At 67.1% G+C, this 57,671-nt stretch carries 49 protein-coding genes; 18 read left to right on the top strand and 31 right to left on the bottom strand.

Features of this window, described 5'->3' with window-relative positions; all coding sequences use genetic code 11:
- Positions 1-58: 58 nt before the first annotated feature.
- Positions 59-472, bottom strand: coding sequence for a putative copper homeostasis (lipo)protein LpqS (gene lpqS, locus A5752_RS06550; protein ID WP_231983337.1), 414 nt, complete (start codon positions 470-472; stop codon positions 59-61).
- Positions 473-762: 290 nt separating this feature from the next.
- Between lpqS and A5752_RS06545 the strand changes: the two genes are divergently transcribed.
- On the top strand, positions 763-1,494 hold the full coding sequence (locus A5752_RS06545; protein WP_067083514.1) for a DUF305 domain-containing protein: 732 nt from the start codon (positions 763-765) through the stop codon (positions 1,492-1,494).
- A gap of 54 nt (positions 1,495-1,548) precedes the next feature.
- Here the strand turns inward: A5752_RS06545 and A5752_RS06540 are convergent, their stop codons facing one another.
- From A5752_RS06540 to A5752_RS27935, 5 genes are all read right to left on the bottom strand, one after another.
- Positions 1,549-2,682, bottom strand: coding sequence for a sensor histidine kinase (locus A5752_RS06540; RefSeq protein WP_082950779.1), 1,134 nt, complete (start codon positions 2,680-2,682; stop codon positions 1,549-1,551).
- Between the two features lie 20 nt (positions 2,683-2,702).
- Complete coding sequence (locus A5752_RS06535; RefSeq protein WP_067083467.1) at positions 2,703-3,461, bottom strand: response regulator; 759 nt, start codon at positions 3,459-3,461, stop codon at positions 2,703-2,705.
- 126 nt (positions 3,462-3,587) lie between these two features.
- The gene (locus tag A5752_RS06530; protein ID WP_067083465.1) at positions 3,588-5,858 is read right to left on the bottom strand and encodes a catalase; all 2,271 of its coding nucleotides are present in this window, start codon (positions 5,856-5,858) and stop codon (positions 3,588-3,590) included.
- A gap of 134 nt (positions 5,859-5,992) precedes the next feature.
- Entirely contained in the window at positions 5,993-8,848 is a 2,856-nt protein-coding gene (locus A5752_RS06525) for an MMPL/RND family transporter (RefSeq protein WP_067083512.1), read from the bottom strand.
- Between the two features lie 44 nt (positions 8,849-8,892).
- Positions 8,893-9,339, bottom strand: coding sequence for an MmpS family transport accessory protein (locus A5752_RS27935; protein ID WP_067083464.1), 447 nt, complete (start codon positions 9,337-9,339; stop codon positions 8,893-8,895).
- A 172-nt stretch (positions 9,340-9,511) separates the two neighbouring features.
- Between A5752_RS27935 and A5752_RS06515 the strand changes: the two genes are divergently transcribed.
- Both A5752_RS06515 and A5752_RS06510 read left to right on the top strand, forming a co-directional pair.
- Complete coding sequence (locus A5752_RS06515; protein WP_156613651.1) at positions 9,512-10,108, top strand: TetR/AcrR family transcriptional regulator; 597 nt, start codon at positions 9,512-9,514, stop codon at positions 10,106-10,108.
- Positions 10,109-10,197: 89 nt separating this feature from the next.
- Positions 10,198-11,514: an MFS transporter gene (locus A5752_RS06510; RefSeq protein ID WP_067083460.1), complete on the top strand. Its 1,317-nt coding sequence runs from the start codon at positions 10,198-10,200 to the stop codon at positions 11,512-11,514.
- Between the two features lie 7 nt (positions 11,515-11,521).
- Here the strand turns inward: A5752_RS06510 and A5752_RS06505 are convergent, their stop codons facing one another.
- Positions 11,522-12,199 carry a FadR/GntR family transcriptional regulator gene (locus tag A5752_RS06505; RefSeq protein WP_067083458.1) on the bottom strand — a complete coding sequence of 226 codons (678 nt, stop codon included), beginning with the start codon at positions 12,197-12,199 and terminating at the stop codon, positions 11,522-11,524.
- Between the two features lie 89 nt (positions 12,200-12,288).
- Here A5752_RS06505 and A5752_RS06500 point away from each other — a divergent pair, with 89 nt between their 5' ends.
- Positions 12,289-13,497, top strand: a complete 1,209-nt coding sequence (locus A5752_RS06500; RefSeq protein ID WP_067083510.1) for a CynX/NimT family MFS transporter — start codon at positions 12,289-12,291, stop codon at positions 13,495-13,497.
- A gap of 4 nt (positions 13,498-13,501) precedes the next feature.
- Here the strand turns inward: A5752_RS06500 and A5752_RS06495 are convergent, their stop codons facing one another.
- The 7 genes from A5752_RS06495 to A5752_RS06465 are packed head-to-tail and all read right to left on the bottom strand — an operon-like array spanning position 13,502 to position 24,894.
- A complete protein-coding gene (locus A5752_RS06495; protein ID WP_067083457.1) occupies positions 13,502-14,116 on the bottom strand; it encodes a TenA family protein in 615 nt (204 codons plus the stop codon).
- Positions 14,117-14,155: 39 nt separating this feature from the next.
- Complete coding sequence (locus A5752_RS06490) at positions 14,156-14,593, bottom strand: hypothetical protein (protein WP_067083455.1); 438 nt, start codon at positions 14,591-14,593, stop codon at positions 14,156-14,158.
- Between the two features lie 47 nt (positions 14,594-14,640).
- Complete coding sequence (locus A5752_RS06485) at positions 14,641-15,495, bottom strand: ABC transporter permease (protein ID WP_067083454.1); 855 nt, start codon at positions 15,493-15,495, stop codon at positions 14,641-14,643.
- The gene (locus tag A5752_RS06480) at positions 15,495-16,337 is read right to left on the bottom strand and encodes an ABC transporter ATP-binding protein (protein ID WP_067083452.1); all 843 of its coding nucleotides are present in this window, start codon (positions 16,335-16,337) and stop codon (positions 15,495-15,497) included. Before A5752_RS06480 ends, A5752_RS06485 begins: the two co-directional genes overlap by 1 nt.
- Before the next feature lie 2 nt (positions 16,338-16,339).
- The gene (locus A5752_RS06475) at positions 16,340-21,847 is read right to left on the bottom strand and encodes a type I polyketide synthase (RefSeq protein ID WP_067083451.1); all 5,508 of its coding nucleotides are present in this window, start codon (positions 21,845-21,847) and stop codon (positions 16,340-16,342) included.
- The gene (locus A5752_RS06470) at positions 21,844-23,598 is read right to left on the bottom strand and encodes an NAD(P)/FAD-dependent oxidoreductase (RefSeq protein WP_067083449.1); all 1,755 of its coding nucleotides are present in this window, start codon (positions 23,596-23,598) and stop codon (positions 21,844-21,846) included. Before A5752_RS06470 ends, A5752_RS06475 begins: the two co-directional genes overlap by 4 nt.
- A 6-nt stretch (positions 23,599-23,604) precedes the next feature.
- On the bottom strand, positions 23,605-24,894 hold the full coding sequence (locus tag A5752_RS06465) for a cation:proton antiporter domain-containing protein (protein WP_067083447.1): 1,290 nt from the start codon (positions 24,892-24,894) through the stop codon (positions 23,605-23,607).
- A gap of 250 nt (positions 24,895-25,144) precedes the next feature.
- On the opposite strand from A5752_RS06465, the gene A5752_RS06460 reads away from it, so the two are divergent.
- Positions 25,145-25,597, top strand: coding sequence for a GNAT family N-acetyltransferase (locus A5752_RS06460; protein ID WP_067083445.1), 453 nt, complete (start codon positions 25,145-25,147; stop codon positions 25,595-25,597).
- Between the two features lie 14 nt (positions 25,598-25,611).
- Here A5752_RS06460 and A5752_RS06455 read toward each other — a convergent pair whose 3' ends face one another.
- Genes A5752_RS06455 through A5752_RS06445 form a run of 3 tightly spaced genes read right to left on the bottom strand, consistent with a single transcriptional unit; the run spans position 25,612 to position 28,524 of the window.
- On the bottom strand, positions 25,612-26,538 hold the full coding sequence (locus A5752_RS06455) for an alpha/beta hydrolase (RefSeq protein ID WP_067083444.1): 927 nt from the start codon (positions 26,536-26,538) through the stop codon (positions 25,612-25,614).
- Positions 26,535-27,164, bottom strand: coding sequence for a TetR/AcrR family transcriptional regulator (locus tag A5752_RS06450; RefSeq protein ID WP_067083442.1), 630 nt, complete (start codon positions 27,162-27,164; stop codon positions 26,535-26,537). The genes A5752_RS06455 and A5752_RS06450 overlap by 4 nt, the downstream gene beginning before the upstream one ends.
- Positions 27,154-28,524 carry a flavin-containing monooxygenase gene (locus A5752_RS06445; protein WP_067083508.1) on the bottom strand — a complete coding sequence of 457 codons (1,371 nt, stop codon included), beginning with the start codon at positions 28,522-28,524 and terminating at the stop codon, positions 27,154-27,156. The genes A5752_RS06450 and A5752_RS06445 overlap by 11 nt, the downstream gene beginning before the upstream one ends.
- A gap of 258 nt (positions 28,525-28,782) precedes the next feature.
- On the opposite strand from A5752_RS06445, the gene A5752_RS06440 reads away from it, so the two are divergent.
- A complete protein-coding gene (locus A5752_RS06440; RefSeq protein ID WP_067083506.1) occupies positions 28,783-29,511 on the top strand; it encodes a DUF1906 domain-containing protein in 729 nt (242 codons plus the stop codon).
- Positions 29,512-29,553: 42 nt separating this feature from the next.
- Here A5752_RS06440 and A5752_RS06435 read toward each other — a convergent pair whose 3' ends face one another.
- The 12 genes from A5752_RS06435 to A5752_RS06380 form a co-directional block, all read right to left on the bottom strand.
- Positions 29,554-30,942 (bottom strand): oxygenase MpaB family protein, encoded by a 1,389-nt coding sequence (locus A5752_RS06435; protein ID WP_067083441.1) that lies wholly within the window; start codon positions 30,940-30,942, stop codon positions 29,554-29,556.
- A 94-nt stretch (positions 30,943-31,036) separates the two neighbouring features.
- Positions 31,037-32,143, bottom strand: a complete 1,107-nt coding sequence (locus A5752_RS06430; protein ID WP_067083439.1) for a coiled-coil domain-containing protein — start codon at positions 32,141-32,143, stop codon at positions 31,037-31,039.
- 115 nt (positions 32,144-32,258) lie between these two features.
- Positions 32,259-33,074: a mycofactocin-coupled SDR family oxidoreductase gene (locus tag A5752_RS06425; RefSeq protein WP_067083438.1), complete on the bottom strand. Its 816-nt coding sequence runs from the start codon at positions 33,072-33,074 to the stop codon at positions 32,259-32,261.
- Positions 33,075-33,403: 329 nt separating this feature from the next.
- Positions 33,404-33,769: a hypothetical protein gene (locus A5752_RS06420; RefSeq protein WP_067083505.1), complete on the bottom strand. Its 366-nt coding sequence runs from the start codon at positions 33,767-33,769 to the stop codon at positions 33,404-33,406.
- Positions 33,770-33,922: 153 nt separating this feature from the next.
- Complete coding sequence (gene dnaB, locus A5752_RS06415; RefSeq protein WP_067083503.1) at positions 33,923-35,305, bottom strand: replicative DNA helicase; 1,383 nt, start codon at positions 35,303-35,305, stop codon at positions 33,923-33,925.
- A gap of 482 nt (positions 35,306-35,787) precedes the next feature.
- Positions 35,788-36,246 carry a 50S ribosomal protein L9 gene (rplI, locus tag A5752_RS06410; RefSeq protein WP_067083436.1) on the bottom strand — a complete coding sequence of 153 codons (459 nt, stop codon included), beginning with the start codon at positions 36,244-36,246 and terminating at the stop codon, positions 35,788-35,790.
- 13 nt (positions 36,247-36,259) lie between these two features.
- Complete coding sequence (gene rpsR / locus A5752_RS06405) at positions 36,260-36,514, bottom strand: 30S ribosomal protein S18 (RefSeq protein WP_064346101.1); 255 nt, start codon at positions 36,512-36,514, stop codon at positions 36,260-36,262.
- Positions 36,515-36,555: 41 nt separating this feature from the next.
- On the bottom strand, positions 36,556-37,059 hold the full coding sequence (locus tag A5752_RS06400) for a single-stranded DNA-binding protein (protein ID WP_067083434.1): 504 nt from the start codon (positions 37,057-37,059) through the stop codon (positions 36,556-36,558).
- Between the two features lie 92 nt (positions 37,060-37,151).
- Entirely contained in the window at positions 37,152-37,442 is a 291-nt protein-coding gene (gene rpsF / locus A5752_RS06395) for a 30S ribosomal protein S6 (protein WP_064395157.1), read from the bottom strand.
- A gap of 185 nt (positions 37,443-37,627) precedes the next feature.
- A complete protein-coding gene (locus tag A5752_RS06390) occupies positions 37,628-39,247 on the bottom strand; it encodes a glycosyltransferase family 87 protein (RefSeq protein WP_067083501.1) in 1,620 nt (539 codons plus the stop codon).
- A 53-nt stretch (positions 39,248-39,300) separates the two neighbouring features.
- Positions 39,301-41,727: a transglycosylase domain-containing protein gene (locus tag A5752_RS06385; RefSeq protein WP_067083433.1), complete on the bottom strand. Its 2,427-nt coding sequence runs from the start codon at positions 41,725-41,727 to the stop codon at positions 39,301-39,303.
- Positions 41,728-41,845: 118 nt separating this feature from the next.
- Positions 41,846-42,271, bottom strand: a complete 426-nt coding sequence (locus A5752_RS06380) for a DUF5318 domain-containing protein (protein ID WP_064421324.1) — start codon at positions 42,269-42,271, stop codon at positions 41,846-41,848.
- Between the two features lie 126 nt (positions 42,272-42,397).
- Between A5752_RS06380 and A5752_RS06375 the strand changes: the two genes are divergently transcribed.
- The 10 genes from A5752_RS06375 to A5752_RS06330 all read left to right on the top strand — a co-directional run bounded on the left by A5752_RS06375 (position 42,398) and on the right by A5752_RS06330 (position 51,562).
- Complete coding sequence (locus A5752_RS06375) at positions 42,398-43,234, top strand: thioesterase family protein (RefSeq protein WP_067083500.1); 837 nt, start codon at positions 42,398-42,400, stop codon at positions 43,232-43,234.
- 20 nt (positions 43,235-43,254) lie between these two features.
- Entirely contained in the window at positions 43,255-44,109 is an 855-nt protein-coding gene (locus tag A5752_RS06370; protein ID WP_067083431.1) for a DUF1707 SHOCT-like domain-containing protein, read from the top strand.
- 122 nt (positions 44,110-44,231) lie between these two features.
- On the top strand, positions 44,232-44,786 hold the full coding sequence (locus tag A5752_RS06365; protein ID WP_064346166.1) for a PadR family transcriptional regulator: 555 nt from the start codon (positions 44,232-44,234) through the stop codon (positions 44,784-44,786).
- Positions 44,787-44,833: 47 nt separating this feature from the next.
- Positions 44,834-45,910: an inositol-3-phosphate synthase gene (locus A5752_RS06360; RefSeq protein WP_067083429.1), complete on the top strand. Its 1,077-nt coding sequence runs from the start codon at positions 44,834-44,836 to the stop codon at positions 45,908-45,910.
- Positions 45,911-45,979: 69 nt separating this feature from the next.
- Complete coding sequence (locus tag A5752_RS06355) at positions 45,980-46,879, top strand: Rv0045c family esterase (RefSeq protein WP_067083427.1); 900 nt, start codon at positions 45,980-45,982, stop codon at positions 46,877-46,879.
- Positions 46,880-46,942: 63 nt separating this feature from the next.
- On the top strand, positions 46,943-47,743 hold the full coding sequence (locus A5752_RS06350; protein WP_067083426.1) for an LLM class F420-dependent oxidoreductase: 801 nt from the start codon (positions 46,943-46,945) through the stop codon (positions 47,741-47,743).
- A gap of 52 nt (positions 47,744-47,795) precedes the next feature.
- Complete coding sequence (locus tag A5752_RS06345; protein ID WP_067083424.1) at positions 47,796-48,473, top strand: GntR family transcriptional regulator; 678 nt, start codon at positions 47,796-47,798, stop codon at positions 48,471-48,473.
- 105 nt (positions 48,474-48,578) lie between these two features.
- Positions 48,579-50,303 (top strand): ABC transporter substrate-binding protein/permease, encoded by a 1,725-nt coding sequence (locus A5752_RS06340; protein WP_502686676.1) that lies wholly within the window; start codon positions 48,579-48,581, stop codon positions 50,301-50,303.
- Positions 50,303-51,046: an amino acid ABC transporter ATP-binding protein gene (locus tag A5752_RS06335; protein ID WP_067083423.1), complete on the top strand. Its 744-nt coding sequence runs from the start codon at positions 50,303-50,305 to the stop codon at positions 51,044-51,046. Before A5752_RS06340 ends, A5752_RS06335 begins: the two co-directional genes overlap by 1 nt.
- Positions 51,047-51,115: 69 nt before the next feature.
- Positions 51,116-51,562 (top strand): MarR family winged helix-turn-helix transcriptional regulator, encoded by a 447-nt coding sequence (locus A5752_RS06330; protein ID WP_067083421.1) that lies wholly within the window; start codon positions 51,116-51,118, stop codon positions 51,560-51,562.
- 5 nt (positions 51,563-51,567) lie between these two features.
- On the opposite strand, the gene ggh is transcribed toward A5752_RS06330, so the two are convergent.
- Positions 51,568-52,908 carry a glucosylglycerate hydrolase gene (ggh, locus tag A5752_RS06325; protein WP_067083496.1) on the bottom strand — a complete coding sequence of 447 codons (1,341 nt, stop codon included), beginning with the start codon at positions 52,906-52,908 and terminating at the stop codon, positions 51,568-51,570.
- A gap of 53 nt (positions 52,909-52,961) precedes the next feature.
- Between ggh and A5752_RS06320 the strand changes: the two genes are divergently transcribed.
- Positions 52,962-53,630, top strand: coding sequence for an SDR family oxidoreductase (locus tag A5752_RS06320; RefSeq protein ID WP_067083420.1), 669 nt, complete (start codon positions 52,962-52,964; stop codon positions 53,628-53,630).
- A gap of 54 nt (positions 53,631-53,684) precedes the next feature.
- Here the strand turns inward: A5752_RS06320 and leuS are convergent, their stop codons facing one another.
- Positions 53,685-56,528 carry a leucine--tRNA ligase gene (gene leuS, locus A5752_RS06315; RefSeq protein WP_067083418.1) on the bottom strand — a complete coding sequence of 948 codons (2,844 nt, stop codon included), beginning with the start codon at positions 56,526-56,528 and terminating at the stop codon, positions 53,685-53,687.
- A gap of 176 nt (positions 56,529-56,704) precedes the next feature.
- Between leuS and A5752_RS06310 the strand changes: the two genes are divergently transcribed.
- Positions 56,705-57,671: LpqN/LpqT family lipoprotein (locus tag A5752_RS06310; RefSeq protein WP_067083416.1), on the top strand; the 967-nt coding region annotated here is incomplete at its 3' end.

Here is a 57,671-nt window from a genome sequence, read left to right as displayed (position 1 = left end):
AGGGGGCGACGGTCACCGACCGTGCCGCAACCAGGCGGCGTGGTCTGACGCCACCGGATCAGCGTCGCGCGATGCAGAGACGGGTGAGCAGCACCCGGCCGGACAGAACGGAAGGTCGCGACTTGGGCGGACCGCGGATGGCAGCCAGTGCCGGTTGATGCCAGCACACCGCGACAACCGCGAGCGCGGCAATCAGCCCCAACAGGACGAGTGAGGTGGACGCTCGCGGAAGAACCGCCTCGGCGAGCGCATCCGGGGGCAACGTGGGCGACGCATCACCGATGTGCTGATGATCGATGACGGCCGGGTGATCGCCGACGAGAGCCGACGAAAGTCCATGCGGCCCATGCGCCGTGGTGACCTCGTCGACCGGCAGCGTCCACTGGGCGGCGACGGTGACGAGCCACAACGCCATGCCCAGCGCGATCGCCGCGCCGGTCCGCGACGCCCGGACGGCCATCTGGTATCTCACAATGTTCCCGAGGGTAGCAGCGCAACGGCGATCGGCTTCCTCACCCAAAGACCTGACGCCATCTCGTTATCGGGACGCGACACCAGTGCATCCGCATACCTGCGAAGGCCTGGTCAAAGCGTGTGCAGCGCCCGCGACGTCCTCCGTGAACCACGCCGTGCGATCCGGTCCATCGCTGTTGAGCGATCGGGCTTCTTTATCAAATCTTCAGGGAACGACTACAGCACTCCTATGGCCGTTCGAGAAGACTTGGCGACAAATCGGTGCGTGATGGACGTGGAGGATGTGTGGTGAAGGTGAACAGGCCCAGCGCGATCGGAGCGGCGGTGCTGGCCGCGGTGTCTGTAGTCGCGGCGTGCGGCAACTCTGCGACCAACCAAGAGACGGCATCCGCCGCTCCCACTCAAACCGTGAGTACAGCGCCGGCAGCAGACCACAATCATGCCGACGTGATGTTTGCCCACCACATGATCCCGCATCACCAGCAAGCGGTAGAGATGAGCGACATGATCCTGCAAAAGCAGGGCATCGACCCGCGGGTAGCCGACATGGCGAGGCAGATCAAGGATGCGCAGGGCCCGGAGATCGAGCAGATGCAGGGTTGGCTCGACCAGTGGGGTATGCCCGGAATGCCCGGGCCGGGCGGAATGCCCGGGCCGAAAGGCACCGGTGGCAACATGCCCCCTGGGCATGGCGGAATGCATGGTTCGGGCACCGAAACCGTCTCTCCGCCGGCATCGCCGGGGCCGAGCGGGTCAATGATGCCGAGCATGGGAAACATGCCGGGCATGGAAGGGATGATGTCGCCGGCCGATATGCAGGCCCTGCAGAACGCTCAGGGCGTCGAGGCCAGCAAGCTCTTTCTCACCCAGATGATTCGGCACCACCAGGGCGCAATCACCATGGCGCAGAACGAGGTCGACAACGGTCAGTTCCCCGACGGCGTCGCGCTGGCCAAATCGATGGTGAGCAGCCAGCAGAAGGAGATCGACACGATGAACGAGATACTCAAGTCGCTGTAGTGGCCCGCACGGTCGCGGATACGTTGTCACCACCCGACGGCGTAGTGCGTCGAGTCAGGAGCTGACCGTCGGCGAGGCTTGATGCTTGTCGAAGGCATGGGCTCCGATCACTGGATGTAGGGGCACCGTCACGATGAAGGTGGTCCCTTCTCCGGGTCCGCGGCTGGTCGCGCTGATGTGGCCGCCATGGGCCTCGGTCAGCGCCTTGGCGATTGCCAACCCGATCCCCGCACCACCCCGGTCACGGTCTCGGGCGGTGTCTGCCCGGTAGAAGCGCTCAAAGAGGTGTGGCAGATGTTCGGCGGCGACGCCCTCGCCGTCGTCGGAAACGGTGAAGACCACATCGGTGCCGACAGTCCCGACAGCGAGGGTGACGTGGCCGCCGGCCGGAGTGTGCCGGAGAGCGTTGTCGAGCAGATTCCCGATCACCTGGGTCAGGCGCTGGCGGTCACCCCATAGTCGGGGCGCGTCATCGAGTCGAACCCTCAGCGCCACACCAGCTTCGGTGTAGCGATCGGCGAACGCGGCACGCACCGTGCCGATCAGCTGACCGGGGTCGACCCACTCGGGTGCGATGGTGGTGTGGGCCTCCTCGGCTTGCGCGAGGGCGGCGGCGTCCGCCGAGAACCGCACCAGTCGGCCGGTCTGCTCACGCAGCATTGCGACGGTCTGTGCGTCGAGGGTTCTCACACCGTCCTCGACGGCCTCCAGGTAGGCCTCGAGCACCGCCACCGGGGTACGGATCTCGTGGGCCAGGTCGCCGAACAACCGGCGGCGGGTCGATTCGACCGACTGAAGCCGTTGCGCCATCTGGTTGAACGCGGTTGCCAGCCCATCGAATTCATCGCCCAGTCGTGGTGGTGTCACCCGGATGTCGTAGCGGCCCTCGGCAACGGTCGCCGCCGCCGCAGATATCTCGGCGACCGAGCGCTGCACGCGCCGGCTCAGATATACGGTGACCACGAGCGCGGTCAAGGCCGCCACCGCGATAGCGGTCCCGACCGAAATAGCCGTGGCGTGGCGGTAGGCCTGTTCGGCGTGGAACTGCTCACTGGAGTTGTGTGGCACACCCGCCTGATGGAGGTGGTCACGGAACAGCGGCGGGCCGACCAGTGAGGCCACCACCCAGGTCGTGACGCCGACGGCGAGCAACACCAGTCCCTGCGCCAACAGCAACCGGCGGAGCATCCCGGTACCCGTCGACGCCCTCACTGCCCGGTCCCCATCCGGTACCCCACTCCGCGAACAGTGAACACGAAGCTGGGCTCGGCAGGGTCGTCACCCAGTTTGCGCCGAAGATGTCCGACGTGGACATCGACGAGGTGGCGGTTGCCGACCCATGTCTCCCCCCAAACTGCTTCGATGAGCTGCCGGCGGCTCCACACCACACCAGGGCGTGACGACAGCACGGCGAGAATGTCGAACTCAGTGCGCGTCAACGCAATCAACTGGCCACCGAGATACACCTGTCTGCCCGCGACATCGATCGACAGAGGGCCAAACACCCGCGGTGCCGGCACCTCGGCGCTCATCGACCCCGTTGCCGGGTCAGGTGCGCCGACGGTGCGAGGCCGACGCAGCATGGCGCGGATCCGCGCGACCAACTCCCGTGGACTGAACGGCTTGGTCATGTAGTCGTCGGCGCCGACCGAGAGGCCGACGATCGTATCGACCTCGGTGTCGCGGGCGGTCAGCATCACGACGTAAGCGTCGGAGAACGTCCGCAGCTGCCGACAGACCTCGACCCCGTCGATCCCCGGCAGGCCGAGATCCAACACCACCACATCCGGGTCGACCTCACGTGCCACGTCGAGCGCTTCGCCTCCCGTGTGGCGCACCGTGACGTCGAAATGCTCCCGCTCGAGATAGCTCGCCACCACTTCCGCCAGCGGCGCCTCATCATCGACGACCAGCGCGCGGTAGCCGGAATCCGCAGTGCAGGCGGACGATTGCGCGGCGGTATCCATCACCCCATCGTGCCGCTCAACCGCCCGCTTCTGGGCTGTTGACGAAATCTTCACACAACCATCATCAAACCGTTCTGGCGCTACCGGACCGCGGCCGGAGATGGTGGTCGCCGGCCGGCATCGCCCTCAGGCGAGGACCACGCGGTCCCACACCCGATGTTCGCCCAGCCCGTCGATCAGCGACTGGGCGAGGGTCGCCGCATCAGAGTCGGAGAACAGCCCGGGCCCGTCGGTGGGAACCCCTGCGGCGGTGGCAAGCTCGGTCCCCGCCGGCAGCACCGCGATCGCCTTATGGTGCCGGAACGTCTCGTCGACAATGCTTTTCGCTTTGGCGTCGGTCGGCGATCCCGCGATGAGGATCGCGTCGAACTCCACCGAACGCGCGGTCGCGTAGGTGCGAGAGACAGGCAAGGCACCGCCGTCGTGCTCGAGGGTGCCGCCGTGTGCGGCGACGACGAACGGCACGTTCTTGGCGTTCGCGATCGCGGTGACAGCGGCCGCCACACCGGCCAGATCCGACTCGGGGCCGGTGAGTATGCCGATCTGTCGACCCTCGACCGGCCATTCCTCACCGACCTGGGCCACGGCGGGGCTCAGCACGTCGGGATCCGCGGGAGGCACGGTGGGCGCGGGCGCCTCGAGACCCAATCCGGCCGCGACGGTCGCGCACAGCTCGGCGTCGATGTTCGCCAACGCCGCGAGCTGGCGCTCCTTGACCGCCTGCTCGTAGCACTTGCCCAGCTCGAACGTATAGGCCTCCGCGATGTGCTCCTGTTCTGCGCGGCTGAGGCTGCGGTAGAACAGCGTCACTTGGCTGAAATGGTCGTCATAGGTGGCCGGGGCGGCACGCCGCTTCATCGACTCGGGAACCACAGTCGGCACCTCGATGAACGCGCCGGTGTCCGCGCCAGCAAGGAACGGGCAGCCGCCGTCGAGGGAATTCGGCTTGTACGGCGCGACGCCGGGATGCACGCCGTGCTGGTGGAACCCGTCGCGGAACATGTCGTTGACCGGCGCGTGCGGCCGATTGATCGGGATCTGGCCGAAATTCGGACCGGCGAGCCGCGTGATCTGCGTGTCGAGGTAGGAGAAGAGCCGCGCCTGCAGAAGCGGATCGTCGGTGATATCGATGCCCGGCACCAGGTGCCCCGGGTGAAACGCGACCTGCTCGGTCTCGGCGAAGAAGTTGGTGACGTTGCGGTTGAGCTGAAGCGTCCCGATGATCTGCACGGGAGCCAACTCCTCCGGGACGATCTTCGTCGGGTCGAGCAGGTCGATGCCCTCGAACATCTGCTCGGGGGTGTCCGGAAGCACCTGCACGCCGAGGTCCCACTCGGGGTAGACGCCCTTCTCGATCGCGTCGGCGAGGTCGCGCCGGTGGAAATCGGGGTCCACCCCGGCGGTGATCTGGGCTTCTTCCCAGACCTGCGAGTGCACGCCGAGTCGCGGCTTCCAGTGAAACTTCACCAGCGAAGTCGACCCGTCCGGTCCGGTCAGCCGGAACGTGTGGACGCCGAAGCCCTCCATCATCCGGTAGGACCGCGGAATCCCGCGGTCGGACATGTTCCACATGGTGTGCGCCTGGGCTTCGGTGTGCAGCGACACGAAGTCCCAGAAGGTGTCGTGAGCGCTCTGCGCCTGCGGGATCTCCCGGTCCGGGTGCGGCTTGGCCGCGTGCACGACGTCGGGGAACTTGATGCCGTCCTGGATGAAGAACACCGGGATGTTGTTGCCGACGAGGTCGAAGGTGCCCTGGTGCGTATAGAACTTCGTGGCGAAGCCGCGGGTGTCGCGCACCGTATCGGCCGATCCGCGGGAACCGAGCACCGTCGAGAAGCGAACGAAGACGTCGGTCTCTTCGCCGGACCGCAGGAATTCCGCCTTGCAGATCTTCTCGGCCGCACCGTTGGCGCGGAACACGCCGTGCGCGGCGGCGCCGCGCGCGTGCACCACTCGCTCCGGAATGCGTTCGTGGTCGAAGTGCGTGATCTTCTCGCGAAGGTGGTGGTCCTGCAACAGCGTCGGCCCGCGCTCACCGGCTTTGAGGGAGTGGTCGGTGTCGTACAACCGCGCGCCCTGGGCGGTGGTGAGGTATGCCTCCTGCTGGCCACGGGCGGTCAACGGGCCGTCGACGGTCGCACCCGTTGCCGTGCGCAGCTCGGGCGCAACCTGATCGGCCTTCGGCGGCAACGGCTCGCGCGGGGCGGTCGGCTCGTCGAACGACGGCGCCTCAGGGCCGGGCGCGCCTGGAATGTACGACGGATTGTGCTGTTCGGCCCTGCCTTCACGCTTCAACTCTTCGTTGCCGATCAGCGCCCCCGCCGCCTCCTTGGCCTTGCCCTTGGCCTCCTCGACCATTCCCTTGACTGCTTCCTTCGGTGCGCGGTCGTCGGCCATCAAGCTCTCCTAAATCGTGGCGGTTCGGGGCACGAGCACGCTCGCCGGCGTGAGCCCCACTGCGGCGGGAGGTTTCCCTTACGGCGCCACTCGAAACCTGACCCACCCATCCGCGCGTGGGCCGAGGTCTCCTATCAGCTCTCCTCGGACCGCAGAAGGGTCCGCACCTCGGTGCGCGTTCCGTACGGGCGCAGCATTCGGCTCGCCGGCCGCGGACGCACGTTCAGTGGCCACCAGAACCAGCGGCCGAGCAGGGCCGCGATGGACGGCGTCATGAAGGAGCGGACAATCAGCGTGTCGAACAACAACCCCATGCCGATCGTCGTGCCGATCTGGCCGAGAACCACCAGGTCGCTGAAGATGAACGACGACATCGTCGCGGCGAAGACGAGCCCCGCCGCGGTGACGACGCTGCCGGTTCCGGCCATCGCACGGATGATGCCGGTGTTGAGTCCGGCGCCGATCTCCTCCTTGAACCGCGAGATCAACAGCAGGTTGTAGTCGGCCCCCACGGCCAGCAGCAGGATGACGGCCAGCGCCAACACGATCCAGTAGAGCTGTATCCCGAAGATGTACTGCCACACCAGAACCGACAAGCCGAACGATGCGCCCAGCGACAGCGCGACGGTACCGACGATCACGACCGCGGCCACCAGGCTGCGGGTGATGAACATCATGATCAACAGGATGAGCGCCATCGCCGCCAGCGCGACGATCAGCAGGTCGTACTTGGCGCCGTCCTGAATGTCCTTGTAGGTCGAGGCGGTCCCGGCGACATAGATCTTCGCGTCCGACAACGGGGTGGCCTTGATCGCATCGAACGCGGAGTCCTTGATCGCGTTGATGTGCGAAATCCCCTCCGGCGTGGCGGGTTTCCCCTCATGCGTGATGATCATCCGCGCGGCCTTGCCGTCCGGTGAGAGGAACAGCTTCAAGCCGCGTTTGAAGTCGGGGTTGTCGAACGCCTCCGGCGGCAGGTAGAACGTGTCGTCGTTCTTGGCCAGATCGAACGCCTGACCCATCGCCGTCGAGTTCTTCAGTGCCTCGTTACTCTGGGCGTTGATGCCCGTGGTGGTGGCGTAGTTGGACAGGGTGAGGTCGCGGTTGCGTTCCTGGATGGCGATCTGCGGCGGCAAGAGTTCGACCAGTTTCGGCTGCAGGGCGTCGAGCTTGTCCAGACTGGCGGTGATGGTGCCGAACTGGTCGGCCAGCAGGGCGATTCCGTCCAGGGAGTCGAACACCGATCGCAGGGCCGAGCACATCGGAATGTCGAAACAGTGTGGCTCCCAGTAGAAATAATTGCGTATCGGCCGGAACTGGTCGTCGAAGTTGGCGAGCTTGTCGCGCAGGTCCTCCACGATCGTCACCGTGTCGTGGAACGCCTGCGTCTGCTCGTGCGTCGCGGCCGCACTCGCCTGCTGCAGAGCCACCTGCTGTTTGAGGATGTCGATGGTGTTGCTGATCTCGTTGGCCTGCTTGAGCAGATCGGCGCCGCGCGCCTGCTGATAGCTCAGGTTCATGATCTGGCTCGCGCTCTGGGCACTGATCTGAAAAGGGATGGAGCTGTGGCTGATCGGCGTGCCCAGCGGCCTGGTGATCGACTGCACGAGGTTGACGCCCTTGGTGTGCAGGACGGCCTTGGCGACGCGCTCGAGGATCAGCATGTCGGCGGGATTACGCATGTCGTGATCGGTCTCGATCATCAACAGTTCCGGGTTGAGGCGCGCCTCGGAGAAGTGCCGCTCGGCGGCCGTGTAGCCCTCGACCGCCGGCGCCGAGGCGGGCAGGTACGGGCGCGCGTCGTAGCTGGTCTTGTAGCCCGGCAGCGCGAGAAGGCCGACGAGTGCGAGCAACGTCGCGACCGCGAGGATCGGGCCCGGCCACCGCACGATCGCGGTGCCGATGCGGCGCCAACCACGCACGCGGGTCGCATGTTTGGGCTCCATGAGCCCGAAGCGGGTGGCGATCAGAAGGACGGCCGGCCCCAGCGTGACCGCGGCCGACAACGTCACGAGGACTCCGATGGCGGCGGGGATGCCGAGCGTCTGGAAGTACGGGAGCCGGGTGAAGGCGAGGCAGGCCACCGCCCCGGCGATCGTCAGCCCCGATCCGAGGATGACGTGAATGGTCCCGCGATACATGTCGTAGTACGCAGAGACTCGGTCCATGCCCTTGTTGCGCGCCTCGTGATAGCGGCCCGCCACGAAGATCGCGTAGTCGGTGCCTGCCGCGATCGCGAGCAGCGTCAACAGGTTCGTCGCATACGTCGTCAGGCCGATGAGCCCGGAATCCGCGAGCACCGCGACCACGCCTCGGGCGGCGGCGAGTTCGACGAACACCGTGACGAGCATGATCAGCGTCGTCAGGATGGACCGGTAGACGATGAGCAGCATCACCGCGATGACGAGGAAGGTGATGGCGGTGACCTTGTGGGTGCCTTCGCTACCCACCTCGAAGTTGTCGGTGATGAGCGGTGCCGCACCGGTCACGTAGACCCGCAGCCCGGGCGGTGGCGGTGTGTTGTCGACGATCCCGCGCACCGCGTCGACGGATTCGTTGGCCAGCGCTTCGCCCTGGTTGCCCGAGAGGTACAGCTGAACCAGCGCGGCCTTGCCGTCCTTGCTCTGTGAGCCGCCCGCGGTCAGCGGATCTCCCCAGAAGTCCTGGATGTGCTCAACGTGTTTGGTGTCGGCGGCCAGCCGGCGCACCAGGCCGTCGTAATACTCGTGTGCCTCGGCGCCCAGGGGTTGGTCGCTCTCGAGCACCACCATCGCGGCGCTGTCGGAATCGAATTCGTCGAAGACCTGTCCGATGTGGCGCATCGCCATGATCGACGGTGAATCGGCGGCGTTCAGCGATACCGACCGCTCTGCGCCCACCACTTCGAGCTGTGGTCCCACGACGTTGGTGACCGCGGCGACCGCGACCCAGATCAACAGAATGGGCAGGGCCAGGCGACGGATGAGACGCGCGGGCCGCGAACCCGTCACCGCGGCGTCGGAGCGATGTGCCCCCTCGTCGGTGCTCTGCGCGGTCACGCCGTCTTGTCCAGGCACGAGATGTATCCATTCACGTTGTCGGAGGACCTTTCGTCCGTGACCACCCCGTTGACGGTGATGCGACATCCGATGACCGAACCGTCGCCTTGTGCACGCAGATCGACGAAGAGGGTCGGTTCGTCGGTGACCAACTCGTGCGACCACGGCAGGGGCACGTCGTCGACGCGCTGGGGCTGGGCGTCGATGTCGAGGAAGTTGACCGTGGCGACGGAGCCCGGAGTGCCGAAGACCTCCAGCAGAACGCGTTTGGGGTTGAAGCCCGTGTTCTCCAATGCCTCGGCGCCGGTCTTGGAAACGACGTTGTTGGATCCGAAGATGCCGTGCAGGCGGTAGATGCTGAAGGCGACGAGCGCTACGACGACGACCGCGACCACGATCGTCCACCGCCGGCGCACAAGTCTTCCCACCGAAAAACCGCTCACCGGCGCCCCTTTCGACGGCTGCCACGATCCGGCCTCGGAATGGGTACTCACACGAAGAATGGAGGCCAATTCGAAACGGTACGGTACCGTACTGGCTGTCGCAACCGCTATCCTCGACGGGCCCGTGGTGGCGCCCGCGTAAATATTGGAAGAGGGGCGGTGAGGAGTGAGCGTGAAGTCCGGATCCAGCAACGCCGAGTCGGCTACCTCGTCCGGCTCGCGCTGGACCCCGCGCGAGGCCGAGTTGCTGGCCATCACGCTCCAGCTGTTACAGCAGCACGGCTACGACCGGCTGTCGGTGGAAGCCGTTGCCACGCAGGCGAAAGCGAGCAAGGCGACGGTGTACCGCCGCTGGCCGTCGAAGGCGGACCTGGTGTTGGCCGCGTTCATCGAGGGCACGCGCGTGACCAACGTCCCCCCGAACACCGGATCATTGCGCGGTGACCTGCTGGCGCTGGGCGAAGCGGTGTGCCGGCAGGCGTGCGAACACGGCAGCACGATGCGCGCCGTCCTCAACGAGATGTCGCACAACCCTCGGCTGAGTGAGGCCATGCAGAACGAATTCGTCCATCAGCGCAAGATGGTGATCAACAAGGTCCTCGGCGACGCGATCGAGCGCGGTGAGATCGACGGGTCGAAGCTCAACGACGAGATCTACGACCTGCTCCCGGGATACCTGGTGTTCCGTTCGCTGGTCTCCGGGCGGCCTCCGACCGACGAGACCGTCCGCGTCCTGGTCGACGAGGTGTTGCTGCCCAGCCTGAAGTGATCCGGTTCCGCAGAAGTCGCCGTGGCCGGGGACGCCTCGTTTAGCCTCCCTGTGAACGCGCCGCTCGACCGTGGGACCGGAGGACTGTCGTGAGCACCTACCTGCCGGACCCCGCCGTGGAGAACAGGACGCTGACGAAGGTCACCTGGCGACTGATCCCGTTCCTGGTATTGCTCTACATCGTCAACTATCTCGACCGTGTCAACATCGCGTTCGCCGGGCCGAACGGGATGAACGACGAGCTCGGTATGAGCGCGAAGATGTTCGGCTTCGCCTCGGGCATCTTCTTTCTGGGCTATCTGCTGCTCGAGGTGCCCAGCAACATCGCCCTGCACAAGTTCGGCGGCCGCCGCTGGCTCGCGCGGATCATGGTCAGCTGGGGAATCATCAGCGCCGCAATCGCTTTCGTACCCAACGCCGAGACGCTCATCGTCCTGCGCTTCCTGCTCGGCGTCGCCGAGGCGGGCTTCTTTCCCGGCATCATCCTCTATCTCACGTTCTGGTTCCCCGAGAAGCAGCGGTCGCGGGCGGTGTCGCTGTTCATGGTCGCCGTACCGGTCTCGACAGCGGTCGGATCGACGATCTCATCGCTGATCATCGACTGGGGCCACGGGATGTTCGGACTCGCCGGCTGGCGATTCATGTTTCTGGTCGAGGGACTGCCCGCGGTCATACTCGGCGTGATCTGCTGGTTCTACCTCACCGACCGGCCCGGTGCCGCGGACTGGCTGCGCACCGACGAGAAGCGCTGGCTGGAAAGAACTTTGGACGACGAGCGCGCGATCGCCGAGAGCGCCGGCCACTGGCCGTTGAAGAAGGCGCTGACCCATCCGCGCATCCTGGCCCTGGCGTTCATCTACTTCGGGATCACCTACGGGCTCTACGCGGTCGGCTTCTTCTTGCCCACCATCGTCGCCGGATTTCAGGAGGAGTACGGCGTCCATCTCGACGTGATCCAGCGCGGGCTGGTCACGTCGATTCCGTACGTCGTGGCCGCGATCGTCATGGTGCCATGGGCGTGGCACTCCGACCGCACGGGCGAGCGCGTATGGCATGTCGCGATTCCGGCGATCGTCGGAGGTATCGCCATCCCTGCGGCCCTGTACATGACCGACGTCTACCTGGCGATGCTGGCCGTCACGCTGTGCACCTGCGCGGTCATGTGCGCGCTACCCGTGTTCTGGTCTCTGCCATCGGCTTTCCTGACCGGGGCCGCGGCCGCCGGTGGTATCGCGCTGATCAACTCGCTCGGCAATCTGAGCGGGTTCGGCGGTCCGTACATCACCGGCTGGCTGACCGACCTGACGGGCAACAGCAGGGTGGCGATGTGGGTGGTGGGCACGCTGTCGTTGGCGGCCGCCGCCCTGGTCGTCGCGCTGGGCAGCAGGCGCGCGGCCCGGGAGTAGCGCCGCTTCAGCAGTCGCCGTTGGCGGGCAGGTCGGCAAGCACTCCGTCGATGATCTCGGCGGCCGTGCGGGCGGCACGTTCGCCGTCACCCGCGGCGATATGTTCCAGCAGCACACCGTGATCGACGACCTCGACCGAGGCGTCCTGCCCGCTCGCGACACTGGCCGTGATGGCCTCCATCAGCCCCCGGTACAGCTCGGTGAGCGTGGCGTTGTGCGAGCTGCGCACGACGGCCAAGTGGAATTCTGCGTCGGCGCGGGCGAATTCGTCGGTGTCTCCCCCGGCCAGGCATGCGTCGCGGTGATCGAGTAGCGCCCGCAACTCGGCCAGGTCGTCGTCGGTACGGTGCGCCGCGGCCGCACGGGCGCCCTCGGCCTCGAGCGCGCGCCGCACCGCGAGCACCTCGCGCCACTCGGCACCGCAGAGCCGGCCCAGCGCACCCGACACCTCGCTGGTGGCTCGGACATAGGTGCCGTCGCCCTGCCGCACCTCGAGGATGCCTGCGTGCGCCAGCGCCCGCACCGCCTCGCGCACGGTGTTGCGGCCGACGCCGAGCGATCCGACCAGGTCCGTCTCGTTGGGGATGCGCTGCCCGACCGGCCACTCGCCGCGGGTGACCGAGGCCCGCAACTGCTCGATGACCTGCTCGACGAGGCCGGTCCGCCGCGCGGTGACCAACGGCACAGAGACATCCTTTCAACCAATCATGGGATGTATGGCACATTAGCAGGATGCGCGTCGATCAGCGGGATGAAGACACCGAGCTGTCGACGATGCCTGACACAAGGAGCACCGCCGCCTCCGATCCCGCCCCGATTCCGCTGGTCGCGGGCGGTGCCCTGCTGGCGGTGGCCGTCGTGCTTACGGCCCTGAACCTGCGGCCCGCCGTCACCAGCGTCGCCCCCCTGCTCGGCGAGATGCGGGCCGAACTCGGGGTCTCGGCGACGTGGGCCGGACTGCTCACCACCCTGCCCGCGCTGTGCTTCGCGGTCGCGGGACTCACCGCGCCCCGCCTGGCCGCCCGCATCGGTCTGGGGCGCACCGTCTCCGCCGCCCTGGCGGCGATCACCGTCGGACTGGTCGCTCGCACCCTCGACGGTCCGCACACCGTGATCGCGGCGACGCTGGTCGCATGCGCGGGCATCGCGTTGGCCAATGTGTTGATCCCCGTCGTGATCAAGGGGTCGTTCCCCGCACGCGTCGGCCTGATGACCGGGATCTACACCGCCGCGCTGCAAGGCGGCGGTGCGCTCGGGTCGGCGGTGACGCCCGGACTGGAAGACCCCCTCGGCGGGTGGCGCGCCGCGCTCGCCGCGTGGGCCGCGGTCTCCTTCGTCGCGCTGGTGGCCTGGTTGCCGACATCGCGACGGCACGGCGGCACGTGGGCGGCGCACACCACCCCCGTCGGCGGGCGACGCTCGCTGCTGCGAAACCGGTTGGCGTGGACGGTCACCCTGTTCTTCGGCTGCCAGTCGTTGATGGCCTACATCGTGATGGGTTGGCTGCCACAGGTGTTCATCGACAACGGGGTCGACAAGACGCAGGCCGGCCTGCTCGTCGGGCTCACATCGCTGGTCGGCGTGCCCATCGCGTTGGTGATCGCACCGTTGGCCGCGCGCAGCCGCGGACAGAGCGCATGGATCGTCGGGCTGGGCGTCGTGGGCCTGGCGGGCACGCTGGGCCTGATGATCGCGCCCGCCGCGCAACCCCTGTTGTGGAGCGTGCTGATCGGTATCGGCATGGGCGTGTTCGCCTTAGCACTCGCGGTCATCGCGCTGCGCGCCCGCGACGCCGCCGACACCGCCCAATTGTCCGGGATGGCACAGGGATTCGGCTATCTGATCGCGGGCGTGGGCCCCTTCCTGTTCGGCCTTCTGCACGACGTCACGCACGGCTGGACGGTGCCGTGGGTGATGTTCGGCGGGGTGTACGTGGTGCAGATCGTGCTCGGTGCGCTGGCCGGGCGCCCGCGTTACGTCTGATCGCTCACCGCGTCAGGGCCGCGTCGAAGAACGCGAGCTCCAGCCGCATCGCGCGCCGGTAGGCCGTCCGCGCCGCCGGGATGTCGCGGGCCTGCCGATCGAGCAGCCTTTCCAGTAGCGACGCCACCTCGTCGAAACCGGGATCGGCGTACGTCTGCACCCATTGCGCGTACGGCCCGGCGGTCTGGCCGTCGAGCGTGACCCCGATGTGTGCATACAGCCGCATGCACGGTGTCATCGCCGCGCACACCACCCCGACCTCGGCGGTGGCGGCGGTGGCCAACAGGAACTCGGTGTAGGCCAGCGTTGCGGCGGCGGGTTCGACGTCGGTCATGTCGATACCCCACGACGCGGCATAGGACGCGTGTAAGCCGAGTTCCTCACGCACTCCGGCGAGAAGGTCCGCGAAGGTCAGCAAGGTGTCCGTATCCGAGCTCCGTGCGAGTGCCAGACCATATGCGCGAGCGAAGGATTCGAGGAAGAACGCGTCCTGGGCGATGTAGCCGGCGAACAAGTCGCGCTCCAGCGACCCGTCTCCGATTCCCCTTACGAACGGGTTGGCCAACACCTCGGCCACCACTTCGGCGTTCTCGGTCCACAGCTGCGCTGCCAGTGACATGCCACGGACTCTAGTCACGGTCAGCCGTGGGATGGGGCCTCAGGCGGTGAGCCGCATCTCCTCACCCGGGTGTGAGCTGAGCGTCACGACGACGGTGCCCCTGCCGGTCGCGAACCTGGTATTGGCGTAGCCGATGAAGCCGTAGTGTCCGTCGATGGTCGATACCGCGGTGATGTCGTCGCTTCCCGATGCGCCGGTGTCGAGGTTCTTCCACGCGGCCGTGACGGTCAGCGCACAGGAGCCATCGTAGATTCCGGCGTCGTAGTGGATCGCGACGCGCACACCGTTATCCGGCCTGCCGTCGAGCTGCACGGGCTCCACTTGCGCCTCCGCTCTGACGTTTCCCCCACATGTCGGCGAAGCCACCACGGGCACCGGGTCCAGCTGTGCGGCGGCATCGGCGTGCGCCGTCGCCGCAGCCGGCCATGGCGCGACGAGTGCGAGCACGAGTGCGCCGAGGGCACGGAAGGAGGCCATGTCTCGGTTATCGACGGTGACCGGGCCTGCGTTAGCCGTAGACCGCGTCAGGTCCGGTCGGACCACCGGAACACCGCAAGGCACCCGACGAGTCCGGCGACGCTCCACGCGGCCAGCACGAGGAAGATGCGCCAGTGCTCCCAGCTGCCCGCCGGTTCCAGCGCGACCATCTCCGCAGGCAGAAGCACCGACCGGAATCCCTGGGCCATCCACTTCACCGGGAACAGCGAGCCGATCACCAGCATCCAGGCCGGCAGGATCATCAGCGGCACGTACGTTCCCGAGACGAACTGAAGTGCCACCGACGGGCCGTTGGTGAGGACGGCGGCCGACACCGCGTTGCTCGCCAGGTTGCTGATGAAAATGCCCAGCAGCGAGCAGCTGACGATGCCGAGTATCGACACCCAAGCGAGGGTGAACCATCCGACCGCATCGGTCGGCAGGTGCAGACCGAAGACGAACACCCCCACGATCAACAGCAGAACGGCCTCGGCGAAGCTGACGACGGCGACCAACGCGATCTTGCCGATGAAGTACGACGACGCGGTCGCCGGTGTGCCCCGCAGCCGACGCAGCGCTCCGGTCTCCCGATCGGCGGCGATGCTGATTCCGAGGTTGACGAACGACGTAGACAGGATGCCGTAGGCGAGCATGCTCGCCGCGATCACCGCACCGGTGCTGGTCTCGTTGTCGGGGAGCTTCGCCGAGAAGATCGAACCGAGCAGCAGACAGATCACGGCGGGCATGGAGAACGTCAGGACCATCTGTTCGGGCCTGCGGTAGAACATCTTCAGCTCGGGGACGATCCGTGACCATCCGATACGCACCGCCGACGGAACGGTGCGCTCCGCGGTGGCGCGGTGGCGCGGCGGTGAGGCGGATACGACGTGTTGGGTGTCCATCATGGCTGGCCGATCAGATGCAGGTAGGCGTCTTCGAGCGTGGGCCGGCTGATGGTCAGCTGCGCCAATTCCGCACCGTCGCGACTGTGGCGCCGCACCAGTTCGGTCGGGAAGTCCGTTGTCTCCACGCGGAACTCGGCGCCGTCGAACCACCGCACGGTGGCCGCGGAGTTGACGTGTTCGGTCAGGCGTCCCGGCGAGTCGACCGCCACGACCCGGCCGTCGGCGATCACCGCGACGCGGTCGGCCAGTGCTGCGGCCTCTTCGAGGTAGTGCGTGGTCAGCAGGACGGTGGTGCCGTCGGCGGCCAGCAACTTGATGAGTTGCCAGAACTGCCGCCGCGCTTCGGGATCGAAACCCGTTGTGGGCTCGTCGAGAAAGAGCAGTTCGGGTCGGCCGACGATGCCGAGCGCGACGTCGAGGCGACGGCGTTGCCCACCCGAGAGCGCCCGCACCCGCGAGCCGGCGACGGCGTCGAGGCCGACGAGTTCCAGCACCTCGTGTGCGCCGCGGGCGATGCTGTAGCAGCTGGTGAACATTTCCACCGTCTCACGCACCGTGAGCATCCCGGCGTCACTGACCTCCTGCAGCACGATGCCGATGCGGGCCCGCCAGCTGCGGCCTGCCGAGCCGGGGTCCTCCCCCAGCACGCGCACGGTGCCGGAGTCGCGGGTCCGGTTGCCCTCCAGGATCTCTATGGTCGTGGACTTGCCGGCGCCGTTGGGGCCGAGGATGGCGAAGATCTCGCCGTGGTCGACGTCGAGGTCGAGGTCGCGGACCGCCGGGTTCGGTCCGTAGGCCTTCGAAAGCCCCCGCACGTGCACCGCCGTCGAATTGGCCATCGTCAACCCTCGAGTTCGGCCAGCAGGTCTCGCAGATCGGCCTCCGACATGCCGTCGATCAGCCGGTCCACGTCGTCGTCGGCGGCGGCCGGTTCCTGCGCGGACGGCGTCGCCTGCGTTGCCCCGTGGATCGTGTGCAGTTCATCGAGCACACGTGCGGCCAGCGAGTCGACGCTGACACCCTTGAGGATCTCCAACACCGGCAGATCGATCGAGAACGTGGTGTTGATCCTGACCCGGAAGTCCATCGCCATCATCGAGTCCAGGCCGATGTCATCGAGCAGGTCGTCGTTGCCGAAATCGGTCACGGCACAGTCGAAGACAGCGGCGACCAGCCGTTCGACCTGGTCGACGATCACGTTGAGACGCTCGGACTCCGGCGTGTGCGCGAGCACCTCCAGGATCGACCCGTCCGCGCCGCTCCCGGCGTTAGTCGCGGTAGCCGCGTCGAGTTCGGCGAACATCTTGGGCAGGTGGCCGCCGAGCAGTTGGCGGGCACGGTTCCAGTCGGCGCTGATGGCGACGACATTGGGGACGGCCTGGTTGATCAGCCGGTCGAGGATCAGCGACCCGGTCGCGGGTGTGATCAACTCGATTCCCCGCATGGCGTAGACGTTCTCAAGGTTGAGGTCTTCGACCATGCCCACCGACCACGGACCCCAGCCGATGGTGAGCGCCGGAAGCCCCTGCGCCTGCCGGTGATGCGCGAATGCGTCGAGAAACGCGTTGGCGGCGGCGTAGTTGCCCTGTCCGGGTGAGGCGATCACCGAGCCGGCGGAGGAGAACATCACGAAGAAGTCGAGTTCCTGCTCGGCGAATGCGGTGTGTAGCACCCGGGTGCCGGTGACCTTCGGGCCCATCACCTTCAGGAAGTCGTCCTCGCCGACGTTGACCAGAAGTTGGTCGTGGACGGCTCCGGCCGCGTGGATGACGCCGCGCACCGGCCTGTCACCGCCGCGGTTGTGCTCGGCCAACCAGGTCGAGACCTGGTCGATGTCGGTGATGTCGACGCTGGCGACACTCACCTGCGCTCCGAGGCTTTCGACGGAACGGACCGCCTCGATACCAGCGAACTGCGGATCGTCGGGGGTCATGCCCGACCATTGGTCGCGCGGCGGCAACCCGCCCCTGCTGAGCAAGGTGATGTGTCGTGCGCCGTGCTCGGCGAGGTAGGTGGCCACGGTGCGCCCGAGGGCCCCGGTGCCGCCGGTGACGACGTAGGTTACGGTGGGAGAAAGCTTGGTGGGGAAGGGTTTCGTGAGGTTGGCGCTCGGACGCAGCCGCGGAACCAAAGTGACGTCGCCGCGGATCGCGGCCTGGTCCTCGGATTGCGGATCGAGGATGTGCCTGCAGACACGCGTCGCGGTGTCGTCGATGTCGTGGGCGTTCCCGAAATCGATGTCGATGTCGATGAGTCCGCCCCAGCGCTCGACGAACTCCTGGTGTCCGATCACCCGGCCCAAACCCCACACCGCGGACTGGTCGACGGCCAGCGGTTCGGTGCCCAGCGCCGGTTGTGCGTTCGCGGTGAGGAGGTACAGGCGCGGGCTGACGGTGTCGTGCGCGGCGAGCGCCTTGGCGATACGCAGGACGGCGAGGGTGCCGAGGTGGTCGTTCGTTTTCGCGACCGACGCCTGGGGGTCCTGGTCGAGATCGATTGCCCAGCAGTCGATGACACCGGTGAGTTCACCGTCTTCGGCGAGTTGCCGGTCGAACAGTTCGGTCATCTGCTCGGCGGACCGCTCGTCGATCGCATACCCGTCGTCGATCGCGGTCAGGGCGTCGACGGGGCGGTGTGCGACGGTGCGTACGCGGTGGCCGCCGTGCCGCAACCGGTCGGCGAGCGCGGTGCCGAACCCGCTGTCGTCGACGAACACGAGGAACGAGGAGGGGTCGACCTGCTGGTTTCCGGCGAGTTCGGGCGCCGGGACCCAGTGGAGTTCGTAGAGCCCCTTGTCGATTCGCTCCGGGGACATCCGTGTCGAGGCGCTCAGTGACCGCACCGTGAAACCCTCGAAGACCGCGAGCGGTTCGCCTCGGTGGTCGCAGATCGTGATGTCGCTTTCGATCTCCTCCGCGGTCGCCGACCTGACGGCCAGTCGCACCGTCATGTTCCCCTTGGGGCTGTCGTACACGGCGCTGTGCCGGATGCGCGTGGGCAGGAACGGGCTGTCGCCGGCACCGCTGCCGGAAAGTGGTGCGCCGAACAGGGTTTGGAAGGCACCGTCGATCAGTGCCGGGTGGAAGCGATAGTCGTCGAGGTCGTCGACGATGGGCGCCGGGATGTCCATCTCCGCGACCACCCAGCCCTCGCCCGCCGTGAGCCCGGTGACGGCTCGGAACGCCTCGCCGTAGTCGAACCCGATTTCCTCGGTGAGGGCGTAGAACTCGTCACCGGTGACCGCGTTGGCCGACAACACTTCTGGCGGCACCGTTCGCCCGCGTGGGGACTTCGGCAGCGTGGTGAGTTCGGCCGTCGCGGTGATCGTCCACTTCAGTTCGCCGTCGGCCGTCGCGGTGAACGCGGCGAACTCGAGGTTCCCGGTGTCCTGGTTGAGCGTGGTGCGCAGGATGGGATCGCAGGTGTCGTCGAGGATGAGGGCACGGTGCAGCACGAGATCGTCGACACCGAGGTCGGCGCCGTAGGTTTTCCTGCCCGCCGCGAGCGCCATTTCGATGTACAGCGCGCCGGGTACGACGACGCTGCCCTGCACCCGGTGGTCGGCGAGGAACGGCACCAGCGCGGTGCTCAACTCGATCTCCCAGGTCGGGTGAACGGCGCTCACCGGCTGACCGAGCAGCGGGTGCACCGGGTGATAGTGCAGGGACTCGGTCGCCTCTTGCGTCTCGTTCCAGTACCGCCGCGACTGCCACGGGTAGCTCGGCAGCTTGAGCAGTCGGGCTCCCCCGCGGGGGTAGAGCGTCGCCCAGTCGATGTCGTGGCCGTGGTCGTGCAGCACGCCGAGGCCCGTCATGAACGTGCGCACGTCGTCGTCGTGGCGTCGCTGCATGGGCTGCACGAGCGTCTTCTGTGCGCCGGCGATCTCCAGGATCGAGGCTGCCAGTACGGGATGCGGACCGAGCTCGACGAAGTGGGTGTAGCCATCGTCGAGCATGCGGCGCGCTGCCGGTTCGAAAAGGACGGTGGCGCGGGTGTTCTGCCACCAGTAGGCGGCGCCGGAGCGGTATCCGTCCAGCCGATCGCCGGTGACCGTCGAGTAGAGCGGAAGGTCCGCCGGTTTGGAAGACAAGCCGTCGAGGGCGTCGTGGAGATCGCTTCTGATCGCGTCCATGTAGTGCGTGTGATAGGGCACCTTGCCGGTGAGGTACCGGTGGAAGACCCCGGCGTCGTCCAACCGGTGGGCGATGGCGTCGAGCACCTCGCCGTCACCGGCGATGGTGACCGCGGAGGGGCTGTTGATCGCGGCCACCGAGACCCGCCGGCCGAACTCCTCGCGAGTCGCGTTGTCCAGCGCCGCCATCAGCGATTCCGCGTCCAGTCCGACGGCGAGCATGCGGCCCTGACCGCTGGTGCGTTGTTGAAGCCTGCTGCGGTGGTAGATGACCTCGATCGCCTGCTCGAAGCTCAGCAGGCCGGCGAGATGGTGGGCGGCCACCTCTCCCGCGCTGTGGCCGACGACCGCGTCGGGTCGGATGCCGAACTCTTCGAGTTGTGCGGCGAGCGCGATCTGGATGGCGAAGTTCGCGGGCTGGGCGAACTCGGTTTCGCCCATCCGCGAATCGCTTTCGTCGCGCCGGAGTTCCTCGAGCAGCGACCAGTCGGTGTGGCGGGCCAGTTCGCGGTCGCTTCGCGCGATGCTTTCGGTGAAGGCAGGCAAGACGCCGAGGAGCCCGCGGCACATCTTCCACCATTGCGGGCCCATACCGGAGCAGACGAACGCCAGCTTGGGCGTCGCCGAGGATGTGCGGGCCGCCGCGATCTGGCCGCCGTCGGCGAGGGCGCGCAGTTGGTCGCGAGCGTCGGAGACACCGTGGGTGACCAGTGTGTGGCGATGGCTCAGATGTGAGCGTCGCTGCGACAGCGTGTATCTGAGGTCGGCCATGGTGACGGCCGGGTCGGCGTCCAGGTGGTCGGCCAACCGGCCCGCGGCGGCCACCAGGGCCTCCTCGCTGCGCGCCGAGATCGGCAAGAGGGTGAGCGGCGGCTCATCGGCCGAGGCCGGTGGCCGTGCCGCGGCCGGCGGTTCGGCGAGCACCGCGTGGGCGTTGGTGCCGCCGAATCCGAACGAGTTCACCCCGGCGATCCGCGGTCCGTCCCCGGGGAACGGGCGGCCCGTACGAGAGACATCGAGCTTGAGTTCGGCGAAAGGAATGTGGCCGCTGGGGTTTTCGAGATGCAGATGCGCCGGGATGTACCCGTGCTTGAGGACGAGGGACGTCTTGATCAGCCCCGCGACCCCGGCGCCCGCCTCCAGGTGGCCGATGTTGGTCTTGACCGACCCGATCGGCAGTGGGTCGGTCCGATCGGACGTCAGCGCTGCGGCCAGGGCACGGGTCTCCACCGGATCACCGACGGGTGTTCCCGTCCCGTGGGCTTCGACGTAACCGACGTCTCGGGCTTCCACGCCTGCGCGGCGTAGCGCCGACGTGATCGCCGCGGACTGTGCCTCGGCGCGGGGCACGGTGATGCCGTCGGTGCGGCCGTCCTGGGACACCGCGGTCCCGAGGATCTGCGCGTAGATGTCGTCGCCGTCGCGCAGCGCCTGGTCGAGCGGTTTGATGACGACGACGGCACCGCCCTCGGCGCGCGCATAGCCGTCGGCGGATTCGTCGAAGGCCTTACAACGGCCGTCGGGGCTGAGGAATCCGCTCTTGGACTCGGCGATCGCGGTATTGGGTCCGATCATGATGTTGACGCCACCGGCCAGGGCGAGCGAGCTCTCACCGTTCCAGATACTCTGCGCCGCCAGGTGCACCGCGACCAGTGAGCTCGAGCACGCCGTGTCGATCGTCATGCTGGGTCCGCGGAAGTCGAAGGCGAACGAGATCCGGTTCGCCAGCATGGTCATCATCATTCCGGCGGCCGAATGCGTCTTGAACTGGTAGCGGCTGCCGCGGCCCTGGTTCTGCAGCAGTTGGTAGTCGAGGGTGAACCCGCCGATGAACACGCCGACGTCGGTTCCGGCCAAGTGGGTCGGCGCGATCCCCCCGTCTTCCAGCGCCTCCCACGTGGTCTGCAGCATCAGGCGCTGCTGCGGGTCGATGGAATGCGCCTCGCGCGGCGAGATTCCGAAGAACTGCGGATCGAACTGATCGATGGTGTCGAGGAAGCCGCCTCGGCGGGTGACCATCTTCCCGACCTTCTTCGGGTTGGGGTCGTGGAAGCGGTCTGCGTTCCAGCGTGATTCGGGAACGTCACCCGTGGCGTCGACGCCGTCGGTCAGTAGCCGCCAGAAGTCCTCGGCGGATTCGACCCCGCCCGGTAACCGGCAGCCGATTCCGACCACCGCGAGCGGTGCGGGCCGGGGGTGATTTTCGATGGTCGTCATACCTGCAACTCACGGATAGCGGTGGAAATCCAGCCGGAACTGACCGGATTGTTGTGCTGCTCTTGGCGATAGACGGAGCGGAGTTCCCTCAGCAGGGCATCGCGTTGCCACTCCTGGACCTGCGCGACGGCGGCGTCGTCGTCGAACAGCGCGGATTTGTCGGCGAGCACGGTCTCGACGAGTTGACCCGCCAGTTGCCGCAACAATCGGCCGTTCGCGTCGAACCGGTCGGCGAAGTCGGGCGCCGGTTCCATCATCGCCTCGTGCAGTGTCACCATGAAGTTCAGCGGCGAGTACAGGTCGACGAACACCACGGACGATTCGCGCCCCTCGACCGCGGCCCACTCGCGGAAGAACCGTTGCACGCGGTTGCTCAGCGCGATCAACCCGTCGAGGTGCGGCACGACGGTCGGATCGTCGGCGACGCTGACGAATCGGCCGTTGCGGTAGAGCAGGCCGATGAACCCCCAGTAGAACGCGACGTCCCAGATGATCTTGGCCGACATCACGGTCGGCGTTCCCATGAGCGTGTACTGCCGCTCGTACACCGCAAGCCACATGTCGGAAAGTGACCGGAACAGCGAATCGCTGATGGCCGCCCTGGCGACGACGTCCTCGCCGTCGAGGTCGCGCACGACCATGTCGGCGATGAGGCCGTTGCCGATCGCGACCAGGTCCAGCCCCGAGGAGTACAGCGGGTCGAGGAACACGCCGGCGTCGCCGGTGAGGCACCAGCGGGCCGCGCCGTCGAAGACCTTCGTGGCGGCGTGGCTGTAGTGCTTCATCACCCTGAAGTCCATGATCTGGTCGTCGTATCGGGCGATCTCGTCCGCGCACTGCGGCTCGTGTTCGCGAATCCACGCCTTGGCCTTGTCCAGCGTGTTGAACTCGTCGAACGCGTGAAAGTCCGGGTCGGCGACGATGCCGACGCTGGTGGCGCCGGAGGCGAGGCGGATGAGCCACACCCAATAGCCCTCGCCCATCAGGTGATTCGTCGACAACGCCCGGTCGCCCTCGACGAGTCGCGACTGCCAATCGACGTCGTCGCTCCACCGTCCGACGTCGAGTTCGGCCTTGACGCGGAACCAGGCCGCGTTGCAATGGTGGTCGGTGGCGCGCTTGAGGTTCAGCTGGCGCGACAGCGTCCGGTTCCGTCCGGACGCGTCGACGACCCAACGTGCCGTCGTGCGCATCGTGTCGTCGCCGTCCTGGTAGCAGACGGTGTGGCCGTCGTCGACGAATTCCACGGCGCGCACGCGCCCGCGGACGACCGCGATCCTCTCTGCCGCACACCGGCGGGCCAGTTCGTTCTCGAGCCTGCCGCGGTCGATCTGATAGGTCACCTGGGGCACGAACGAGGAGCTGCCGAGTTCGACGCGTCTTGCGATGTCGGTATTGTCATTGTGCGAGAAGAATATCCGCAGCCCCATCTTGCGGATCTGCTCGGTGTTCAGGTGGTCGGCCAGGCCGAGGCGTTCGCGCAGATAGTGCGCGGACACCTCGACGGTCGACTCCCCCACGGTGTGGGTGATCTCGGGAACGGGACGCTCAGTCGGTTCGATGAGCACGATCCGGATTCCCGGGCGTGCGGAGCGTAGCTCCAGCGCGAGGGTCAGCGCGGCGGCGCCGCCACCGATGACGGCGACATCGTGCTCGGTGTCGGCGGTTGCGCTGTTGGACAACTGGTTTCGGATCTTGCGGGCGAGTGCGGCCCTGGCCTCGGGGCTGAGTTCTGACAGTCTCTCTCGCACTGGAGATCACCTTCCCTCGGCGGCTACGCCCGCCAAATCCGCCTGCTGCGGCGAGGCATCGACCGGAGTCCGGTGGCGCCCGTAGACATAGTTGAAGATCGGCGTCGCCATCAGGGTGGTGATGATGGCGACCAACACCAGGATCGTGAACAGGGTCGGGGTGATGATGCCCGCCTCGAGGCCGATGTTGAGCAGGATGAGCTCGATCAACCCGCGTGCGTTCATCAACGACCCGAGCGCGACGGACTCCCGCAGCGGCACCTTCCGCAACCGCGCGGCCAGCGTGCAGGCCAGTCCCTTGCCCGCAATGGCCACGACGAGGATACCCAGCGTCACCGCCCACAGCGTCGGCGTGTTCACGAGGCCGATTTCGGTGTTGAGCCCGGAGTAGACGAAGAACAACGGCAGAAGGAACGTGGTGGTGAGCGGTTCGAGGGAGTCGGTGATCTTCTTGGCGAACAAACCGGACGGCATGGCGACGCCGAGGACGAACGCGCCGAAGATCGCGTAGATCCCGATGACATCGGTGAACCAGGCGCAGCCCATGAGAAGGATCAGCACGACGCTCAACATCGTGGGAGTCACGGTGTTCCGGCGTTCGGTCATGGTGCCGAACACACCGAGCGCCCTGCGGCCCGCGGTGAGCAGCAGCACGGTGTAGGCCGCGCCGCCGACGATGGCGATCAAGGCGATCGTCGGGTCGCCCTGGTGGATGGCGAGCACGACGGCGAGGATGCACCACGAGATCGCGTCGTCGGTCGCGCCGCAGGCGAGCGCGAGCGTGCCCAGACTCGTTCCGGTGAGCCGGGTTTCGAAGATGATTCGGGCGAGCATCGGGAACGCCGTGATCGCGATCGAGGCGCCGAGGAACAACATCGCCATGAGCGGTGTGACGCCCTCACCGAAGAAGTCGTCTCCGGTCATCAACGGGATCGCGACGAGCGCCCCGAGGACGAGGGGGGCGAAGATGCCCGCGGCCGAGACGGTCGCCGCGGTGCCTGCGCGGTGTTTGATCAGGTCGACGTCGAAGTTGAGCCCCACGAGGAACATGTAGAGGACGAGGCCGATCTGCGCGGCGGTGTACAACACGACGTTCGCCTCGCCCGAGGGAAACAGTTCGGCCTGAAGGCCGGGGGCAATTCGCCCCAGCAGCGACGGGCCGAGGATGACACCGGCGATCATCTCGCCGACGACCTGCGGTTGACCCAGGCGTTGGGCGATCAGGCCGACGACCCGGCATGCGACGAGGATGACGGCGAGGGCGAGAAAGAAGTCGATGGCGACGGCTGCGGGCATGTCAGGTCCTACGGTCCGGCGCGCGGACCGCGGTAATGGTGCGGTGTTCGGAGCGCAGCGATTCGCCGGCGGGCTCCACCAGTCCGTCTATGACTCACCTCGTCGATTCCGACATGTTCGACGTACGCGCGTCGAGCCGGAGACGGGGGCGTCTTCGACGCCGAGGGGTATTGACGATTTGGGCGGTCGCTAACCCTGAAAGATCTGTCCGATTGATGACGGCGGATGTCGCCGCCGTAATGTCCGTCGCGTGCAGGTTCAGCTCCGACGTGCCACACGGGCCGATGCGCGGGCGGTCGAGCAGCTCGTGCACGAGTCATTCGGCAAGTACGTCGCCCGGATCGGGAAACCGCCGGCGCCGATGCTCGCGGACTATGCGTCCGTCGTGGCGTCGTCGCGGGTGTGGGTACTGGATGCGGACGGCGCAATCGTCGGGGCGCTCGTCAACGAGGTGCACGACGACCATCTGCTTCTGGACACCGTCGCCGTCGCGCCGAGCGCGCAAAGGCACGGCTTCGGCGCTCGGCTGCTCGCCCGTGCGGAGGACGACGCTCGCGAGTTCGGGCTCGTCGAGGTGCGGCTGTACACCCACCGGCTGATGACCGAGAACCAGGCGTTCTACGCTCGCCACGGCTATGTCGAGACGGGGCGCGGCCGCACCGACGGCTACGACCGGATCCACTACACCAAGCAGATCGGTTAACAGCACACCGGCGGTTACGCGGCGCGGTGATCCCTGCTCGACGCGAAAATGCGCCGCAGGAAGGCGATCTGATCGTTGACGACGCGCTCATGCCACCGGGCGCCGGGGTACACGTCGAAGTGGTCGCAGGGGTAGTGATGGACCGTCGCCCGCATCCGCGTCGCCGCCGCGGTCGCCGGTGCCGGTGGGGCGGTGCGGTCCTCATCGGCGATCTGCACAAGGGTCGGACACGTCACGCGTTTGGCGCTCGAGATCGGCCGGTAGCCGCCCATGACCAAGACCAGCCGGGCGGCGAACTCGTTGCGCCAGCTGGGCCCGGCGATGCGGAACATCCCGTCGACCGCTCCTTCGGCGCTCAAGCCGGCCACCTCACCCGGCGCGCCGACGATCGGGATGAGCACGGGCGGGCGGCGGAGCAGCTTGGCGGCGACATCGCGTGCGCCATAGGTCATCATTCGCAGGACGTACCGGGGACCGAGCGTTCGCAGCGACTGGGCCACGACCGGTAGGCCGTCCGTTGCCGGTGTCAGCGAGATGACTCCGGCCAGGTGGGGGTCACCGGCGGCGACGCGGATGACATGCCCGCCGGACAGCGACACACCCCACGCGACGATTCGCGCCGGGTCCACGCTCTCGAGCCGCCGGGCGTGGTCGATCACCGCGTGATAGTCGTGGACCTGCCGGGACAGCGCGATCAATTGCCGTGGTTCTCCGGAGGATTCGGCGAAGTGACGGTAGTCGAACGTCACGACCTCGCCGCCGGCGTCGGCCAGCGCCTCGGCGAACGCGAACAGCCCGCTGTCCTGGGTCGCACCCAGGCCGTGCGCCATGACGACGCAGGGGCGCCCTGCCGGGCCGGTCATCGCATCCGTCGTCGCGGAGAAGTGGTGCGCCGCAATGAAACCGCCGTCGACCGGTATCCGGATGGGGGTTGACGTCATCGTGTCGTTCCTCCGAACAACGCCGTGTGCCAGATGTGGATGACCGCCGCGAGCAGCGGACCGGCAGCCTCCGGTCCGTCGTCGGAACGGATGTGGCGGTCGAGTACCCGTTCGTTCATGGTGATCAGCGCGTGGGCCAGGGCCCGGGCGTCGGGGATGTCGATGGTCGGCTGGGTGGCGATGAAGTCGCAGACGAACTCCTCGTAGCGAGCGAGCCACTGGTCCCAGATCGCCCTCGCCTCGGGGTCGGAGTCACGGGCGTCGAGCATCGCCCGGAACAGCGTGCGGTGGGTGTGCCACGATTCGAACGTCCGAGTCATGGCGTCGGCCACCGACTTTCGCGGATCACCACCGCCCGCCAGAAAGCCACCGATCGCGAAGACGTCGTCCTGAAATATCCCGGCGAGCAGTTCGGTGACAACTTCGTGTTTTCCGGCGAAGTAGAAGTAGAACGCCGGCCGTTTCAGGCCCGCGGCCTTCGCGACCTCCGCGACGCTGATGTCGGCAAGCGAATGGCTCTGCAGTTGTTCCTCGAACGCCTCGAGGAGCCGGAGCCTGCTCTCGTCGCCGCGCGCCTGTGGCCGGCGTGCGTTGCGCCGCGAGGTCTGCGTCGACTCAGGCGGCACCGGCAGCCTCGCGCGCCCGGCCCGCCAGCTGCACCGGTCCGAGTTTCTCGACACGCTTCCGCCCCGCAGGCAGCTCGCGCTTGCGCATGTCGCGTTCGTAATCCCAGTAGTCCACCTGCTGGGTGTGTCGCGGTTTGTCGGCGAAGTGCCCGACGTATTTGCGTTCGTCCGCGGCGATGATCCGCCACATCTCGGGTTCGGACGGGGGCCGGTAGGTGCCTGCGAGATACGCGGCGACCAACCGGGCCTGGCACTCCACGAACGGGAAGAGCGTCGGCACCGCCTGAGCGAATCCCATGAAGAGCAGATCGTCGATACCCGGTTTGAGGATCCGCTTGTAGAGCGGCAGCCGGTTGTCGGGGGCCTCTAGGAAGCTGCGGTCGAAAAACGGGAACGTGATGTTGTATCCCGTCGCGTAGATGATGACGTCGGCCTCCACGGACGTGCCGTCGACGAACACCACCGAACGCCCGTCCAAGCGTTCGATATTCGGTTTGGCGGTCGCGTCGCCGGACCCCAACCGCATCAGCAGTTCGGCGGATTGGGTGGGGTGCGCCTCGAGGAAGCGATGATTGGGTTTGGGTAGGCCGTAGTTCTCGGGATCTCCGAACATCAGCTTGGCGAACGGCTGCATCGCACGCCGCTGCCACGCCAGCGGGATCACCGGCAGCGAGCGCGCGACCTTGTCGGCGGTCTTGCCGAAGATGTACTTGGGCACCACCCATGCACCGGAGCGCGTCGAGAGATAAACCGTGTTGCGCCAGGACTTCTGGGAGAGCTCGGAGACCAGGTCGGCCGCCGAGTTGCCGATGCCGACCACGACGATGCGCTTACCGCGCAGATCCAGCGGTTCGGTGGGGTCGATGTAGGAGTGGGCGTGGATGCTCTCACCGGTGAACTCGCCCGGGAAATCGGGTGTGCGCGGATCCCAATGATGCCCGTTCGCCACGACCAGGACGTCGTAGCGCCGCGTCTGTCCGTCCGCGGTGTCGAGTTCCCAACCGCCGTGGGGCAGGCGCCGCGCGTGCTTGACCTCGTTCTGGAATTGAATGCGGTCCAGCAGGCCGAAGGTTTCGGCGTAGTCGTCCAGGTACTCCTTGACCTGCGAGTGATGCGGGAAGTCGGGGAGGTCGGCGCGCATCGGGAAGTCGCGGAACGACAGGCACTCACGCGAGGTATCGATGTGCAATGACCGGTAGGCGCTGGAGTGGCCGTTCGGATTACGGAACGCCCAGTTGCCGCCGATCCGGTCGGACGACTCGAAGCAGTCGTACTCGATACCGGCGTCCGCGAGATTCTTACCGGTGGTCAAGCCGCTGATGCCCGCCCCGATGATTGCCGCAGTGGGTGATGAAGCCATGGTGCCTACCCTCGTCGTGAACTCCGTCACCCGGCACGCTACCCGATTTCTGACAGCTGTCAAAGAATCGGTTGAGCCGTGCCCCCGGGACTCAAAGCGATCACGGATCTGCTGTAAAGGCGGTTCGCCCCGGCGTGGCTCCGTTGTTCACATCTGTCACTCTGTTAACTTGCCCGCGTGCGGGAGACGCCGTGGGTTCCGAACGAGCGCCGCTCGCACCCGGTTTCCCGCCGTGAGGCGCTGCGTTATGCCGCTGCGATGTCGGCGTTGGCCGGTCTTGGCGCCGCGGCAGCGAGCGTCGGAGCACCCCTCGCGTCGGCCGCCGCTCCGACACTGATCGACTTCGCCGCGCGTCAGATCCCGGCTCAAGACATCCGCGCCGCCGGCCACTCCGGGGTGATCAACTACGTATCGACCTCGCGTCCCGGTTCGAACTTCGGCGCCAAACCGATCACCCTGCCGTACGCCCGGTCACTGAACGCCGCCGGTCTGGTCATCGTCAGCAACTATCAATACGGAAAGCCCGGCGGAACAGCACCTTCGGACTTCACCCGCGGATATGCCGGCGGCATCGCGGATGCGCGCACCGCATGGCAGTTGCACACCGCGGCCGGCGGCGGCAAGAGCGCGCCGATCTTCTTCAGCATCGACGACGACATCGACCGCAACGCGTGGACCAACCTGGCGTTGCCGTGGTTCCGGGGAATCAACTCCGTGATCGGCGTGCAGCGCACCGGGATCTACGGCGGGATCAATGCCTGTCAGTGGGCGGCGGCCGACGGCGTCATCGGTCGTTCGGGCACACCCGGCCGCGTATGGGCGTGGCAGACCAGGTCTTGGTCGAAGGGTCAGATCTACCCGGCCGCGGTGCTCTATCAACGGGTCATCGACACCGCCTCGAACCCCGGCCCGGTCGTCGGCGGAATCCGCGTCGATGTCAACGACGTGCTGGCCCAGGACTGCGGCCAGTGGAACCTGCATCCGTGAGCACCGGCTCCGCGGTGGCCTCTTCCGAATCGGCAAACACCTTCAGCCGGTGAAGGTTTCGCCCGACAACGACCGATCGTGATGGGTGTAGGTCAGCGGAATCTTCCGGCCCGCCGCGATCTTGCTCAGCATGGCGATCCGTTCACGTGCGGCTGCACCGGTCCTCTTCCGTTGTTCGCGAATCGGATTCGACCACGGCAGACGATCGGCCAGCGTCGCGAGTCGCACGTTGACTTTGGTGATGTTCTCGAAGATCCGTACTCGACGCTCGAAGTCGTAGCCCAGCGGTTCGAAGAGTGAACCGGCGATCATGGCCTCGATCTGCCGGTATCCGAACACGACGCCGGCCGGTGCAAGCGCAATGGCGGCGGTGATCTGGTTGGCGTAGCGCTCCACCAGCTTCCTGGCCCAGCCGGGAAACGTCTCCGTCAGAGTGGCGATGTGGGCAGGCCCTGCGATCGCATCAACGAGCTGGGCGCGCCACGGCGACGGGTTGCCACCCCTGGCCAGAACGTAGTTCAACGACTTGATCAGGTCGACACCGTCCGGCGAGCGCAGCACTTCCGGAGCGCCCCACAGCTGTCCTGAAAACGAGGAGTACTCGGCGAGATCCTCGAGCTGCTGCGCGGTGAGCTCGCGGCCGAATGCGTGGTCGACGAGCCGGCCGAGCAGCATGCCGCTACCGAAGCCCAGCAGCGAGGTCACCGGAATGGGTTCGCCGAACTTGAGATAGACGTCGTCACCCCACTTGCGGCGTAGCCCGCGGCTGGCCTGTGCGTGCATCAACCGCACCCGCACCACGTCCTGAAACGCCTCGGAGTTGCGATCGAAGATGTCGGGCAGCGTGAATTGTGCGAACACCCGCGCGGTTTCGATGAAGCGGCGCGGACCGTCGTCCGCGAACCGACCGGTGGCACCGGTGGCCGCCGAGATGTCGCCGGTCATCGCGGTCTCGTAGAACGCCCACCCCTGGATGATCGTGGTGGCCGACTTGGTGGCCGACATCGCGAGCATCCGGCCCCGTTCGGCGGAGACCAGATCGAACTGGGCGGGCAGCCCGTCCAGGTGCTCGAAGAGGTCGACGAGTTCTTGCGGGGGATCCCCGACCGAGTCGATGCCCTGCGTCAGGGCCTGCTCGAACAGCGCGCGTCCTTGTTCGTGGCCGATGCGCTCGAATGCGTCGACCACGGCGCCCATGTACTCATCGCCCTGCCAGAAGTAGTCGTCGCGCCAGCGCGTGAGGTCGTTGGGTTCGACCTCCTTGTCGATGTCGATCCAGTCGCCGAACATGAACTCGCGCATGTGCCGCCACTGGGGGGCGAAGTGGTCACGTCCCGGCGGGATCGGCCGCAACGGCTTGTCCGGATGGTCGCGGCGATTGAAATCGACGTCGTCCAGCTGGATCTTGGGACGCTCTCCGGTCACCGTCATGCAGCCAACTCACTCTCCGTCATACAGGACACTGATTTCGACGTTAGCTCAGTCGGCGCGGGAAGTGAACCGCCATTCTGGTTTCGCCGGCCGGTCAGCGACGGGGTGTGGTGGTGACGTGCACGTGGTCGTAGTGGCCGTAACCCGAACCCGTCGGACCGTCCGGCGTGTAGTAGGTACCGCGCCAGATCACGTCCTGCAACCCGAAGCGGCTCGCATTGCTCAGCATGAACGCCTTGATCTCGTCTCCGAGTGCGATGCCTTCGGGGCTCTCGGGGTTGGGGATCATCACGTCGATCGCCAGGCCGCTCGGATGCCACGGCTTCGAGTCGGGCCTGACCCCGTCGATGTCGGAGATCTGTGGGAACCGGGCGCTGATGGCGCGCGCGGCGAGGACGGTGTTCGGTTGCAACCCCGCCTCGGAGGCGACGCCGGGGGGCAACGCATCGGGCACGGCGAGGGCGACCGCCGGCGGAGGAGCGACGTCGCCGGGCGGCGGACCGGGCATCGCGAGGATCGGCGGGGCCGGCGCTTCCGGCGGCGGCGGTGGGGTCGCGGCCGCGTTGTCGACCACCGCCCGTTGACCCGGCGTCAGCGCCGCATACTGCGCCTCGGCGGCGGCGATCTGTTTCTGCAGTTCCCGGAACTTCGCCTGGAGGTCCGAGCGCACGGCGGCGGACTGCTCGGCCGCGGTCCGGGCGTCGGCGGCCGATTTCTCCGATGCCCGGGCGGCGCCTTCCGCGCTCTTACGCGCCGATTGGAAGGCCTTCATCTGCGCGGTGGTCTCGGTGGTGATCGCACGCTGGATGGACAGCTGGTCGATCAGCTGTTGCGGGGAGCCCGCGCTCAGCAATGCCGCCCACTGGCCGGTGCGTCCGCTGACGTACGTCATCGCGGCCACCTTGTCGGCCGCGGCCTGCCGGTCGGCCAGCTGGGCGTTCGCGGCGTCGAGAGCCGCCAGGTCTTTGCGATGGCGGTCTTCGGCCTGGGCCTGGGCGGCCGCTTTGTCGGCGGCATCCTGTTGGGCCTGGGTGACGGCTTCGCGGGTCTGCACCGCCTGGCGGGACAGCTCATCGAGCCTGGCCAGCGCGTCGGACGCCGGGTCCGCGGTGACGACGCCGGCCAGGGCCACGGCCAACGACAGGACCGCGGCTGCGACGCCAGCCCCCACTCGGGGAGAAAACCGGCGCGCCCGACCCATTCGGATTGTCACGATCCTTCGCTGTAGGGACCCGTCGCGGCCCGGCTACGTATGTCTCGGACAGGTTATGAACTGGTGGCGACGATGTCTATTCGTCCGTCGAAAAAGCTGTTGATCAGACCTTGTTGAGTAGGCCGGCGTCGACGGGCACGACGGTGCCGGTGACGTACCGGGCGTCGTCGGAGGCGAGCCACGCGACGGCGTTGGCGATGTCACGCGCTTCGACGTAGTCGACCGGGATGGCGTTCTCGAGCGATCGCGCGATGGCGGGCTCGTACTTCTTGAGCATGCTCAGATCACCGTTGTTGGCCATCGGCGTCGCCACTGTCGTCGGGGCCACGGTGTTGACCCGAATGTAATGCGGGGCAAGGTAGTTGGCGTATGCGCGCATGAGTCCGACGACTCCGTGCTTGGCGGCCGTGTAGGCGATCATGCCGCCGGATACGACGGGGGTGCCGATCAGCCCGCCGGTCGAACTGGTCAGGATGATCGAGCCGCCGCGGTCCTGCTTGAGCAGCGTCGGGACGGCGACGCGCAGCGTGTTCCACACGCCCTTGAGGTTGACGTTGATGACGTCTTCCCATTGTTCGTCGTCGGTGGTGGCACCGCCCGGGCCGATCCCGGCATTGGCGGCGACGATGTCGACGCCGCCGAGTTCGGCGGCCCCGTCGTCGAACGCCTTCTGCAGGGCCGCCACGTCGCCGACGTCCGCCTCCCGCGCCACGATGCGCCGGCCGAGCGATTCCACCTGCCGCACAGTCTCCTTCAGGTCCTCAGGCGTCGACATCTTGTAGGCCACCGTGCTGTACTGCGCGCATACGTCGATCGCGATGACATCGGCGCCCTCCTCCGCGAGCCGGACCGCGTGCGCGCGGCCCTGGCCTCGCGCGGCCCCGGTGATGAAGGCGACCTTGCCCTCGAGCTTGCCCATGACTACTCCTGTTCAGATGGGTGACGTCGAGGCGTCGTCGGCCTCGGCCGCGGGGTTCACGGCGCTAAGTTTGAGCGACTGCCCAAATTAAAGCAAGAGTCTGCGTCTTCACTTCACACAGGAAGCGGTCAGAAGAGCTTGTAGGCCTCATAGGACACCGAGAAGCCGTGGCCGGAGTCGCCGTCGCGGCACGTCACATGAGCGGCCTCCTTCGAGGATCGGCGCATTTGAGCTTGCGTATGCCGGAGTTAGTCGTCTGTGCTCGCGCCGGTTTCACCACTGAAGGCCGCGATGGAAGAACTTGCCGCCCCCGCCCTGCGGCCGCGCGACTACGCCTGATCCAAACTCGGCCGGTGATCAGCGGCCTCGGCCTCGGCAGCAAGCAATGCAGCCAGCTCGCCCTCCTGCTGGGCAACAAACACGCCGATTACCTGCCGGCATACCTCCGGCACGCTCACCCCACGCATTCTCGCAATACGGTTCAGTCCGACCAGCATTGACGTAGACACGTGAAACTGCACAGTGAACTGGCCGCACGAACCATCCTCAGGCGGCGACCCCGGTCCCACCACCACGGGTTCGTCCACCCCGTATTCGCTAACCTCAGCAGCCCGAGCGCGCTCGATAGCTCCTCCCCCAGAGCCGCCAACGCCGTCGGCCGGGTCCCGGAACTCCTCGTGACTGAACAAACCCATTCCGCCCACGCTAGACCTGCCAGAACTCCCAGGCCGCCAATGAGCGCTGCCGGTCGAGAGCAGAGGGGGTGTGCCCAATCGTGATCACGTCGAATCGCCTGCAGGCCAGGCAGTCTCCATTTGACATCAAACTTGAGAAGCCACCCGACTTCGCTACTGCTTGGCCATGTTCGCGAAGCGGCTCAAATGCAGTTGGTGCGCAACGGTAATCGTCTTCGTCGGGCCGTTACGGTGCTTGCCGAGAATCAGGTCCGCCTCGCCACCACGCGGGTCGTCACGCTCGAACGCGTCCGGCCGGTGCAGCAGGATCACCATGTCCGCATCCTGTTCCAGGCTGCCCGACTCGCGAAGATCCGACACCATCGGCTTCTTGTCCGTGCGTTGCTCCGGGCCGCGGTTCAGCTGGCTGATCGCCACCACCGGAACATCGAGTTCCTTGGCCATCAGCTTGAGGCTTCGCGAGAAGTCCGAGACCTCTTGCTGCCGAGACTCGTACTTCTTGCCCGACGTCATCAGCTGCATGTAGTCAACGACGATCAACCGCAAACCGGCCTTCTGACTCAGCCGGCGCGCCTTGGCGCGGATCTCCATCATCGTCAGGTTCGGCGAATCGTCGATAAACAAAGGCGCTTCGCTGATCTCGCTCATCCGGCGCGCCAACCGCGTCCAGTCGTCGTCGCTCATGCGACCCGACCGCATATCCGCCAGCTTGATCTTCGCCTCGGCCGACAAGAGCCGCATCACGATCTCGGACTTGCTCATCTCCAGCGAGAAGATGACGCTGGGCATCTGGTGCTTGATCGAGCAGGACCGCATGAAATCCAGTCCAAGCGTCGATTTGCCGACGCCAGGCCTCGCCGCGATGATGATCATCTGACCCGGGTGCAGACCGTTGGTCACCTCGTCGAGTTCGACGAAACCCGTTGGCACACCGCGCGCGATGCCGCCCTGTGACGCAATCGCGTCGATCTCGTCCATCGTCGGCTGCAACAGTTCTTCCAGCGGGACGAAGTCCTCGGCCGTGCGCCGCTCGGTGACGTCGTAGATCTCCGACTGTGCGCGGTCGACGATCTCGTTGACGTCCGCGCCCTCGGCACCGGCGTAGCCGTACTGCACGACGCGGGTACCCGCCTCGACCAGCCGACGCAGCAGCGCCTTCTCCGCGACGATGCCCGCGTAGAACCCGGCGTTCGCGGCCGTGGGCACCGTCGAGATCAGCGTGTGCAGGTACGGCGCGCCGCCGATACGGCGCAGCAGCCCGCGCCGATCCAGCTCGGCGGCCACCGTCACCGCGTCGGCCGGCTCCCCGCGGCCGTAGAGGTCGAGGATCGCGTCGTAGACGTTCTGGTGGGCCGGCCGATAGAAGTCGCCGGGGCGCAGCTTCTCGAGCACGTCGGCGATCGCGTCCTTGCTCAGCAGCATCCCGCCGAGCACGGCCTGCTCCGCGGCCGGGTCCTGGGGAGGTTGGCGTCCGAAGTCCTCACTCGGCGGCGGCGTATCCATCCCCGGATGGCCTAGGTCGTCTACGACGGCCACGAAGCGCCTCACCCCTCTATTCACTATCGAACGTACATTCGATACCCGGTTGTCCGCGACTATAAGCCAAGCCGCTGACAAACCGCTTTCGGCGCCTGACCCGTCCCGCCGACGGCTTACGCTAGACGTTGCTGGCGGGGGCGCAACCCGGTCCTGTTCATAGACCTGTGGATGGGGTGTGGATAGGTCTGGACAGCCATGTTGAGTCGTTGGGGAGAACCTGTTAATCAACCACTTCAGTTACTGCATCTCCGCAGATAGCCGCACCATAAACCGTCGGTGATGTTGTGGATGACAAATGCCTCGGCGTGTCGTGCCGGGTTGCCAACTCGGGCGTGTTGTATTGCGCCCAGGGGCCAGGCAGGTTAACGGCCGGTTATCTTCGCTGTGCGGATAATCCAGCGCATTGTTCGCCAGCGCGCACAGCAACGGCCGGGTGAAGATCGGTGGCGACTTCACCCGGCCGTATTTTGACGCTGTAGTTACTTTGCGGCGACGACTTCCAGCGAAACCGTCGCGGCGATCTCCGGATGGAGGCGAACCGCGATCGGATGCGTGCCGGTCGTCTTGATGTGTGCCTTCGGCAACTGGACGGTGCGCTTGTCCAGGTTCGGCCCGCCGGCGTTCTTGATGGCCGCAACCACGTCGGCCGTTGTCACCGAGCCGAACAGCTTGCCGCTGTCGGCCGCGGCCTTCACTGCCACCTGCACCGAATCGAGGTTCTCGATCGCGGTCTTGAGCTCGACGGCATGCTCGCGGCCCTGGATGGCCTTCTGCTCGCGAGCGCGGCGAATCTCCTCGGCCTGGCGCTCCGCGCCGCGGGACGCGACGACGGCCAGGTGCCGCGGCACCAGGTAGTTACGGGCGTAACCGTCCTTGACCTCGACGATGTCGCCCTGCTCGCCGAGATGTTCGACGTCGGCGGTGAGAATCAGTTTCATCTTCCTGTCCTCCCTATCGCGTCGACGACGTGAACGGCAGCAGCGCAACCTCACGCGCGTTCTTCACGGCGATCGCGATGTCACGCTGGTGCTGCACGCAGTTGCCGGTGACGCGGCGGGCGCGGATCTTGCCGCGCTCGCTGATGTACGTGCGCAGCAGCGCCGTGTCCTTGTAATCGATGGCCTGCCCCTTCTTGGAGCAGAACACGCACTTGCGGGTCTTGACCGGCTTCTCGGGAGCCGGCCGACGCTTGGTGGCCTTGGCCATGTGTCTTTCTCTTTCTTGCTACTTCGTTGATCGGTTGTGGATCAGAAGGGTGGCTCGTCGTCGGCTCCGGAGAACGAGCCCGACGCCGGGGCACTGCCCCACGGGTCGTCCTTGGGCTGCTCGGCGGGGCGCGAACCTCCGCCTCCGCCGCCGCCGAAGCCACCGCCGCCACCGCCGCTGCGGCTGGCCTTGTTCACCTTGGCGGTCGCGTATCGCAGCGACGGGCCGATCTCATCGACCTCGAGCTCGACCACGGTGCGCTTCTCGCCCTCGCGGGTTTCGAACGACCGCTGCTTGAGCCTGCCCTGCACGATCACCCGCGAACCGCGAGTGAGGCTTTCGGCCACGTTCTCGGCGGCCTCGCGCCAGATGTTGCAGCGCAGGAACAGCGCCTCGCCGTCTTTCCACTCGCCGGTCTGGCGGTCGTAGATGCGCGGTGTGGACGCCACGGTGAAGTTGGCGACGGCCGCACCCGACGGCGTGAACCGCAGTTCGGGATCGGCGGTCAGGTTTCCGACGACGGTGATGATGGTGTCACCAGCCACGATGTCCTCCTGGGATTGGCGGTGTAAGTCTTCCGAGCGGTCGCAGGCGAGCCTACGGAAGCGCTCCGACGCTTACAGCCTGTTCTTCGGGACTAGTGCTTGTCCGTCCGCATGACCTTGGTCCGCAGCACGGACTCGTTCAGGTTGAGCTGACGGTCCAGCTCGGTCACGGTGGCGGGCTCTGCCTTCACATCGATGACGGCGTAGATGCCCTCGGCGTGCTTGGCGATCTCGTATGCCAGCCGGCGCCGGCCCCAGATGTCGACCTTGTCGACACTGCCGCCGTCCTTGCGGATGACGTTGAGGAATGTTTCCAGCGACGGAGCTACGGTGCGCTCGTCAAGGGTGGGGTCGAGGATGACCATGATTTCGTATGGACGCATGAAGACCTCATCACCTCCTACGGTCTGATCGGCCACGGACTGTCCATGGCAGGAGGGTCGCCTGCGTCGGCAACCGGCCCAGGTTACAGGAAAGCCCGCTGATCTGCGAAATCGTGCTGTCCGCACGGCTCAGCGCGCCGATTGTGTATCCAGCGACGCTTCAGGGCCGTTGAGCGTCGCTGGTTTCACACACGAGCCAGCGGTGCTTCGGATTCGGGTTCCGTCTGCAATCTCGACGCATCCGGCCGCAGCCAGTCCGGCAGCCACCGCGGCGGCGCGTCCGGCGCCCGGTCGAACACCCCGCCCGCCGGATCGTCGACCCCGCCGCGGGCGCGGACCAGGTCCAGCTCCGGACGGTAGATCTCGCGGATCACCAGCGCGCACAGCGCAACCACGGCGATGTCGCGCAGCAGCACCGTGATGGTGAACGGCTGCTCCGGCAACCCCTTGTTCGCTTCGCCGTAGAGGTACAGCATTCGCGGCACCCACACCAGCGCGTCGATTGTCATCCACGCCAACAGGATTCGTCGATGCGGCAACGCCAGCACCGCCAACGGCACCAGCCACAGCGAGAACTGCGGGCTCCACACCTTGTTGGTCAGCAGGAACGCCGCGACGATCAGGAACGCCACCTGCGCGACCCTCGGTCGACGGCGAGCGGTCAGCGCGATGTAACCGATTGCGATACAACAGGACACGAACAGGATCGCCGAGACGGTGTTCGTCACCGTCGGGGGTTGCCAGTAGCCCAGGTCGGGGTCGAAACCCCGCCACCCGGTGAACGACTTGACGACGTTGTAGATCGAATCCATGTCGTCGCCGCGACGGGTGTTGAGCCGGAAGAACTCCGACCACCCCCGCGGGAACAGCAGCATGATCGGGAGATTCACCACAAGCCACGCCACGACCGCGGCGATCGCCGTCTTGCCGACCTCCCGCAACTTGCCGGTGCGCAACGCCAGCACTGCCAGCGGCGCCAGCAAGAGCAGCGGATACAACTTGGCCGCCACGCCGAGCCCGATCAACGCGCCGGCCAACACCGGTCTGCGTCGCGCCCACGCCAGCAGCGCACCGGTCGCGAAAGCCGTTGCCAGCGCGTCGAAATTCGTGAAAATCTGAAAGATCACCAAAGGCGATGCCGCCACCAACGCCGCGTCCCAGACCCGCCGCGGCCCCGCCAGGCGCGACGTCGCCCACACCGTCGCCAACCATGCCAACGCCAACCCCAGCGCCGCGATGTTGAAGAACATCACCACCTCGGCGATCACCGGAACGGAAACGAGTTTCGTCAACGCGGTGTACGTCTTGGCCAACGACATCGCCACGTACTGGTAGATGCCGGTCAGCACCGGATACTCCATGTAGCGCACCGCGGTGTTGCCGTCGTACTGGATATGCGGTTGGCCGGTGGCGTCCTTCTCCACCCAGCTCGACTTGTACGGGAACTTGCCGAGGTTGAGCAGTTCGGCGGTGTACAGCGGAACGGTGTCGGAGTAGCAGAGCTGGAAGTACGCGCGCTGATTGCTCCAATCGGCCACCCGCTGATCGGCGGTCCCGGTGCCCGTGGTCTGCAGGCACGCGGCCTTCGTCGAGTAGCCGAGCGCAAGGAACACCAGCGCAATGATCAGCATGACCCGCAGCGGCGTCAGCAACCGCTGCCTGCCGATCAGCGCGTGTCTGCCGACGGGCCCGCCGATGACGTCGGACAACGCCGCGCCGATGGTGTCCGTGCGGCTCGGAAGGTCGCGCTGGTCGAAACTCCGGCGGTCTTGGGCCAGCGGAGCTGGCGATTGGTCTGGGGCCAGCGGCGCTGGCGATGCCGTCGACGGCCCGCTTGTCTCTTCGCCCCCCACGTCGGTCACGGAGGCGGCAGCGGCGCACCGGGCGCCGGGGGTGCTCCGACAGGTGCGGGCGGTGCTCCAACCGGCGCCGGTCCTGGCGCGGGTCCCGGCGCGACGCCACCGGGCGGCGGCGGCGCGACGGGAACGGTGGTCGGCGGACCCCACGGAATCGTGATGCCCGGCGCCACCTCGATGGTCGGCTGGATGACGGTCTCCGAGGGCTGGGTGGGCGGCGGGGCCTCCGTCGACGACGGTGGCGGCGGCGCCTGCGGCACACCCGCGTACCCGCCGATCTCCTCGGGCTTGGGGAACGACTCGTTGTCGGTGTCGTCGAGCGCACCGTCCATGGTCGCCTTCCAGATGTCGGACGGCAGACCCGAACCGTAAACCGGCGAACCCCACTTGGTCTCGAGCGGCTTGGTGCCCTCGGTCGTGCCGACCCACACAGCGGTCGACAGCGACGGCGTGTAACCGACCATCCAGGCGTCGCGGTTGCTGTCGGTATCGCCGAGCTGGTTGGTGCCCGTCTTCGCCGCCGACGGCCGCCCGCCCGCCAGCGCGTGGCCGTTGGAGTACGCGGCGATCGGCTGCATCGCCGAGGTCACGTTGTCGGCGACCTTCTTCTCGATCCGCTGCTCACCCGAGTTGTCCTGCTGCGACGCGTCGAACAACACCTCACCCTCGGAGTTGACGACCTTCTGCACAAAGTGCGGCTTGTGGTACACCCCCGAGGCCGCGAGCGTGGCATACGCGGACGCCATGTCGAGCACCCGAGTCTGGTACTGCCCCAACACGACACCGTTGTTGGGCGGGCCGCCCTGGCCGTCCTCGGACAGCGTGTGGTCGACGCCGGGGAAGCTCTCTGCGATACCGGCCTGGTGTGCGGCGTCGGCGACGTCCTGCGGGCCGTTCTTCAGCTTGAGCATCAGGCGGTAGTAGCTGGTGTTCAGCGAACGCTTGAGCGCCTCGGCGATGTTGCACGTGCCGCAGCCGGCGCCCTCGACGTTGGTGATCTTGATGCCGTCGACCTCCAGCGGCGAACTGTCGACCTGGGTGCCCAGGCCCATCCCCTGCTGCAAGGCGGCGACCAACGCGAACACCTTGAACGACGACCCCGTCGGCAGACCGGCCTGGGCGAAGTCGAATCCGTTGGCGTCGCTGCCGCCGTAGTAGGCCTTCACCCCGCCGGTGCGCGGGTCGATCGACACGATCGCGGTGCGCATGTCGGGGTCTTGGCCCTCGAGGTAATCCTGCGCGGCCTCCTCGGCCGCCTTCTGCGCCTTCGGGTCGATGGTCGTGGTGATCTGCAGGCCCTCGGTGTTCAGCGTCTGCTCGGTGATGTCGAACAGTTCGAGCAGTTCCTTCTGCACCTGCCGTTCGATGAGCCCGTTCGGTCCCGTCGTCTGGTTCTGCGAGCGCGCCAGGTCGGGCGGGACGGTCGCCGGGAACACCTGCGCCGCACGCTCCTGCGGGGACAAGGCGCCGATCTCGACCATGCCGTCGAGCACCCAGTTCCACCGTGCGGTGGCGCCTTCGAGGTTGACCGCCGGGTCCAGCCCGGACGGCCGCTGGATCAGCGCGGCCAGCAGCGCACCCTCGGCGACGGTGAGGTCTTCGACCGGCTTGTTGAAGTAGGCCTTCGACGCCGCGGCGACGCCGTACGACCCGCGACCGAAATAGATGATGTTCAGATACGACTGCATCACTTGGTCTTTGGACCATTCGCCGGACATCTTCGTCGAGATGACCAGCTCCTTGGCTTTTCGGATCAGGCCGCCGACGCCCGAGCGCTCCGAACCGACGAGCGCGTTCTTGACGTACTGCTGGGTGATCGTCGAGCCACCCTGGAGGTCGCCGCCGAACAGGTTGTTCTTGATGGCGCGTGCGAAACCGGTGAAGGAGAAGCCCGGGTTCGAGTAGAAGTCGCGGTCTTCTGCGGCCATCACCGCGTTGCGCACCTGCACCGGGATCTGGTCGATGTTGACGTCGACGCGATTGCCCTCGGGTGGAACGATTTTCGCCAACTCGCTGCCGTCGCTGGCCAAGATCGTCGACACCTGGTTGGTGCGGATGTCTCCGGGTTTGGGGACGTCGACGATCATGTACGCCATCGCGAACGTGATGATCGGCAGCACGATGAACACCGCGGCCGCTATGAGCCCGCCGCGTCGTACCCACTTCCAGTTGATCTGGTCGGGCAGCCCGCGCCGTGGTCCCGACGGACCGCTCGGCGGTCCGCCGCCGCCCGGTGGTCGGGGCGGCGGTGGCGGGGGCGACGGTGGTTTACGTGCCGGCGTGCCGTCCAACGCCGCCTTGACGACGTCGACGGGGTCGCGCAGGTGTGGCGGTCGCGCCTCGCGCACCGGCGGCAGAATCGAGGTGTGCCGATCGTCGGGCGGAAGCGGACGGGTCCGCGAATCCGGCTGCGGGCGGCGCTGCGGCACGTCGGGAGCCGGGCGGTGCGCACCCCCGCCCTGGGATTGCTTGGGTTTCGGCGCCCTCACGCCATCAGCCCCGTGTCCGGATCGGACATCGTTGACTGACCGGTCGTGGCGCCCTTCGCTATTCACTGGCCGTGCGCGCACGAGAGCGCGCGGTCCGAGTGCCGGGTGATCCCTTGGGGGGTGGGACCGCGCCGAGCACGTATGACTTCACCAGATGATTCCAGCTGCAGGTGCGGCATACCTCCACCACGTGTACTGAGAACTCGTCGTATCGGGACGCCAGCAGAACCAACTCCTCGGCCGTTCGCGCGGAACCCGATACCGGGCCAAGATGGTCACCGAATACCCACGACACCAGGGTGAGCTGTTCCTTGCGGCAGATCGGGCACGTCACCGAACTGGGTTTGCCGTGGAATTTGGCGGCGCGCAGCAGGTAGGGATTGGCGTCGCAGACCTCCGAGACACCGGTGCGTCCCGAATAGACCTCGGCCAGCAGGGACCGTCGCCGAAGTGCGTAGTCCACCACCTGTCGCTGCAATCGCACGATGACCAGAGTACGTCGGCGATGCGACTACCGGAGCGCGACGGCACGGTCACGCCCCTCTCTAAGGTGTTTGATCTGGACCGACGGCAGCGGCGATCGGCCGTGCGCAAACCTCAGGAGACTCCGATGCTGGACGGGCGCGACTTCGCCCTCGACGGTGGGCCCGCCGGTGAAGGCTCGAGCCGATTCACCCGCGAGCTTCCCGAACGGTGGTGCTTCGACGGCCGGGCCTTCGGCGGCTATACCTCCGCGCTCGCGCTCGCGGCGATGTTCGCGCACAGCGGCCGGCCGGCGGCGGCGTCGCTTTCGGTGACATTCGTCGACGCCGGTGCACCCGGGCCGCTCGAGCTCGAGGTCCGCAGCATCCGCGGCGGCCGCACCGCCGCGGCCGTCGAGGCGACCATCCGCCAGCGCGACCGCACGATCCTCATCGCGAGCAGCTGGTTCGCCGACGGCTGGCTGGGTCCGCCGTCGGTCGATGCACCCGTCCCCTTCGAGCGCTACATGAACCCGCTGCCGACGCCGGACGAGGCGCCCGCGCTGGACTGGATCGGCGAGGAGTACCCGTCGCTGCGGTTCGCCCACCGCCGCGGAGTGGACTATCCGGCCAGCCTCACCCGCTTCGCCGACCGCCGCCCGGAGGTCGCGCTGTGGGTGAGCGCCGACAGCGGCGACACCGAGGCGGACCCACTGCCCCACCCGCAGATCGCCGACGTGCTGCACGCCGACGCCCACCTCTTCGACGCACCAGGCAAGGTCAGCGGATTCGTCGACGCATGGCTGCTGAGCCTCGACCTCAGCCTGGTGTGGCAGCCCGGCGCGCACCTGGTGCCGTCCACCTCGTGGCGGCTGCTCGAGGCGCGTGGCTCGGTCGCCAGCGGAGGCGTCTCGGCTTACGGCTCGCTGCGCGGCCGTGACGGATCGCTACTGGCCGTGATGACTTCGCAGGGTCTCATCCGCTGAGTACTTCTACGATCATCGACGTGGCGACACGGCAAACATCGGGGACGCGGGCGAAGGACAGCGACCGCAACGACACCTGCCAGATCCTCGACAGCGCGCTGAGCGAAGGCCAGCTGTCGATGACCGAGCACGGTGAACGGGTCAAGGCGGCGACCACCGCCACCACGCTCGGGGAACTGCAGGCGCTGGTGGCCGACCTCCAGACCAACAACGCCCCGGTCCAGTTGCCCGCGCTGAAGAAGCCGCGGTCGCTGCCGATGGCGGGCAACGGCTGGGGGCTGCGCCTCGCGGTGGCCGGCGTGCTGGTGGTATTCGGCATCGCGATCGGCTGGGGCCTGTACGGCAACACCCCGTCACCGCTGAACTTCACCTCCGATCCGGGAGCCAAATCCGACGGCATCACGCCCGTGGTGCTCACGCCGCCCAAACAGTTGCACTCACTCGGCGGGCTGACGGGGCTCATCGAGCAGATGAAGCAGCGGTTCGGCGACACCAACGGCTACCGTCTCACCGTCTATCCGGACTACGCGTCGCTGACCCGGCCCGATCCCACCGAGGAACGCCGCGAGCTGAACTACACCTATCGCGGCGGCTGGGACGATCCCTCGTCGAGCTCCAAAACCAGCGACGCCGTCGAGGTGGACCTGAGCAAGTTCGACGCCAAGGCCGTCGTGGGCGTGCTGCGCGGGGCGCCCGAGACGCTCGGCATCAAACCCGACGAGGTCACGAGCACCTACCTGACCATCGATCCGAGCACCGACCCGACGACCCCCGGGGCCGTGGCGGTCGACATCTACGTCTCCAGCGACTTCGGCAGCGGATACATCGAGCTGGCCGGCGACGGCCGGGTCAAGCAGATCCACTACCCCGGCTGACGCCCGGGCGTTCGCCCGGCGGTCACCCGAAGTTCGCGCCGAATATATCGGCGCGATACTATGGTGCGAGGTGTCGGACCGCCGTAACGAACGATCTGCGATTTTGGAGGGGGGTGCCCACGGTGCTCGAACTGGCCATCCTGGGACTCCTGCTGGAATCGCCGATGCACGGCTACGAACTTCGCAAGCGATTGACGGGGTTGCTCGGCGCCTTCCGCGCATTTTCGTACGGATCGCTGTATCCGGCCTTACGGCGCATGCAGAACGACGGACTGATCGTCGAGGACGCGGCGCCGGACGGCACCCCGAAGATGCGTCGGGCCAGGCGCGTCTACCAGCTCACCGAGAAGGGCAAGCAGCGCTTCTCCGAGCTGGTGGCCGACACGGGCCCACAGAACTTCTCCGACGACGGATTCGGTGTCCATCTCGCCTTCTTCAACCGCACCCCGGCCGAGGCCCGGATGCGGATCTTGGAGGGGCGTCGTCGTCAGGTGGAGGAACGCCGCGAGGGTCTGCGTGAAGCCGTCGCGCGGGCTAGCAGCTCGATCGACCGCTACACCCGGCAGCTCCATCAGCTCGGGCTGGAGTCGAGCGAGCGCGAAGTTAAATGGCTCAACGAGTTGATAGCGGCGGAGCGTCTGAGCCAAGGGCGCTCAGACAACACAGTGCAGCCCTAGGCAGAACCGAACCAAGTACGACAGGGATTACGAAGGGAAGAGTCGTCATGTCATCCAACGGAGAGGTGCGGGTCGCGATTGTCGGCGTGGGCAACTGCGCGTCGTCGCTCGTACAGGGCGTGCAGTACTACCACGATGCCGACGAGACGGCGACCGTGCCCGGCCTGATGCATGTGCGCCTCGGCCCGTACCACGTGCGCGACGTCAAGTTCGTCGCCGCCTTCGACGTCGACGCCAAGAAGGTCGGCTTCGACCTGTCCGAGGCGATCTTCGCGTCGGAGAACAACACCATCAAGATCGCCGATGTGCCGCCGCTGAACGTCACCGTGCAGCGCGGCCCGACGCTCGACGGAATCGGCAAGTACTACGCCGACACCATCGAGGTCTCCGACTCCGATCCGGTCGATGTCGTCAAGGCCCTCAAGGAGGCCGCGGTCGACGTCCTGGTGTCCTACCTCCCGGTGGGTTCGGAGGAGGCCGACAAGTTCTACGCCCAGTGCGCGATCGACGCCGGGGTGGCGTTCGTCAACGCGCTGCCGGTGTTCATCGCATCCGACCCCGAGTGGGCGAAGAAGTTCACCGACGCCGGTGTCCCGATCGTCGGCGACGACATCAAGAGCCAGATCGGCGCGACGATCACGCACCGCGTGATGGCCAAGCTGTTCGAGGACCGCGGCGTGCAACTCGACCGCACCATGCAGCTCAATGTCGGCGGCAACATGGACTTCCTCAACATGCTCGAGCGTGAGCGGCTGGAGTCGAAGAAGATCTCCAAGACCCAGGCCGTGACCAGCAACCTGCAGCGCGAGTTCAAGACCAAGGACGTCCACATCGGCCCGTCCGACCACGTCGGCTGGCTCGACGACCGCAAGTGGGCCTACGTCCGGCTCGAGGGCCGCGCATTCGGCGATGTGCCGCTGAACCTGGAGTACAAGCTCGAGGTGTGGGATTCGCCGAACTCGGCCGGCGTCATCATCGACGCCGTGCGCGCGGCGAAGATCGCCAAGGATCGCGGCATCGGCGGTCCGGTCGAGGCGGCCTCGGCGTACCTGATGAAGAGCCCGCCCAAGCAGCTTCCGGACGACATCGCCCGGGCGCAGCTCGAGACCTTCATCGAGGGCTAACTCTCTAACCGCGAAATGTGGAGTCCCGCCGCTGGGGCTCCACATTTCGCGTTTTGTAGGGTTTTTCCCGTGAGCGAGATATCCGCAGACGACGAACTGGCAGCGCTCGACGAGTTCATCTTCCTCGAGGAGAACGCGCGGCAGGCCGGGGTCGAGGCGGTGCCGCGCGCCGAGCGCATCGACTCCGGGCCCATCAGCGCGCTGAAGTTCGGCGCGGCGTCGCCGCGGGTGGTGTTCCTGCACGGCGGCGGTCAGAACGCGCACACCTGGGACACCGTGATAGTCGGCCTCGGTGAACCGGCGCTCGCCGTCGACCTGCCCGGACACGGCCGATCGGCGTGGCGTGAGGACGGCGACTACGGGCCGAAGGGCAACGCCGTCGCGATCGAACCCGTCGTGCGTTCACTGGCTCCGCAGGCCGATCTCGTCGTCGGAATGTCGTTGGGCGGGCTGACCGCGTTGCGCCTGGCCGTGGAGGCGCCGGACCTGGTGCGACGGCTGGTGCTCGTCGACGTGACGCCGTCGGCGCCCGAGCGACACACCGAGATGACCGACGCCCAGAAGGGCACGGTCGCCCTGGTGCAGGGTGACCGCATCTTCCCCTCGTTCGACGCGATGCTGCAGAAGACGGTCGCCGCGGCGCCACACCGCGATCGGGAGTCGTTGCGGCGCGGGGTGTTCCACAATGCCCGCCGACTCGAGGATGGCACGTGGACTTGGCGCTATGACGAGATGCGCAAGGGTGAGGGGTTCGAGGGGCTGTGGGACGACGTCCCCCGGTTGGAAGTGACGACGACGTTGGTGCGCGGCGCCAACTCGTTCTTCGTCAACGACGATGATGCGGCCGAGTTCGCCCGTCGCGCACCGGGATTCAAGGATGTACAGATCGTCGAGGACTCCGGCCACTCGGTGCAGAGCGATCAACCGCGCAAGTTGATCGAGATCCTGCGATCGGTGCTCGCCGAGTAGGCGAATCCGCCCGAGGTTTCGCGAACGGGAATATCCCGGCGTGATCTGGGTTACAGATACGTCGTGAGCTACCCAATCCGCATCGGCGTGCAACTGCAGCCGCAACATTCCCCGAAGTACAGCCCTATCCGCGACGCGGTCCGACGGTGTGAGGACCTCGGCGTCGACGTCGCCTTCAACTGGGACCACTTCTTTCCCCTCTACGGCGATCCCGACGGCGCCCACTACGAATGCTGGACCATGCTCGGCGCCTGGGCCGAGCAGACGTCGCGCATCGAGATCGGTGCATTGGTCACCTGCAACTCGTACCGCAATCCCGAGCTGCTGGCCGACATGGCGCGCACCGTCGACCACATCAGCGACGGCCGCCTGATCCTGGGCATCGGTTCGGGTTGGAAGCAGAAGGATTACGACGAGTACGGCTACGAGTTCGGCACCGCAGGTAGCCGGCTCGACGACCTGGCCGCGGCCATGCCCCGCATCACATCGCGGTTTGCCAAGCTCAATCCGCAACCCACCCGCGACATCCCCGTACTGATCGGCGGCGGCGGTGAGAAGAAGACCCTGCGCCTGGTCGCGGAGTACGGCGACATCTGGCACAGCTTCTCCGACAGCAGCGAATACCCGCGCAAGGCCGAGGTTTTGGCCGGACACTGCGCCGACGTGGGTCGCGACCCGCAGGCCATCGAACGCTCGGCCGGCGTGTCGGGCAAGACGGCCGAGGCCCTGATCGACGAGGCCGAGGCGCTGGCCTCACTCGGGGTCACGATGCTGACCGTGGGGGTCAACGGACCCGACTACGACCTGTCCGAGGCCGAGGCTTTGGTGCGGTGGCGCGACCGCCGCCGAAATGAAGGCGGCTGAAGCGGCGTAACCCCTCCCGGTGGGGCGTGGTTAGTGAGAGACTGTCGCCGCCATGCCCAAGAAGTATGGGGTCAAGGAAAAAGACCTTGTGGTCGCGCACGTCGTGAACCTGGTCCTGACCGGCAAACTGCGGTCGGGCGATCGGATCGACCGCAACGAGATCGCACAGGAACTCGGGTTGTCGCGCGTGCCGATTCAAGAGGCCGTCGTGCAGATGGAACACGACGGCATCTTGTCCACCCGGTACCACCGCGGCGCCTTCGTCGAGCGATTCGACGAAGCGTTTGTGCTCGAACACCACGAACTGCACGGCTTCCTGACCGGCATGGCGTCCGCGCGCGCCGCCGCCGATCCGGGGCACCGCGCCGTGGGCCGACTCGGCGCGTTGACCGACACCTTGCGCAGTACCCGTGACTCACGCGCCTTCTATGACGCGGCCTGGCAGTACCGCACCGTGATCACCGACGAGTACGCGGGCCCGCGGCTGACGGCCCTGATCCGGTCGGTGCAGGCGTTCACACCTCGGGCGTTCTGGGTTCAGTACCTCAGCGACCACGACGAGATGCTGCCGTACTACGAGGACGAGACCGCCGCGATCGGCCGCGGCGACGAGGAGGCCGCACGCACCGCGTGTGTGTCCCGCAGCGAGACGATGGGCCGCATCATGGTGAACGAGCTGGTGCGACGGGGAGTGCTGCGCGGCGCGGGCGCCTCATCGGTGGCGTTCTGATCGAGCCCAAGTCGGCGTGACCGCGCCGTTGCCGGTTACGTTGCACAGATGACCCCGTTCGTGCGGCTCTGCAGAACTTCCGCCGTTGTGCTCGTGGCGGTGCTGATGATCGGCGTCAGCCTGGCCGGACCCGCGCACGCCAACGTCGACCAGTGCGCACCACCCGGTGTCGAAAGCGCCAGCGCGCTGCCGACCAATCTTGCCGCAGCGGCGACCGGCCCCGAGCAAGACCGCTACACCACCCCGGGCGTCGAACCTCTGTCTGCGATCAACGTCGACGCACTGGGGTTGATCCAGCCCGGCACCCTGACCGTCGGCACCCTGTCGGATGCGCCGCCGAGCATCTGCATCAACTCCGCCGGGCAGTTCACCGGATTCGACAACGAGGTGCTGCGCGCTGTCGCCGACAAACTGGGCCTGCGGATCAACTTCGTCGGCACCGAGTTCTCCGGCCTGCTGGCTCAGGTCGCGGCGCGACGCTTCGACGTCGGGTCCTCGTCGATCACCACCACCGAGCCGCGGCGCCGCACGGTCGGTTTCACCAACGGCTATGACTTCGGCTACTTTTCGCTCGTCGTGCCCACCGGATCGCCGATCACCGGCTTCGACAAGCTGGGCCCGGGGCAGCGCATCGGCGTGGTGCAGGGCACCGTGCAGGAGTCCTACGTCATCGACACCTTGGGCCTGCAGCCGGTCAAATACCCCGACTACAACACCGTCTACGCGAGCCTGAAAACACGGCAGATCGATGCGTGGGTGGCGCCGTCGCAGCAGGCGTCGGGCACCGTGCAGCCCGGCGACCCGGCCGAGATCATCGAGAACACGTTCAGCTTGGACAATTTCGTAGCCTGGGCGGTGGCCAAGGAGAACCGGCCGCTGATCGACGCGCTGAACTCCGGGCTGGACGCGGTGATCGCCGACGGCACCTGGGCGCGGCTGTACTCGGAGTGGGTACCCCGCGCATTGCCGCCCGGATGGAAGCCGGGTTCGAAAGCCGCTCCCCCGCCACAGCTGCCGGACTTCAACGCGATCGCCGCCGAGAACCAACAGGCGCCGTCCGGACCGGCGGCCCCGAAATCGGCGCTGTCGCAACTGAAGGACGCGTTCCTCAACTGGGACCTGTACCGCCAGGCCATTCCGGATCTGCTCAAGACCGGGCTGCCGAACACGCTGATCCTGACCGTCAGCGCCGCCGTCATCGGACTGGTGCTTGGCATGCTGCTGGCGGTCGCGGGGATCTCCCGGCACCGCTGGCTGCGCTGGCCCGCACGGGTGTACACCGATATCTTCCGCGGCCTGCCCGAGGTGGTCATCATCCTGCTGATCGGTCTCGGGGTCGGCCCGGTCGTGGGCGGTCTGACCGGAAACAACCCCTACCCGCTGGGCATTGCGGCGCTCGGGTTGATGGCCGCGGCGTACGTCGGTGAGATCTTCCGGTCCGGCATCCAGAGCGTCGAGCCGGGTCAGCTGGAAGCCTCACGCGCACTGGGCTTCTCGTACACCTCGTCGATGCGGCTGGTCGTGGTTCCACAGGGTGTGCGGCGGGTGCTGCCGGCGCTGATGAACCAGTTCATCTCACTGCTGAAGGCCTCGTCGCTGGTGTACTTCCTGGGTCTGGTGGCCAACCAGCGTGAGCTGTTCCAGGTCGGGCGCGACCTCAACGCCCAGACCGGCAACCTGTCGCCGCTGGTGGCCGCGGGCTTGTTCTACCTGCTGTTGACCGTGCCGCTGACGCATCTGGTCAATTACATCGACAACCGGCTGCGCCGCGGGCGTAAACCCTCCGAGGAGGACCCGCTTCCGGTGGCCGCGTCCCAGGAGATGATCTGATGAGCGCGACCAGTTTTGATCCGGTGTCGTTGAGCGCCAGCGACATCCATCTCGCGTTCGGTCCGAACCCGGTGTTGCAGGGAGTGGACATCGACGTGCCCGCGGGCACCACGACGGCGGTGATCGGGCCGTCCGGGTCGGGGAAGTCCACGCTGTTGCGAACGCTGAACCGGCTGTACGAACCCGACCGCGGCGACATCCTGCTCGACGGTCGTTCGGTGCTCGGCGACAACCCCGACCAGTTGCGTCAGCGCATCGGGATGGTCTTCCAGAGTTTCAACCTGTTCCCGCACCGCAGCGTGCTGGACAACGTGACCCTCGCCCCGCGCAAGCTCAAACGGCTCAGCGCCGACGAGGCCCGCGAGCTCGGACTGGCGCAACTGGACCGCGTCGGCCTGCGCAACAAGGCCGACGTGCGGCCGACGACGCTGTCGGGCGGACAGCAGCAGCGGGTGGCCATCGCGCGGGCCTTGGCGATGGCGCCGCAGGTGATGTTCTTCGACGAGGCGACGTCGGCGCTCGACCCCGAGTTGGTCAAGGGCATCCTCGCGCTGATCGCCGACCTCGGGGCCGACGGGATGACGATGGTCGTGGTGACTCACGAGATGGGCTTCGCCCGGTCGACGTCGGACGCGGTGGTGTTCATGGACTACGGCAAGGTGGTCGAGGCCGGTCCGCCGGAGCAGATCTTCGAGGCGGCCGAGACCGAACGCCTGCACCGGTTCCTGTCGCAGGTGCTCTGACGCACGAGTTTGAACTAACGCGTCCGTCACGCATCGTGGCACCGGATGACAGGTTAGACTGCCGAAATTATGGCGGAAGTCGTCGAACCGCAGGTCGCGGAGCTGTCAGGAGAACTGCAGCGGGTTCTCTCCCGGGTCTTCTCCGTCCTGCGGCGCAGCGACACCAGCCGCAATGACGCCGGTGACCTCACACTGGCCCAGCTGTCGATCCTGCTGACCCTGCTGGAGCAGGGCCCGATGCGGATGACCGATCTGGCCGCCCACGAACGCGTGCGCACGCCCACGACGACCGTTGCGATCCGCCGGCTGGAGAAGCTGGGCCTGGTCAAACGCTCCCGCGACCCGTCTGACCTGCGTGCGGTGCTCGTCGACATCACGCCGGAGGGCCGCGCCCAGCACCAGGAGGCCCTCGAGGTGCGGCGCGCGCATCTGGCCAGCCTGTTGGCGAAGCTCAGCCCGGAAGACCTCGAGACGCTGACCAAGGCCATCGACCCGCTCGAGCGGTTGGCCGAGTAGCCCCTTCACCCCAGCCAGTCCAGGACCGCGGCCGCGGTCCACGACTGCTGCATGCTGCCCAGCGGCTCGCCGGTGAACGGTTCGTAGTACTCGGCGAAGGTGCCGTCGCTGACCTGGCGCAGACCTTCCTGGCGCAGCAGACGGGCGCGTTCGGCCCAGCCGCGGCGTGCGAAGCACCAGGAGAACAGCCACGTCATCACCGGCCACACGGGTCCGCGCCAGTACTCGCGCGGCCGGAAGTCCCGCGACACCGGAGACGTCGATGGGATGCTGGCGTACTTCAGGTCCGGATGCGTGCAGAACCGCGGGCCCTCGAGGAGTTTCACCAGGGCGCGTTCCTTGTCGTGCGGTAGCCCGCCGCACAGCAGCGGGGCGAACTGCGCGACGGTCTCGGTGGCCACCCGCTTGCCGGTCCTGAGGTCGAAATCTCTTGCGGCACCCGATCTCTCGTCGGTGGCGTCGATGACTCCCTCGCGGAACCGCTTGCCCCACGCGTAGAGGTCGCGGACGTCGGCGCGCGGTCGGCCGTAGTCTTCGCCGATCTCGGCCAGCACGTCGCAGGCCACCGCGAGGATCGCCGAGACGAACACGTCCTCGACCGCGAAACTCATGACCTTGGCCAGCAATTCGTCGTCGTAGCGCGCCGACTTCATCTCCTCGAGCAGCCACAGGTAGCGGTCGTACTCGAGGTCGGAGGGGCGCTGGGTGGCGTCGGTGACGATCGTGTTGTCCTCGCGCTGGTATTCGGGGACATTGCCCGGAATCACGTTGGCGTAGGCGCTGTCCCAACGCGGCGAGTTGTCCATGCCGGACTCCCAGCCGTGATACAGCGTGACCCGGCCGTGCTCCTTGGGGTCGCGGGCCTCGGCGAGCCAGCGGTGCCAGCGGACCAGGTCGGACCAGCGCCGGTCGAGGAACGCCTCGGCGACGGCGCGGGTGGACCGGCCCCGGGTGCGGGCGTGATCGAGGATGCGTTGCACGGCGATCGCGTGCACCGGCGGCTGGGTGATACCGGAGGTGTGCCGGTTGCGCGGTGCATGCGCGGCGAGCGCGGACGTGGCCCAGCGCGCTGGGCCGGGGAAGTAGCCGTCCACGCCGTTGGCGAAGACGATGTGCGGGATCATCCCGTTGGTCCACTGCGCCGAGAGCAGCGTGTCGAGTTCGACGACGGCGCGCTCGACGCTCAGCGGGGCCAGCCCGATCGCCACGAACGCCGCATCCCAGCTCCACATGTGCGGGTACAGCAGCGGGGCGGCCGTGGTCATCGTGCCCAGGTCATTGCCCCGCAGCAGGTACGCGGCGCGGGCCGCGAGCTGGGTGGGGGCGAAGCTGTGGTCGATGGGCATCGTGTCCATGATGCGACGGTTCGCCGCGAAACGCAGGTCGGTAGGGTTTCGACATGCCGACCGCGATGATCACGGGTGCCTCGCGAGGGCTCGGTACGGCGATTGCCCGCGCGCTCGCCGACAGTCACACGTTGTTCCTGGCGGGGCGACCGTCGGCCGCGCTCGACGAGGTGGCCGCGGAGTTCGGTGCGACGACGTGGCCTATCGACCTGTCCGATGTGTCGGGGATCGAGGCCGCGGTTGAGCCGATCGTCGAGCTGGATGTGCTGATCCACAACGCGGGTGTGGCGTTCCCGGGCCGGGTCGCCGAGTCGAGCGTCGACGAGTGGCGCGCCACCATGGACGTCAATGTCATTGGGGCGGTGGCACTTACGCTCGCGCTGCTGCCGGCGTTGCGGGCCGCGCGCGGACACGTGCTGTTCGTCAACTCGGGGTCGGGTATCAACGCCTCGCCGGGTCTTGCCTCGTATTCGGCGAGCAAGTTCGCGTTGCGGTCGTTCGCCGACTCGCTGCGCAACGACGAACCGGCGCTGCGGGTGACGTCGGTGCATCCGGGTCGGATCGCCACCGCGATGCAGGAGGGGCTGGTCGCCTACGAGGGCGGCGAATACGACCCGTCGCGGTTCCTGCGCCCGGAAAGCGTGGCGAAGGTCATCGCCGACGCGGTGCACACGCCGCAGGACGCCCATCTGCACGAGGTCGTGGTCCGCCCCCGCAAGTAGCTCCCGCCGTTTGTGAATCCGGCGACGGTTCGGGCGCTCTGAGCGTCGTCAGATTCACACGACGATGTTGACCAGGCGGCCCGCCACCACGATGACCTTCTTCGGTGTCGCACCGTTGATGAACGCCTGCACCTTCTCGTCGGCCAGCGCGGCCGCCTCGAGCGTCTCGGCGTCCGCGTCCGCCGCGACCGTCACCCGTCCGCGCACTTTCCCGTTCACCTGCACGGGGTATTCGACGGTGTCCTCGACGAGGTACTGCGGGTCGGCCACGGGGAACGGCCCGTGCGCCAGCGGCTGGTCGTGGCCCAGTCGTCGCCACAGCTCCTCGGCCAGATGCGGGGCGAGCGGCGCGACCATCAACACCAGCGGCTCCAACGCCGCACGCGCGGTCACGCCCTGTTTGGTCAGGTGGTTCGTGTACTCGATGAGTTTGGCCGCCGCGGTGTTGTTGCGCAGGTTCCTGTAATCGTCGGACACGCCGGCGATGGTGCGGTGCAACAACTTCAGCGTCTGGTCGTCGATGGCCTCGTGTTCGACGACGCGAGTGTCGCCGGTCTCCTCGTCGACGACCAGCCGCCACACCCGCTGCAGGAACCGGTGTGCGCCGACGACGTCCTTGGTGGCCCACGGCCGCGACGCCTCCAGCGGGCCCATCGACATCTCGTACACCCGCAGGGTGTCGGCGCCGTAGTTGTCGCAGATCTCGTCCGGCGACACAGAGTTCTTCAGGCTCTTGCCGATCTTGCCGAACTCCTGGAACACCTCGATCTCACCGTCGGGACCGTCCCAGTAGAACTTCCCTTCCCGCTCAACGACTTCCGCTGCGGGGACGTACGCACCGCGCGAGTCGGTGTACGCGAACGCCTGGATGTAGCCCTGGTTCACCAGCCTGCGGTACGGCTCGAGGGAGGTGACGTGCCCGAGGTCGTGCAGCACCTTGTGCCAGAACCGGCAGTACAGCAGGTGCAACACCGCGTGCTCGACGCCGCCGACATAGAGGTCGACACCGCCCGGGTCCTGCGCGCCGTGTTCGTCCGGACGCGGCCCCATCCAATAGGCCTCGTTCTCCTTGGCGCACATCTCGTTCGGGTTGTGCGGGTCGGTGTAGCGCAGCTCGTACCACGAGCTCGCGGCCCACTGCGGCATGACGTTGGTGTCGCGGGTGTAGGGCTTGAGCCCGTCGCCGAGGTCCAGCTCCACGTTCACCCACGACGTGGCCTTGCCCAGCGGCGGTGACGGTTCACTGTCGGCGTCGTCGGGATCGAACAGCACCGGCGAGTAGTCGGGAACGTCGGGCAGCTCGACCGGCAGCGCCGACTCGGGCAGCGGATGCGCGCGGCCGTCGGCGTCGTAGACGATGGGGAACGGTTCCCCCCAATACCGTTGCCGCGCGAAAAGCCAGTCCCGCAGCTTGTATTCGACGCGCGGTTGGGCGCGGCCCGCTTCCGCCAGACGCGACGTGATCGCCTCCTTGGCCGAGGCGATGCTCAACCCGTTGAGGAAGTCGGAGTTCACGATCTCGCCGTCGCCGGTGTACGCGGCTTCCGAGATATCGCCGCCGGCAACGACTTCCACGATGGGCAGGCCGAACTCGTTGGCGAACTCCCAGTCACGCTGATCGTGTCCGGGCACCGCCATGATGGCCCCGGTGCCGTACCCCAGCAGCACATAGTCGGCGATGAACACCGGGACCCGTTGTCCGTTCGCTGGATTCGTCGCGTACGCGCCGACGAACACGCCGGTCTTGGTCTTGTTCTCCTGACGCTCCAGGTCCGACTTCGCCGCGATCGCCGAACGGTAGGCGGCCACTGCCTCGGCCGGCGTCGCCGCGCCGTACGTCCAGCGCTCGTCGACATCGGCGGGCCACGCATCGGCCACCAGCCTGTCGACGAGTTCGTGCTCGGGCGCCAGCACCATGTACGTCGCGCCGAACAGCGTGTCCGGCCGGGTGGTGAACACCTCGATGTCGCCGGCGTCGGTGTCGAACAGGACCGCCGCACCGGTCGAGCGGCCGATCCAGTTGCGCTGCATGGTCTTGACCTTCTCCGGCCAATCCAGCAGTTCGAGATCGTCCAGCAGGCGGTCGGAGTATTCGGTGATGCGCATCATCCACTGCCGCAACCTTTTCCGGAACACCGGGAAATTGCCGCGTTCGCTGCGCCCGTCGGAGGTGACCTCCTCGTTGGCCAGCACGGTGCCCAACCCCGGGCACCAGTTCACCAGCGAGTCGGCCCGGTAGACCAACCGGTAGGAGTCGATGACGTCGGCGCGCTCGGACGTCGAGAGCTCCGACCAGGCCCGGCCGTCGTCGAGTGCTCGGGTCCCGGTTTCGAACTGCTCGATCAGCTCCGCGATCGGCCGGGCCTTCTGCGCGTCCCGGTCGAACCACGCGTTGTAGATCTGCAGAAAGATCCACTGCGTCCACTTGTAGTAATCGACGTCGGTGGTGGCGAAGCTGCGTCGAGGGTCGTGCCCGAAGCCCAGCCGCCCCAGCTGACGCTTGAAGTTGACGATATTGGCCTCGGTCCGGATGCGCGGATGCGTCCCGGTCTGGATGGCGTACTGTTCCGCAGGCAGCCCGAACGCGTCAAACCCCAAGGCGTGCAACACGTTGCGCCCGGTCATCCGGAAGTACCTGGCGTAGACGTCGGTCGCGATGTAACCCAGCGGGTGCCCGACGTGCAGGCCCTCGCCCGAGGGGTACGGGAACATGTCCTGGACGAACATCTTGTCGGCGGGCACCGGCGAACCGTCGGTCGGCGCCAGCGACCCCACGGGGTTCGGCACGTTGAAAGTCCCCGCGTCGGCCCACCGCTGCTGCCAGGTGCGCTCGATCTGCCCGGCCAGCTCCGCGGTGTAACGGTGCTGCGGGGTGTCTGTGGTCGGCGCTTCTGTCACGTGAACAGGGTATAAGCACGCCTATCCGCGGTTCTCCGGCCACGGGTCGGTCTCGGTTCCATTGCGGGGAAGTCAGAACACGGTTGCAGGTCGATTCCGACGGTGGTGGCCGTGGTTCGCCGGTGGATACAGTCAGCGCCTGACCCTCCCCGTGCTGTTCGGAAGGACCGACGCAGATGATCGAGATCGCCCCTCGCTGGCGGATTCTGGCCGCAGGTGTGGCCGCCGCCACCGCCGGCGTCCTCGGCTTCGCGGGCACGACCGCATCGGCCGAACCTCTCGCTCCGCAACCGCCGCAACCAGCGCCCGCCACGGTCACGCAGACCGTCACCGTCGCGCCGAACGCACAGCCCCTCACCCAGCAGGGTGTGAGTTCCGCCACCGCTCCGGCCGGTATCGCGGCGCCGGCGCAGGCGGGTGTCGCAGCGCCCGCACCGGCCGCCGCCGCAGGAATACCGGCCGGCACCGCCGCCGGGGCTCCCGCCGGCACCGTTGCGGGGGCGCCCGCAGCCGCATCGCCTGGTCTGGTCGCCCCACCCGTCCCCGCGCCGCCGGTCGCGACGATCACGCCCGCCACCTCGGGCACCCTCACCGAGTTCTTCGCCGACAAGGGCGTGCAGCTCGAGCCGCAGAACAGCCGCGACTTCAAGGCCCTCAACATCGTGCTTCCGATGCCACGCGGCTGGGCGCACGTCCCCGACCCGAACGTGCCCGACGCGTTCGCCGTCATCGCGGACCGGGTCGGCGGCAACGGGCTGTACACCTCCAACGCCCAAGTCGTGGTGTACAAGCTCGTCGGGGACTTCGACCCCAAAGAGGCGATCAGCCACGGCTTCATCGACAGCCAGAAGCTGCCCGCCTGGCGCAGCACCGACGCATCGCTCGCCGACTTCGGCGGTATGCCGTCGGCGCTGATCGAGGGCACCTACCGCGAGAACAACATGACGCTGAACACCTCGCGGCGCCACGTCATCGCCACCGCAGGGCCGGACAAGTACCTGGTGTCGCTGGCCGTCACCACCAGCGTCGACCAGGTGGTCCCCGCCGCCGAGGCCACCGACGCGATCGTCAACGGTTTCCGGGTCACCGTGCCCGGGGCACCCAGTGCGGCTCCTCCCGCCGCACCCTGTCTCTTATACACAT

Origin of the sequence: Mycobacterium sp. 852002-51961_SCH5331710, from assembly GCF_001665535.1 — a bacterium.
Lineage (GTDB): Bacteria > Actinomycetota > Actinomycetes > Mycobacteriales > Mycobacteriaceae > Mycobacterium.
This window is presented reverse-complemented; position numbering and strand designations above follow the sequence as displayed.

Bases quoted from the DNA above. Each gene is read 5' to 3' on its own strand.
- rpsF (WP_064395157.1), bottom strand. From the start codon at position 37,442: ATGCGTCCATACGAAATCATGGTCATCCTCGACCCCACCCTTGACGAG.
- A5752_RS06425 (WP_067083438.1), bottom strand. From the start codon at position 33,074: ATGGGCAAGCTCGAGGGCAAGGTCGCCTTCATCACCGGGGCCGCGCGA.
- A5752_RS06540 (WP_082950779.1), bottom strand. From the start codon at position 2,682: ATGCTCCGCCGGTTGCTGTTGGCGCAGGGACTGGTGTTGCTCGCCGTC.
- A5752_RS06490 (WP_067083455.1), bottom strand. From the start codon at position 14,593: ATGGCCTCCTTCCGTGCCCTCGGCGCACTCGTGCTCGCACTCGTCGCG.
- A5752_RS06440 (WP_067083506.1), top strand. From the start codon at position 28,783: ATGTCGGCGTTGGCCGGTCTTGGCGCCGCGGCAGCGAGCGTCGGAGCA.
- A5752_RS06320 (WP_067083420.1), top strand. From the start codon at position 52,962: ATGCCGACCGCGATGATCACGGGTGCCTCGCGAGGGCTCGGTACGGCG.
- A5752_RS06420 (WP_067083505.1), bottom strand. From the start codon at position 33,769: ATGGGTTTGTTCAGTCACGAGGAGTTCCGGGACCCGGCCGACGGCGTT.
- rplI (WP_067083436.1), bottom strand. From the start codon at position 36,246: ATGAAACTGATTCTCACCGCCGACGTCGAACATCTCGGCGAGCAGGGC.
- ggh (WP_067083496.1), bottom strand. From the start codon at position 52,908: ATGCCCATCGACCACAGCTTCGCCCCCACCCAGCTCGCGGCCCGCGCC.
- A5752_RS06480 (WP_067083452.1), bottom strand. From the start codon at position 16,337: ATGGCCAATTCGACGGCGGTGCACGTGCGGGGGCTTTCGAAGGCCTAC.
- A5752_RS06375 (WP_067083500.1), top strand. From the start codon at position 42,398: ATGCTGGACGGGCGCGACTTCGCCCTCGACGGTGGGCCCGCCGGTGAA.
- A5752_RS06345 (WP_067083424.1), top strand. From the start codon at position 47,796: ATGCCCAAGAAGTATGGGGTCAAGGAAAAAGACCTTGTGGTCGCGCAC.
- A5752_RS06485 (WP_067083454.1), bottom strand. From the start codon at position 15,495: ATGGACACCCAACACGTCGTATCCGCCTCACCGCCGCGCCACCGCGCC.
- A5752_RS06435 (WP_067083441.1), bottom strand. From the start codon at position 30,942: ATGACGGTGACCGGAGAGCGTCCCAAGATCCAGCTGGACGACGTCGAT.
- A5752_RS06455 (WP_067083444.1), bottom strand. From the start codon at position 26,538: ATGACGTCAACCCCCATCCGGATACCGGTCGACGGCGGTTTCATTGCG.
- A5752_RS06465 (WP_067083447.1), bottom strand. From the start codon at position 24,894: ATGCCCGCAGCCGTCGCCATCGACTTCTTTCTCGCCCTCGCCGTCATC.
- A5752_RS06500 (WP_067083510.1), top strand. From the start codon at position 12,289: ATGCCTGACACAAGGAGCACCGCCGCCTCCGATCCCGCCCCGATTCCG.
- A5752_RS06335 (WP_067083423.1), top strand. From the start codon at position 50,303: ATGAGCGCGACCAGTTTTGATCCGGTGTCGTTGAGCGCCAGCGACATC.
- A5752_RS06360 (WP_067083429.1), top strand. From the start codon at position 44,834: ATGTCATCCAACGGAGAGGTGCGGGTCGCGATTGTCGGCGTGGGCAAC.
- A5752_RS06475 (WP_067083451.1), bottom strand. From the start codon at position 21,847: ATGACGACCATCGAAAATCACCCCCGGCCCGCACCGCTCGCGGTGGTC.
- A5752_RS06535 (WP_067083467.1), bottom strand. From the start codon at position 3,461: ATGGATACCGCCGCGCAATCGTCCGCCTGCACTGCGGATTCCGGCTAC.
- A5752_RS06530 (WP_067083465.1), bottom strand. From the start codon at position 5,858: ATGGCCGACGACCGCGCACCGAAGGAAGCAGTCAAGGGAATGGTCGAG.
- rpsR (WP_064346101.1), bottom strand. From the start codon at position 36,514: ATGGCCAAGGCCACCAAGCGTCGGCCGGCTCCCGAGAAGCCGGTCAAG.
- A5752_RS06340 (WP_502686676.1), top strand. From the start codon at position 48,579: ATGATCGGCGTCAGCCTGGCCGGACCCGCGCACGCCAACGTCGACCAG.
- A5752_RS06495 (WP_067083457.1), bottom strand. From the start codon at position 14,116: ATGTCACTGGCAGCGCAGCTGTGGACCGAGAACGCCGAAGTGGTGGCC.
- A5752_RS06430 (WP_067083439.1), bottom strand. From the start codon at position 32,143: ATGGGTCGGGCGCGCCGGTTTTCTCCCCGAGTGGGGGCTGGCGTCGCA.
- A5752_RS06330 (WP_067083421.1), top strand. From the start codon at position 51,116: ATGGCGGAAGTCGTCGAACCGCAGGTCGCGGAGCTGTCAGGAGAACTG.
- A5752_RS06445 (WP_067083508.1), bottom strand. From the start codon at position 28,524: ATGGCTTCATCACCCACTGCGGCAATCATCGGGGCGGGCATCAGCGGC.